This window comes from Rheinheimera tangshanensis, assembly GCF_014645135.1.
Classification (GTDB): domain Bacteria; phylum Pseudomonadota; class Gammaproteobacteria; order Enterobacterales; family Alteromonadaceae; genus Pararheinheimera; species Pararheinheimera tangshanensis.
In genome coordinates, this window is sequence record NZ_BMLH01000010.1 from 1 (window position 1) to 57,671 (window position 57,671).

Consider the following 57,671-nt stretch of genomic DNA (forward strand, 5'->3'; position numbering starts at 1 on the left):
AATTAAGCCAGAAGGCCTTGCTTATTTGCGTTGCCACAGGCGGTCGCCAGGGTGAAACAGGAAAAACGGGACGCAAACAGTTTTGCGTCACGCCTGTTTCACGCCTTGAGCTCTGCGAAAGGCCGGACAAGACGGCATGCTGTCGCCTGACCCAGAACCCCACGGATGGGGTGAGCAATGTAGTTCACCGCACCCAAATTCAGAACAAATCCGCTCAACTATCAAACAAAACTAAACCACAACGGCCCACAAAGAACGCCCCTACAGCTGATTTCACCAAGACCCAACCCCAAAACACCCCCATTAGCCGCATCACTCTGGCAATAGCCATCCAACCCAACCTAGTATTTGCTCAACCCATAATCAGAATAACGAGGTCCAGGTGCATTTATTTATCAAAACTGCTGTTTTTGCAGCCATTTCAGGTATCAGTCTGAGTGCAATAGCAACACAACAACCCTTGCAGTATGAAGATGTCTTCCAGTTAGAGTTTGTATCCGAACCGCAGATCAGCAGTAATGGTGATCAGGTAGTCTTTGTGCGTAATCGTTTTGATCAGGCGCTGGATAAACGTATTGGCTCTTTATGGCTAAGTGAGACGAAGACAGGCCAACTACGACCTTTAGTATCAGAACAAGCCGATATCAGCTCACCGTTATGGTCAGAAGATGGCAAAAAACTGGCGTTTATTTCATCTGCTTCTGGTAAGCAACAGATCCATATTCGCTGGATGGACAATGGTCAAAGCGGTCAGGTCAGTCATTTACCAGCAACTCCTACCGGTTTAAGCTGGTCACCCGATGGCAAATGGTTAGCTTTTTCCATGTTTACGCCGAAAAAAGTTGCTAGTCCGGTGACTTTACCTGGTAAGCCTGAGAAAAATGATTGGGCCAAAGCTCCTGTTTATATCGATACTATGCAATACCGTGCTGATGGCCGTGGTTATTTACCTGCCGGATACAGACACATTTATCTGATGGCTGCTGAGGGTGGCACGCCTATACAGCTGACCAGCGGAGATTTTGATCACGGTGGTGAAATCAGTTGGCAAAACGACAGCAAAGCCTTTTATTTTTCAGCCAATCGTCAATCAGATAAAAGAGCTCAGGCCCAGAATAGTGAAGTGTACAAGCTGACTATTGCCGACAAAAACCTGACTCAAGTCACCGATCGTTTTGGCCCAGATCACTCTCCAGCTCTATCATCTGATGGTAAATGGCTAGCTTATCTAGGCTATGACGATAAAAAGTTGGCGCATCAGGCCGACCAGCTTTACGTTAAAAATCTGCAGTCTGGTGAAGTTAAAGCCCTTACTACAGATTTAGACCGGGCTATTGATAGCTTTAGTTGGAGTGGCGATAGCGATGCACTTTATATCCAGTACGACGACGAGGCTCAGGGGAAAATTGCCTTACAGCCTCTGAACGGTAAACGCAAAGTGCTGGTTGATCAGGTCGGTGGCAGCTCGTACAGCCGTCCTTACACCGGCGGCAGTTTTACAGTGTCGGAGGATGGTGACATCGCCTATACCCAGATGTCGACTCAGGCACCAGCTGAGCTTGCTTTATGGCAGGACGGTAAAAAGAAGCAACTGACCGAACTGAACAAAGACTTGCAGTTATCCCGTGATATAGGCGAAGTGGAAGAGTTTTGGGTGACTTCTTCTGTCGATCAACGCAAGTTACAAAGCTGGCTGATTTTGCCGCCAAACTTCGATAAAACTAAAAAGTATCCGTTAATTCTGGAAATTCACGGTGGCCCTCACACCGCCTATGGTCCTGTCTTTGCGATGGAATTGCAGTTGATGGCGGCCCAGGGTTATGTGGTGTTGTATACCAACCCTCGTGGCAGCACTAGTTATGGTATGGAATTCGCCAATCTGATCCATCATAAGTTTCCAAGTGAAGACTATAACGATCTGATGGATGTTGTAGATGCCACAGTCGCTAAAGGTTTTATCGATGCAGAGCAGTTATTTGTCACTGGGGGTAGTGGTGGTGGCTTGTTAACCAGTTGGATAGTGGGTCATACCGACAGATTTAAAGCCGCAGTGGCGGTCAACCCTGTGATTAACTGGTTTAGTTTTGTCCTCAATGCCGATATGTACAATTACTTCAGCCAGTACTGGTTCCCGGGCATGCCGTGGGAAAAACCAGAACATTACCTGAAATATTCCCCTATCAGCTACGTCGGTAATGTCAAAACGCCAACCATGCTGATGACGGGAGAATCCGATCACCGAACACCTATTTCTGAGACTGAGCAGTTTTATCAGGCGCTGCAATTACGGGGTGTTGAAACCGCTATGGTGCGGATCCCTGGCGCTTCGCATGGCATCCATATCAGACCCAGTAATATGATGGCTAAGCCAGCTTATATCACCTACTGGTTTAATAAATACAAGAAATAGCGTTTTGCCGTCATAAATAAAAAGGGCCGCCTTAAATAAAGCGGCCCTTTTGTTTTATTAATGAGTGGATTACTCAGATATAAGCAAAAGCATCGGCAAACATTTGTTCGCGTCTTGCACCTTGCTCAAGGAAAGCATCCCGTACTACACCCACCATAGGGAAAGGGCCTGCGATGTAGATGTCGTAAGCTTCCAGTGAGACAAAATCTTCCAGCACCGCCTGATGCACTAAACCAGAGCGGCCTTGCCAGTTATCGGATGGACTTTGCACTACGGGCACCAGCTTAAAGTCATGATGGGTAGAGGCCCATTGTTGCAATTCAGGCATATGGTACAAGGCTTCTTCATGACGCACGCCCCAGTATAAAAATACCGGTCTTTTCACGCCAGCTGCTGCTATCGCTTGAGCTATGCTGTAGACATACGAAAAACCTGTGCCACCTGCCAGCAACAAAATAGGGTTATGGCTGTCTTCGCGCCAAAAGGCCTGACCTAAGCCTAGCTCTACAGTCACTTGATCATTGCTTTGCAGATGGGCTAGAGCCTGACCTGAATACTGATCAGCCACAGCACCGCCAATTTGTAGCTCAAGTTGAGTTTGACCAGGAATTGAGGCGACAGAGAAAGGCCGCTTGTCTTGCTCTGTTAAGCACAACTGTAAATATTGTCCTGCTTTAAACTCTACTTTTTGTTGTGGCGTCAGCAGAACCTGATGCACTCCAGAGGTCAACGGCTGAATTTTATCGACGGTACAAATCACTTTGGTCATGAATAATCCTGCGGCTTAGCCACGAATAAAAGGGTGGTGTAAGGTCAAATCTGACTCGGCATAAGCCAGACAACAATAGGTAAAGTTCTGCGCTTTATCCAGATCAGACAAAGGTTCGGGTGGCAGATAAGACACAGAGCCAGAGCGCAGCCGGCAGACGCAGGAGGTGCAAACTCCCTGCTTGCAACGAAACGGAAAGTCGATGCCATGGCGCAAAGCCGCATCGAGAATGGTTTCGTTACTGTCCACCTGAAAACTCAGGCCACTGGGTTGTATCGTTACCTGATGACTCATTTCTGACCCGGTACTTTAAGTGTTTGAGCGACCTGCTCAGCTGGTAGTATACCCAGTTCAGCCCAGATACTATCTACTTTGGCTTTAACGGCCGGATCCATCACTATAGGTTCGCCCCACTCGCGAGTGGTTTCGCCTGGCCACTTATTGGTAGCGTCTAAGCCCATTTTCGAGCCTAAACCCGACACTGGTGAAGCAAAGTCCAGATAATCGATCGGCGTATTTTCGATTAAGGTGGTATCACGAGCTGGATCCATACGGGTCGTGATAGCCCAGATCACATCTTGCCAATCACGGGCATTGATATCGTCGTCACAGACAATCACAAACTTGGTGTACATAAACTGCCGTAAGAAAGACCAAACGCCCATCATCACGCGTTTGGCATGACCAGGGTATTGTTTCTTCATCGTCACAACCGCCATACGGTAGGAGCAACCTTCGGGTGGCAGATAAAAATCGACAATTTCCGGAAACTGCTTTTGCAGAATAGGCACAAAAACTTCGTTCAGCGCCACACCTAAAATCGCCGGTTCATCTGGTGGACGGCCAGTGTAAGTGCTGTGATAAATCGGCTTTTCTCTGTGAGTGATATGAGTCACAGTAAAGACAGGAAAGGAGTCGACCTCGTTGTAATAGCCTGTATGGTCGCCATAAGGGCCTTCAGGCGCCATTTCACCTGGCTCGATATAACCTTCTAATACATATTCTGCAGAAGCTGGTACTTGCAAGTCGTTGCTGATGCAACGAGTCACTTCGGTATTATCACCGCGTAATAAACCGGCAAAGGCGTATTCAGATAAGGTATCAGGTACTGGAGTCACTGCACCTAAGATAGTAGCTGGATCTGCGCCTAAGGCGACGGAGACAGGAAAGCGTTGGCCCGGGTTTGCTTTTTGCCATTCTAAAAAGTCTAAGGCACCGCCACGATGGGATAACCAGCGCATAATAACTTTGTTTTTACCTAGCACTTGCTGGCGGTAAATCCCCAGATTCTGCCGCTCTTTATGAGGGCCTCTGGTGACTGTTAAACCCCAGGTAATCAAAGGCGCTGCATCGCCAGGCCAGCAGGTCATCACTGGAATTTTGCTTAAATCCACCTGATCGCCCGAAAGCACCACTTGCTGACAAGGGGCGCGTTTGACTTCTTTCGCAGGCATATTCAGCACTTGCTTGAAGATAGAAAACTTGCTGAAAGCATCTTTTAAGCCCTTTGGTGGCTCGGGCTCTTTCAGAAAAGCCAGTAATTTACCCACTTCGCGTAAAGCGGCCACGTCAGTCTGACCCATACCTAAAGCAACGCGTTCTGGTGTGCCAAACAGGTTCGCGAGTACTGGCACATCAAAGCCCTTAGGGTTTTCAAATAACAAGGCAGGGCCACCCGCACGCAAGGTACGGTCCGCTATTTCAGTCATTTCCAGATAAGGGTCGATTTCCATCGAGATTCGTTTGAGCAATCCGCGTTGCTCCAGCTGACTGATAAAGTCACGCAGGTCTTTGTATTTCATAAGGCTCTGGCTCTGCTTGATATGGGACTATTATACATGGCTGACTTGGGCAAACCAGTCTGTACTGTGGTTACAACAAGGCCAATACGGCCTGAACGCAAACTAAGACCAATTTGATTTCACCAGCCTTTTTGTCGAACTGAGCGCAGTTAACTTGCATTCACTAGCTGTGGTCATCTAATGTGATAGTTAAACCATTGCTTTTTGAGTTACTTTTATGGATTTTCCAGAACAAATCAAACAACAAAGCTGCATGGACTGCTTAAGTGGCCAATCTTTAGGTTTTGAGATCCGTATGGCTTTTCAGCCGATCATCGATTGGTCTTCGCAAGAGATTGTCGGCTATGAAGCTTTGGTGCGTGGACCCGAAGGGCAAGGTGCAGGTTGGGTTTTTGAGCAGATTAACGATAACAATAAATACTACTTTGACCAGGCTTGCCGTGTGAAAGCGATCGAGACAGCCTCTAAACTTGGGCTGAAAAAATTGCTCAGCATTAACTTTTTACCTAACGCTGTTTATAACCCTGAAACCTGTATTCGCGCCACTATTGAGGCTGGCGATATGTTCGGCTTTGATATCACTCAAATTATGTTTGAGGTGACGGAAGGCGAGCAAATTACCGATCAGGCTAAATTAAAACGTATTTTTGAAAGCTATGCCAAACGTGGTTTTATTACTGCGATTGATGACTTCGGTTCTGGTTATGCCGGTTTAGCCTGGCTGACTTCGTTACGACCAGCTGTGTTGAAGTTAGATATGGGATTGATCCGGGATATTGACAAGGACACTGTAAAGCAAGCTGTCCTGAAGGGGATTTTGACCGTGTGTTGCGAGTTAAAAACCAGAGTATTGGCTGAAGGCGTCGAAACAAAAGCGGAGCTGGATTATCTGGCTCATGCAGGTATTGACTGGTTTCAGGGGTATTACTTTGCTAAACCGCAGTTGGAAAAACTACTGAGTCATTCAGAGATCCAGGTCTGGCGTTAATTATCAATTCGCTGTAGATTGTCAGACATCTGGATGTCTAAGGTTTTTCTGATGAAAAAAGCAACTCAACTAATCCATGCGGGCCGTGGTAAAGAATGGACTGGCTCTGCGGTTAATCCGCCCGTAGTACGAGCTTCCACTATTGTATTTGATACTATGGCCGAGCTAAAGCATGCGACAGCGCATCGTGGTGATCGAGTGCCTTATTATGGCCGCCGTGGGACAGCCACTCATTTTGCGTTACAGGACGCCATTTGCGATCTGGAAGGTTCAGCCGGCTGTGCTTTATATCCTTGTGGCGCTGCTGCTATTAACGCGGCTTTATTGAGCTTTTTAAAGCAAGGCGATCATCTGCTGATGGTCGATACTGTCTACGAGCCCACTCGAGCTATCTGCGATAAGTTATTGGCTGGTTTAGGCATTGAAACTACTTATTACGATCCGTTGATTGGGGCAGGCATCAGTGCGCTGATCAAAGCCAATACTAAAGTGATTTTCCTGGAGTCTCCTGGTTCTCTGACCATGGAGTTGCAGGATATTCCGGCTATCAGTGCTGTTGCCAAAGCTCATCATACAGTCTTGATGTTGGATAATACCTGGGGCACTCCTGTGCTGCTGGATGCTTATGGTCTGGGTGTTGATGTTTGTATTCAGTCGGCCACTAAATACATAGTGGGCCACTCCGATGCCATGCTGGGTATCGCCACGGCCAACGAAAAACACTGGCCACAGCTGCGTGAGTACAGCTACCTGATGGGCTACTGTGCGTCGGCGGATGATGCCTATTTAGCCAGCCGTGGTCTGCGGACTCTGAAGGTACGTTTAGCTCAGCATCAAACCAATGCATTCATAGTGGCAAAATGGTTACAACAACGACCTGAAGTCGAGACTGTACGTCATCCGGCTTTGCCTGAAAACCCAGGACATGAGATTTTTCAGCGTGATTTCATTGGCAGCAATGGCTTGTTTTCTTTTGTACTAAAACAAGGTGATGCCAAAGCTGTGGCTGCGTTTATTGAAGGTATGCAACATTTTAAGATGGGTTTTTCCTGGGGGGGATACGAGAGTCTGATTATTCCGAATTTAAGTATTCAAAAACTCAGGACCGCCAGCCCATGGCCTTATTCAGGCCCGCTGATCCGTTTACATATAGGTCTGGAAGATACCGACGATTTAATTGCCGATTTAATTGCGGCATTCGAGCGCTTTCATCAGGCGCTGTAATCACAGCGCCTGATGTTGTTGTCTGTTATTGTCGGAGAAAGGATTCAATACTTTCGCCTGTCACTTTGCCTATCTGACTAAACAGATACCAAATAGCCACCATTAACATCACGGTACAAGGCAAAGCGATAACCGGAAAACTCAGAGCTGTCATCTTTGCCAGCTCTTCATTAAAAGCAGGAGTACCGGGTGCACTCACCAATAAGTACTTCGCCAGACCATAATTCAGTACCGAGGATACGACAAAAGATCCCGCCACCAAATAGGCACAATTTTGTAGTTTGCTCGCAAACAACTGCTCTGCATTGTGGGCTTTTAAACTGGCGTCCAGTTTGGCTAAATCCATTAGTTCATCGTTCAACAAGATTTTCTTCACCAAAGGATACTTACTGCGTTGGCTAACTAACACCAGCAGCGCAATAATACCTGGCACAGCAGCTTCTTTTATCGCGATATAGGCTGGGTCAAGCTGCAATAAGCTAATACCGCCAGTCAGTAGTACACTAATCACACCCAGTACAGATAAAAAGTTGACCTTTTTACTTTGTTGCAATTCCCACAATCCAAAACCCAATGGAAAAGCTAAAGCGACCACTAAAGCCCACACCGGGCCTAATTGATGATCTTCGCTTAATTTACTCAAAATCAGCGTAGGAATAACAATATTGAATATCAGATTCACTAAAAAACCTGATGATTTTTTCTTTTCTGTTTGACTCATAAATTCCAGCCTTACTGCCTGCTTTGTTGTCACAACGGCTCAGTGTGACGCCGAGTATATCTGATTTAACTCTGGTTACGCAGTATCAGGCTGAACAGTTGTATTCGGCCGATGAAAAGAACAGAAGCGCAACCAGCGGATAAAAGCTTTAAGTGACTGATTTGTGGGACATTACAAAAACTTAGCAAGAACTCTGGCACTAAAGCGAACCATTCGCAATGCCATCTCATTGATTTTATTGGTTTTTTGTTGATTTCGGTGGGTTTTCGGCTAGAATAAACACAAATTTTGAATCTGCAGGTACCAGCTATGAAAGGCCAACCTTTAGTGCTCGCTAAGCTCAACGAGGTGCTGACCTCAGAGTTAACCTCTATTAACCAGTATTTCTTACACGCCCGTATCTATAAAAACTGGGGTTTGGCTCAGCTCAATTCAGTGTGTTACAAAAAATCGATCAAAGATATGAAGCAGGCAGATGAGCTGATTGAGCGTATTTTATTCCTCGAAGGCCTGCCAAACCTGCAAGCTTTAGGCAAATTACGTATTGGTGAAGATACCGAAGAAATGCTGCAGTGTGATTTGGATTTTCAGCACGACCAGCTGCCGTTATTACGTGACGCCATCAAATTATGTGAACAGCACCAGGATTATGTCAGCCGCGAGTTACTGCAGGAAATTCTGGAGCATGAGGAAGAGCATGTCGACTGGATTGACACTCAGCAGCAACAAATTGCTTTAGTAGGTTTGGAAAATTACCTACAAAGCCAAATGGGTTCAGGAGACTAACAATGAAAGGTAATACACAGGTTATCGCAGCCTTAAACGAGCTGCTGTCGAACGAACTCAGTGCTATGGATCAGTATTTTATCCATGCCCGCATGTACCATGACTGGGGGTTAAGCAAACTGTTTGAGCGTATCGATCACGAAGTGACGGATGAAAAAGCGCATGCGGCGGCCTTGATTGAACGGATTTTGTTTTTAGAAGGCACACCGGATTTATCCAAGCGTGATCCGCTGCAGGTCGGTACTGACGTGCCTTCCATGTTGCAAAACGATTTAAACGTGGAATACGCAGTAGGCGCCTTATTGAAAAAGACCATAGCTCTGTGTGAATCTGTGCAGGATTACGTCACCCGCGATTTGCTGATGACCTTACTGGACGACACGGAGAACGATCATGCGCACTGGCTGGAACAACAGCTGCGCCTGATCAAGCTGATTGGCTTACCCAACTATATTCAGTCGCAAATCTAAGGCTGTTGTCTGTTTGCAAAAAAGCATCTTCGGGTGCTTTTTTTGTTTAAGGTAGTCAGAAATTGGAGCGGATCAGAGGAATTGAAGCTGCGGAAAGCTCTGATGCCGGCATTGAACTGCAGCCGCTTGCAGCTTAAAGTACAAAGCTTCATAGCGACTGCTCATTACTGCCGGAAGGATTTTTAGTGTGACTCCAGAAAATATTCAACGCTCTGCGGCTTGGTTGGCAGAGTACCGTCGTCGTGGTGAAGCTGCACCTTTATTACCAGCAGAACTGCGTCCAACTTCATTGTCTGAAGCTTTTGCGATTCAACAATGGCTCTTTATTGAATTGGATTGGCCTGTTGTGGGGTGGAAAGCCGGACTGCCTGCTCCGGATAAATGGGTGCTGGCGCCTATAGCTAATCTGCAACAAGGCGAGCTTTGCTTGTTTGAACAACAGTCAGAGCAGTACAGCATTGAACCTGAGCTGGCGTTTTTGCTGGCGACCGATTTACCTGCCCGGGCCGAACCTTATAGCGAAGCTGAGGTAAAAGCTGCGATTGGTGCCACTCATCTGGCGCTGGAGCTGATCATCCGGCCTTATAGAGCTGATGCTGGTGTAGAATTTTTAGATCAACTGGCGGCAGGTTTATTTAATCAGGGTTTATATATTGGCCCTGTTGTAGCTGAACATGGCGTGCCTGAAAAGTTTGAGCTGGTGCTGGAGTATTCAGGTCAACAACAGAGGTTGGAGGCTCAACACCCTAATCAGGACCCGCTACTGCCTTTGTATTGGCTGGTGAACAATTTAAGTAGTCAGGGTATTGGTTTAAAACAAGGCGAATGGGTGATCACTGGCTCTTACGCTGGCGTAGTGCAGGTGCCGTCTGATACGGAGCTGAAATTGCAGTTTGGATCTTTTGGCCACATCAACACACAATGCAGTCATAGGGCTATGATAAGCTAATCGGCTGATTTTGTTTTTTTGTTTTGCCATGGAGAGTTTGGGATGGAATTTTTACCGGCCTGGCCATTGACTGTTACGCCGCTGTCATCCTTTGGTCTGCTGCTGTTGATTGGCAGTTTAGGGGGATATCTGGCACACCGCATTTCCTGGTTGCCCAGTATCACAGGTTTTATGTTGGTAGGATTTTTAGTCGGCCCTAGTGGTTTGGGGTTGTTGACTGAATCGGTGCTGAAAGATTCCCGCATTCTGATCGATATTGCGCTGGCTTTGATTTTATACAGGCTGGGTTCTTCGCTTGATTTACGCTTTCTGCGTCAGTCACCGCGTTTGCTGGTGATTGCTCTGGTAGAAAGTACGTTAACTTTCAGCGCGGTCTTTACTGTGTTGTGGTTATTTCAAATTCCACTCGTCTTAGCCGCGCTCATCGCCGCTATTTTGGTGTCTTCTTCCCCAGCAGTGTTATTGCACGTTGCCCATGAAGTTGGAGCCAAAGGTCCGGTCACTGAGACTGCCAAGTCCTTAGTTGCTTTGAATAACCTGCTGTCTTTCCTCGCTTTTGCTTTTGTTGTGCCTGTCTTGCTGGCTGAACAGGACGCAGGTTGGCAACAGATTGTGTTGCAGCCTATGTATTTATTGTTAGGCTCTGCTTTGTTGGGGGGAGCTATTGCTTATGGCTTGCATTTTCTGACCAGCCGAACGCAAACTGCCGTGCAATACAAGCTGGCCCTGGTGGTTGGGGCTTTGATGTTATGTCTGGGGTTGGCTCAGCAATTAAAACTCTCCGCGCTGTTCGCACCACTGGTAGTGGGTATTGTGGTGCGCAGTATGGAGCGCGAAGAGGTGGTGTCTGCGCTGGAGTTTGGCAGTGCTTTTGAGCTGTTTTTTATTGTGTTATTTGTCTTTGCTGGTGCCAATTTGCACTTCGCCGAACTAGTGGCTTTTGCCCCTGTTATTATGGCTTTGGTGGCGGTGCGTTGTGCTGCCAAGTGGTTTGGTGTCAGTGTCAGTTCTGTGTTGTTGGGGCAAACAGTCCGCACCGGGGCCTCTTCGGGTTTATTATTGATCCCAATGGCCGGCTTGGCGATAGGTTTAGTGCAAAGCTCCAGCCAACTGGTGCCGGAACACGCGGCGGTGATCAGTGCCATAGTGCTTGGCGCTGTTACAGTGTTTGAAACTATAGGGCCACCTATAGCCTCTTATGCCTTTCGTCTTGCCGGCGAAACAGAAGCTCAGGCGTCAGCAGCTGTGGCTGGCCATCAGTTACAGCATCCGTGGCAGGCCGATGGCACTGTAGCTGTGGATTTGTCTGCTTTGCATGCGCCTGAACCTACAGATGCAGTGTTAGTAGAACAGGCTGAACCCAAAAGATTTAAATTCTGGCGCTGGTGATCTCCAGCGCTGACTCTTGCTCACTTTGTGACAGGGTGAGCAAACTCTATGGCTTAATAGCTTCCTCACTTTTAAAATTCTGAACCATGTTTGATGGAATATTTAGACTTCTAAACTTCTGGCTTTCTATTTTGTTGGTGGTTTTGTAATCTATCAGGCTTGAGCACTAAACAAATACCCGTTAGGGTGGGTCTGAACAAAAAAATACCCAAAGTAATTGGAGTAGCAGGCAGGCGACAAGTGCGAGAGATTTCAGGAGCATAGTTGTCCTATGTGACTGGGGCGAGAGCGCGAAGTCAACAAAGCTACGGCTTCAAGTATGAAGGGGATAGAAACCGCAGTACGAAACTGCAGGCAGTGCAACGAGGAGAGTGGAACATGTCGCAATATGCTGCCTTGAGGGCAAATGTCGGATTGTTGGGTACCCAGCTGGGTGACACCATCCGCAATCAATTAGGTGATGCGGTTTTAGAACGTATTGAGCAAATTCGTGCTGTAGCCAAAGAAGCAAGGCAGGGCACAGAGCTGCAGGATCAGCAACTGAAACAAGTGCTGGCCAGTTTAACGGATCAGGAAATTCTGCCGGTTGCCCGCGCTTTTGCACAGTTCTTAAATCTTGCTAACTTAGCCGAGCAGCACCATACCATCAGTAAAGCTGGTCGTGCTTCTATTGAAAAGCCTGAGCCTGTTGCTGAGTTATTGCAGCTGTTGCAGAATAAAAATGTCAGCAAAAGCCGGATTGAGCAGGCCGTGGCCGATTTATCCATCGAGCTGGTGCTGACTGCTCACCCGACAGAAGTCACTCGCCGTACCCTTATCCATAAGTTGACTGAGATTGCATCTTGCCTGGCAGAATTGGAGCAGGATTTAGCGCCTGCGCAGCAGGAAAAAACAGAAAACCGTTTGTATCAGCTGATCACTCAGGCCTGGCACACCAACGAAATCCGCGAACAACGACCTACGCCAGTAGATGAGGCTAAGTCTGGTTTTGCTGTGATTGAAACCTCACTCTGGGATGCTATTCCGGAGTTTATCCGAGATTTGGATACTGCTTTGATCCCTGTGCTGGGTCATGGTTTGGCGTTAGACGCTGCTCCTATTCGTTTTTCATCCTGGATGGGAGGAGACAGGGATGGTAACCCTTTTGTCACAGCAAAGGTCACGCGTCAGGTACTGTTGTTAAGTCGCTGGAAAGCTGCGGATTTATTTAGTCGTGACTTGGATATACTGGCGAACGAACTGTCAATGAATCAAGCCAACGATGCATTACGTGCCGTCGTTGGGGAGGCGTCAGAGCCTTATCGTAAGTTGCTGAATGATGTCCGCTATAAGTTACTGCACACCAGAGACTGGCTAACCGAAGCGTTAAAACATGACAGATTGCAACGACCTGAGGGACTGATTTGGCACAATCAGCAGTTGTTGGAGCCTTTGCTGCTGTGCTATCAGTCTCTGCTCGACTGCAAAATGCAGGTGGTGGCTGAAGGCTTATTAAAAGACACTATTCGTCGTGCTTATGCCTTTGGTTTAACTTTGCTGAAGCTTGATGTGCGGCAGGAATCTGGTCGTCATACTGCCGTATTCAGCGAATTTACCCGCTATCTGGGTATTGGTGATTATGCTGAATGGGATGAACCGGCCCGTCAGGCATTTTTACTGAATGAACTAAGTAGTAAAAGACCTTTATTTCCCCGCAACTGGTCGCCAAGCCCTGAAGTAAAAGAAGTGCTGGATACCTGCGACATAGTGGCTCGTCACGGGCCAGAAGCTTTATCTACTTATGTGATTTCAATGGCCGGTAAACCCTCAGATGTACTGGCTGTACAGTTACTGCTGAAAGATGCTGGTATTACTTTCCCAATGCGGGTGGCTCCTCTGTTTGAAACCCTGGCCGATTTAACCAATGCGCCGGAGTGTATCAGTAAGTTGCTGGCCATTGATTGGTACAGAGGTTATATCAACGGCCGTCAGGAAGTGATGATTGGCTATTCTGACTCAGCCAAAGATGCCGGTGCTTTTGCTGCCGCCTGGGCTCAGTACAGTGCACAGGAAGCTTTGGTCGCTATTTGCCAGCAAGCCAAAGTACAACTGACTTTATTCCATGGCCGTGGCGGCACTATAGGCCGTGGTGGTGGTCCGGCACATGCCGCTATATTATCTCAGCCACCTGGTTCATTGGCAGGTGGTTTGCGGGTGACTGAACAAGGCGAGATGATCCGCTTTAAGTTTGGTTTAAATGGCCTGGCACAGCGTAGTTTAGCCTTGTACGCCAGTGCTGTGCTGGAAGGGGTATTGTTACCGCCACCAGTACCAGAGCAAAGCTGGCGTGAGTTGATGCAACAATTGGCGACAGTTTCTTGTGACGCTTATCGCGCAGTGGTGCGCCATCACCCGGATTTTGTGCCTTATTTCCGTGCTGCCACACCTGAGCTGGAGCTGGGCCAGTTACCACTGGGTAGTCGTCCGCCTAAGCGGAATCCTAATGGCGGTGTTGAAAGTTTACGTGCCATTCCATGGATTTTTGCCTGGTCGCAAAACCGCCTGATGTTACCGGCCTGGTTGGGTGCTGGTAATGCGCTGGCTGTTGTTGTTGAGCAAGGAAAAACCGAGTTATTGGCTCAGATGCGGGCACAATGGCCATTTTTCGCCACCCGTTTGTCGATGCTGGAAATGGTGTATTTAAAAGCGGATGCAGAAATTGCCGCCTATTACGATGAAAAACTGGTGCCGGAGCATTTGTTGCCTTTAGGTTTACAATTGCGTCAGCAGCTGGCTGCAGATACTGCTTTGCTGTTAAAGCTGATCCAAAGCGATACGCTGATGGCCAATGAAGCCTGGATCCGTGAGTCTATTATGCTACGAAATACTTATGTCGACCCGCTGCATATTTTGCAGGTGGAATTATTAAACCGGGTGCGGCATGCGCCTGAAACGGTCAACGACAGTATTAAACGCGCTTTGATGGTGACTATCGCCGGTATAGCAGCTGGTATGCGTAACTCGGGTTAAGGGACTGTTTTCAAATAAGAAAGGGCATACAATGTATGCCCTTTTTTGTCTAAAATTACAACTTAGAAAAAGTTCTTTTTAAACTCAACACCGATGATACGAGGTTCGTTAACAAAACCTGTCAGGTTGTTGAAATCGATAGCACCTTTTAAGTTTTCTTCGTCGGTAATATTGCGGCCAAATAAAGCCACTTCGTAGTTGTTATCGAAGTTCAGATAACCAATACGTAAACCAGCTTCGAAGTTACCATTGGTGCGGTATTCCATAGATTCATACAGGAACAGGTTGGTATCACCCTGACGGGCTACATCACCATAAATATAAATCTCACCTGTGCTAACCGGAATATCGTAACGGGCGTTCACCGTCAGAATAGTTTCAGGAGCTTGCGGGAACGGATTGCCGTCAATAAAGACTAAACCATTACCACCAGCTGGGTCTGTTGGTGTGCAGGCACCTGAACCGCACGGAGCAACCAGTAAGTTTTGGTCCTTCAGTTCAGTATTGTTGTAACTGAAACCACCACCTACCACCAGGCTCTTGGTGGCACGCCATTCAGCATCCACTTCGAAACCATAACCCACGCCTTTGTCGGCATTAATCAACTGATTGCCCTGAGTTTCACCACCAATAGCGGATAACTGAATATCGTCAATGGTGTAATAAAACAGCGCACCGTTCAGACGCAGTGAATCGTCCAGTAAGTCAGACTTAGCACCTACTTCAAATGAAGTGATAGTTTCTGAATCAGCGACTGAAGGCGCTTTTTCGAAGGCAACATCACGACCTTGAATCGACTGAGCACGGAAACCGCTGGCAACACGACCAAAAACGCTGGTGGTATCGGTCAGGCGATAGTTGCTGCTTAATTCCCAGCTCACCTGGCCATCGTCGACTTTGAGAGGATCGTAATTCTGGATACTGGCATCTCCAGTCACTAACGCAAAACCATCCACGTTTTGCTGACCGACCCAGAAGGTTTTTTCATCATAAGTGTAACGAACACCACCAGTGATATCCCAGCGGTCAGTTAGATTGTAAGTAGATTGACCAAATACAGCCCAACTCTCGTTGCCATGGTAGACAGTGGTTGCACCGTAGTAACCATCAACACTAGTCACACCAAAAGAAGAGTCAAAGTAGAAAGCACCCACCTGCCACTCTAAAGCCTCGTTGGTATCGCTGGCTAAACGTATTTCCTGAGTGTACTGCTCTAAATCGTTCAACTGATCTTCAGTTACGGCATCAAAAGGAATAAAACCTGGACCCATTTGTTCAGGGATGTTGTCAAAGTTAGCATCGATACGGTGACCACCATCGATATCACCTTTGCCTTTACCGTCGGCTTTTTCCATTGCTGAAATCATGGTCAAGGTCATGTCTTTTAACGCGAATTCGAACGTTAACGACGTACCGAAGTTGTCATATTTCTGGAAGTTGCCATCGCCTTTGTCGTAATAGACGGTATCGCGATCATAATTTTCGTTCAGCTCATTGCTGCCCGGAGTCAGAATATTGGCTCTGAATAAAGATGAGGTGCCATCCAGTTTACGACCATGCACGTTCAACAAGGCTGAAAAGGCATCAGTGTCATATAAGAACTGCAGACGGCCTGCTTTTTCGTCATGACCACCAGTGAAATCTTTTTCGCCGGTAAAACCGTTATCGACCCAGTCATCACGGTTTTGGTTCATCAAAGAAATACGGGCAGATAACTCGTCCGTTAAACCACCACCTGCAGCACCTTCTAGGTTAATAGTGCCGAAGCTGCCCACTGTTGCTTTGGTATAAGCTTCGAAGTCCTGTGTCGGTTTCACTGAATTAAATTTCACAATACCTGCTGTGGTATTGCGGCCAAACAAGGTGCCTTGCGGGCCACGGATCACTTCAGCTTGTTCGATATCAAATAACGGGAAGCTTTTGAGGATCACGTTTTCCATTACCACGTCATCCATAATCACAGAAACTGGCTGAGAAGCGGCCAGGTCAAAATCTGTGTTTCCCAAACCACGAATATAAAAACGCGGTGCAGCACGGCCGTTTGATGACTCAGCGTATAAACCTGGGATCTTGCCAGATAAAGCCTGAATGTCCTCGCCACCTGCAAACAAAGCGTCGAATTTCTCACCGCTTAAAGTTGCAATAGAGATAGGAACTTCCTGGGTGCTTTGCACACGTTTCTGTGCCGTCACCATAATGCGTTCCAATTTTGTCTCTTCAGCAGCCTGATCTTTGTCACTTTCCTGCGCGAATAAAGCAGGAGAAAGACCCACGGCTGCAGCGAGCAGACTGGCCTGAATACTCAATGCCAGAACAGACTTTTTGCATGTTTTCATCAATGTTTTACCTTAGTTTTAGGCTGTTATGTATTTTCTGGTGCGTCCTGCGGATAGTTATCAAAGCGAACCCTACAAACTCTGGAGTGACCACAGTGTTTGCCTGATAACTTGTACGCTACTATAGCATTTTGCAGCTACTTTTGCCGATTTGGTGGATAAAATGGCTAATAATCATCAGTTTGCTGTAGGTTATTTGTACATTATCTACTTAAGCAAGGTCTGGTTTACCTGATGATAACTTCGTCAGGTTGATATTTTTAGCTGAAAAAGGGCTGTATTAGTTGTGCTATCGGTTTGGTGAGAGGGGGGAGCAGAGCAGAAGCGGATTGTGACTTGCTATCAGGCTTGTATCGCTGAGCTATACAGCCGAAAGTAAAACCATTATTTCTGTTGGTTCTCGCTTTGAATATTCAATATCTGCGGGCTGGTCCATGCTTTTTCGTATCCGGTGACAGACCGAATGGAAGCTTCAGCTTTTTCCGCCCCGCACTAATTACATATTTTATGTTAATTATTTGTTTATTTTTTTGGCTCTACTACACTTGGTTTTTACTTCTAATTTCAGTTTTCAGCGGTGTTGGGTGTAAGCCTGTCGACACAAAGTGGAAAATCTTTTGGCAGTTTAAAAACTGCATGGAGTTTCACTGTATGGCGACAGAACAAGCTTTATTTAGAGTTAAAGCTGTGCAGGCGCAGCAACAGCGGCTCGAGGGGAAGGTCAGTGTTGTTCAGCCTGTCAGCAGCTCGGTTTTGTGCTTTTGCTTAATTTTGATTGTGTCTAGTCTGCTGTTGTTTTTACATCAGGCTAATTTTTCCCGTAAAGAGACGGTACAGGGATATCTAAAGCCTTCCACTGGTGTGGTCCGTATTCAGAGTCAACGTTCAGCCGTGCTTACCCAGCTTTATGTGCAGGATGGAGCTCAGGTTGAGGCTGGTCAAAAGTTGGCTTTATTGAGCAGTGATGAATTTCTGGCGGCAGGACAGAGCTTGACGAGTCATTTGCAAAGTAGTCTGACACGTCAACTGGTATTAAACAGCCAAAAACAGCAGGAACTGATTCAGAGTTTTGAGCAGCAAGACCAGCAACTTGCGGTGCAAATTAATAACGTCAAACAACAATTATCAGATAATCAACGCCAGCAGAAGTTACTTACTGAGCGTATCGACTTACAAGCCGAACGTTTGGCTTCTCAACAGAAGCTTGCGCTCAAAGGGCATTTACCCAGACTGCAATTAGAGCAACAACAAGATCAACATCTGATGCTGCAGCAACAGCTAGCCGAGGTACAAACTTTAGCTCAATCTATTCGCCAACAACAAATCCAGTGGGAGCACCAGCGTCAGACTCTGCCTGTGGATCTCCAGCGCCAGTTGCAACAACTCAAAGCCGAACAACTGCAGTTTGAACAACAAAAGACCGAACTAATGGCCCGGGGGGAAGTGCTGTTAACGGCTCCGGTTTCAGGTCGGGTGACTAATTTGGTGGTAGCTCAGGGGCAGCAATTACAGGGTTCTCAGGTGCTGATGCAGCTATTACCTGAAGCTGGTGTTTTGTACGCTCAATTATTAGTTCCAACCCGTGCTTTTGGTTTTATCCAGCCTGGCCAGACAACCTGGCTCCGATTTGATGCCTTTCCTTATCAGCGTTTTGGTTTGTATCAGGGAGAAGTAAGTCAGCTGTCAAAAGCCGTGTTGATGGCACAAGACCCTGATAGCCCTGTACGCATTCAGGAACCTGTGTATCAAGTGCAAGTGCGCCTGAACCAACAGTTTATTGAGGCTTACGGTGAGCAACTGCCATTGCAAGCCGGTATGTTATTAAATGCAGATATCGTACTGGAACAGCGTTCAGTATTGAGTTGGTTGTTGGAACCATTGGTCAGCTTAAAGGGACGTTTTCAGATTTAAATCATGCTGTGTACTTGCAGTGAGGCACAGAATGATGGCTCTGGCGATGTCAGAGTCTAATTAATGAAAGGAGCTCAAAAATGAAAGAGTTAACATGTGAACAAGTGAACGAAGTAAGTGGTGGCTTTAAACCCCCAACAGATGTATGGCCCGGTATGTCTGCTAGATTGGCCCTGACTACATTTAAAGGTTGGGGGGCTGTTGGTGCAGCCTTTAGTGCTGGGTATATGATTGGTGAATTTCTGAATAGTAATACTCTTATTCAGAAGAAGATCGCCAGTTTGATTGACTCAATGTTCTTTTAGTTTTGACTTGGGGGATGAAGACATTCATCTCCCTTTTAGAGAGGAGGGATTATGAAAAGCTTAAAGTCTAAAATGACTGAAAAAGAGGTCCTCGTCATCCTTTATAGCGCGGCATTTGCTATGTTTTTGCTTTCTATGCATGCCATATCAATAAACGATATATGGGGATTTCTATCCTCTCTAGGGACTTCACTAGTGTTAGCTCTAGGACCAAAAGACCCAGACTTTTATAGATCGCCGATTAAAAAATTGGATGATTTAAACAATATCTCGTATTCGACGGATGCTCTATCAGGTGCAATTACCAGTGTTGCTTTTATATTCATTGTTATTGGCTTGATCGGGAAATTATTTTTCTAACAGAACCTGGCTTTATTCGGACCTTAACATGGAGAGATAAAGAGCTTTTTCATAGCTAGGGTGCTGTAAATATATATATTTTGGTTCTGAGTGTTCTCCATGGATAACTATATTGCATTGAGTCATTGGATTTGCAGAGCTTGAGCTGATACCTGTGTTCAAACTTGGACAAATCGTAGGCTTTTACATTGTTCTTTTTTACTCATGTACGAGGTAGTGAGAGACATAACTTTCGGAATGAATCAGGCCATTAACACAACACATTTATAAGTTTTTTATCAGTGGAACTGTTGTTATGCAAATCATCTATCAATCTGAAGCCGCAGAATGTGGTTTGGCTTGTCTGGCCATGGTGGCTGGTGCTTATGGTTATAAGACCGATATGGCTAGTTTGCGTCAGCGTTACCCACTCTCCCTCAAAGGTGCGACTTTGCAGCATCTGATGCAGTTGGCAGATCAGTTAGGGTTGGCTGCCCGAGCTTTACGATTGGAACCTGATGAACTGTCACAACTGAAACTGCCTTGTATTTTGCATTGGCAGATGAGTCATTTTGTGGTGCTGATCAAAGTGAAAGGTCAGGCTATCCAAATTCTTGATCCGGCTTTTGGTAAGAGAGATTTAAAGTCCGCTGATGTTGATCAATGCTTTACTGGTATTGCACTGGAGCTGACTCCCACAGCTGGGTTTGAAAAAACAGATCATCGGCAGACATTAAGTATTCGGCAGTTCTGGTCCTCTGCATCCGGATTATGGCCTGCTTTAATGCGGATCCTGTTCATGTCGGTAGTGCTGCAGTTTTTTCTGCTGGTCGCGCCTTATTACATGCAACTGGTTGTTGATGAAGTGTTGGTGAGCCGGGATTTGGATTTATTGTATGTGTTGGCGTTTGGTTTCGGCTTATTACTGTTCCTGCAAATACTGACCAATATACTACGCAGCTGGCTGGTACTGCATTTGGGTTCTGTACTGAATCTGCAACTGGCGACCAATCTGTTCCGGCACTTGTTGCATTTGCCGCTTGGCTTTTTTGAAAAGCGCCATATGGGCGATATAGTGTCGCGTTTTGGCTCGTTACAGCAACTACGGGAATTACTGACCACTAGCCTGATAGAGGCTTTAATTGATGGCTTGATGGCATCTGCGGTATTGGTGTTACTTTTTGTGTATCAGCCTGTACTAGCTGCTGTGGTGCTAACGGCGGTGTTACTTTATGCCTTAATGAGATTAATTTTTTACGCACCACTAAAACAATGCACAGAGCAAAGTATTGTCGCTCAGGCGAAAGAACAATCCAGCTTTATGGAGAGTATTAGGGCCATTCAGTCGTTGCAGTTGTTTTCAAAACAAAGCCAACGTTTAAGCTTGTGGCAAAATCAGTATTCAACATCTGTAGATCAACACTTCAGGCTGGGCCGCTGGCAAATATCGCTGCAAGCAGTACATCAGCTGTTATTTGGTATTGAGCATATTATTGTGATTTATCTGGCGGCTTTGGCTGTGCTTGGTCATACATTTAGCGTTGGCATGTTGTTCGCTTTTGCCAGCTACAAAAGTCAGTTCACTCAAAGAGCCTCCGCTTTTATTGATCATTGGGTTGAGTTCAGGATGTTGGAGCTGCATTTACAACGTCTGGCCGATATTGCGCTTACTGAAACTGAAAAATCAGGCGAAACCCAGCCGTACTTGTCGTTACAGGGCCATATTGAATTGCGTGATTTGAGTTTTCGTCAGTCGGAGCAGGAGCCTTGGTTGTTCAACCAGCTAAATTTTAAGCTATCACCCGGTGAAAGTGTTGCTATCGTTGGTCCTTCAGGTATAGGCAAAACTAGTTTGCTAAAAGTGATTCTTGGATTTATCAGTGCGCAGCAGGGCAAAGTGCTGGTGGATGGTATGGAGTTAACCAGCTTCGGCCTGCAACATTATCGTAGTCAAATTGCGGCTGTGATGCAGAATGATCAGCTGTTATCAGGTTCGATCATGGACAATATTAGCTTCTTTAGCCCAAAACCTGAGGTACAGCATGTGATGCATTGTGCCGAACTTGCCGCTATTCATCAGGATATTGTGGCTATGCCCATGGGCTACAATACGCTGATTGGCGATATGGGCTCAGCTTTGTCTGGTGGCCAGCAACAGCGTTTGTTGTTGGCCAGAGCTTTGTATCACAAGCCCAGGGTTTTAGTGCTTGATGAGGCCACCAGTCACCTGGATGTGATGCTGGAGGCTCGTGTGAATCAGGCTATTCGTCAGTTGCAGATCAGTCGCATCATAGTGGCTCACAGGCCTGAGACTATTTTGACTGCAGATCGAATTTTATTACTACAGCAAGGCCAACTGACCGATATCACCCGCGAATTTCAGCAGCTTCATCCTGCAACTGTATCACTTCGTCGTGCAGAGGTGACTTAGTTTTTCGGCCGCCAGAGTTCAAATCTGTTGAGCTAGTTTTGCCAGCAACTGCTCTGGTGTCATGTGCCGACGGTGCATGATGAAATCCTGACCCAGCGCCAAAAGTTGTCGCTGAGTCTGAATTTTAAAACTGCTATCCGGTAATTTTTTCAACTCCTCAGCCTGTGCCCAGCCAATGGTCCGGCGGATCAACTCGCAGCCAACATAACCTACAGTGTCCTGCCACAACTGCTGTAAGAAATGTTGTTGATACATGGCATTCTGAAAACTCTGATCCTTGGTTTCCTTTTGCATCAAAGCGTTGAATACAGTCGAGAACTCCTGCCAAAATAAGTTAATTTGACTGGAGAAATATTGCTGAGCCTGAGTTTTTTTGGCGGCGCTTTGCACCATGAAATTCAAAATAAGGCTGGCAATAAAAGTACCAGTGTCAAAGCCAGCTGGACCGTAACAGCCAAATTCTGCACCTATCACTTTATATTCTTCATGGCTAATTAGCAGGTTACCGCAATGCAAATCTCCATGCAGTAAGACTTGAGGTTTAGTCAGATAGTCTGCTTTTAACTGAGCTACTTCGGCCTGCAGTGCCTCATTCAGCCATAGCTCCCGCAATTCTGGCAGTTGTGCTACGCTCAGGCTGTTGCGTTCATGGTTGCAGTAGGGATCGGTAAAGACCAGATCTTCGGTTACCAAACAAAGTTCCGGGTTGTTAAACTGTAGTTGTCGTGCTTTTTTTACCGGACCAGTCAGCACAAAGTCGCTGCTGTAAAAACTGGTTTTTGCCAGATAACGGCCCAGATGTAGCCCAATATGTTCTGGTTGTTGATCGCTCTGAAAAACGTTACGAAGCACAGCGCAGTCGGATAAATCTTCTAACAATAAAGCTGCAAGCTCCTGATCATAATAGAAAACTTCTACCAGATACTCAGGGCAAATTTTGGCATGATGTTTTAAAACATCGGCTTCAATTTGAGCCCTATGTAAGCTGACCGGCCAATGTTGGGTTAACCCTGAGTGTTCGGGTAGGGCTTGTTTGACGATAAGGCTGGTGCCTCTGTTGTTTTTAACCCGGAACACTTGATTCAGGCCTGTGGTGTCCAGTTGTTCTGCACTCAACTGGCTGTGATCGCCAAATAAATCGCTATGCTTGTCGGCGAAAACTGCGGCGTCTTTTGGAGTGAAAGCGTGGTAAGACATCAGGGTAGATCCATCAGCTAAAAGGCCATCATCGCAAACCCTTTTGGGCTGCACAATGGCCTTTTTATTCTGAGCACCCCTTTGACTCTAAGGTTGGGCTTCGCTAAAACGCAATAATGCAGCAGTACGCGCTTTATAAAAGGCTAAACCAGAGTCATTCAGACTGTAGTTGTCCACACCTTGTAGGGTGGTCAAAAACTGCTGCTCGACCGAAGCGTTCAGACAGGCTTTTTCTGTCGTAGCCATAGGTTTAAAGGTCAGTCGCAGCCCTTCTGTTTCATAAGCTCCGGTGAACTGATTACAGCCAGCGAAGCCGCTGACCCTGCCATCTTCACCAAACTGCAGATAAGGTGTCATATCCGGTTCTGTCGCTGCGACCCTTTGTCCCATGATTTCCATTAGTTTCCAGCGCACGCCAGTCAGAGTCGGTTCTGTTTTATTTTGTTTCTTCAGCTTATAGTTTTCGGCCAAGTCACCACTGATAACCTGACCTTGTATATCCAACTGGAACAACTGATTCTCACCTACTTTATACAAAGCCGGACCATCTTTCTGGTTGAGCAAACGAATCACAGAGCCATTGGCATCCCACTCAAACTGACCTTTTTGTTTAAAGGCTGTAGCATCTTTGCCAAGATATATGGTGCTGAGCTGATAACTTTGGTCCATATTTAAGGTTAACGAAGTTTCAATGCCTTCACAGTCGGCGCAAGGCACTACACCTTTGTATTCTCCAGCCCAATCCAAAGAGTTAGCGCTGTTGCTTTTATCTGGTGCAGCTGCAGTGTCTGTCTGTGCTGTTGGGCTCTGAGTCAAAGGTTGAGTTGGCACCGAGGTCTCTGTTGGTGCAGGTCCACAAGCCACCAAAACAAGGCAGGCGCTCAGGCTGAGTATCACGGGTTTTATCATCAACTTTCTCCATCTGTCCGTCGTGCAGGGCAATGTATTGTGCCGTAGTTTAAAAACTGTCTGCTTTACCAAAACTGAATTGACTGGAAAAACGCTATGCCAACCTGTATTCACCACCGCTGGTCACAGCTCAGTGGAGCCTGTCACAGCGCTGGGTACACTGGTAATCAGTTATCTTGTCCCTGAATAGAGTAGAACAGAGTGATGAACTTAACCCGAAGCAGTATAAAAAATCCGGCCGCTGTGGTGGTGGTCAGTCTGATTATGGTGTTATTTGGTCTGCTTGCCGTGGCTAAGTTACCAGTCCAGCTTTTACCTTCAATAGAACAACCGCAAATTTTTATTCAAAATGGCTGGCGGGCCGCTGCTCCTGAAGAAATGGAATCTACCATCATTGAGCCGCAGGAGGCTGCACTGCGCACTGTGCCTGGTGTCACCGAAAGCAGCAGCTTTATTGGTGCTGGTTTTGGTTTTATTACCCTGACTTTTGACGTAGGTCAGGATATGCAGCAAGCCATGCTGAATGTCATTAATGCGCTAAATCAGGCACCTCCGAGGCCACGAGAAGCCGCCGAACCTGTGGTTTCACTGAACAGTGGTGCTGGCCCTGTCGCCAGTTTGTTGATCCGCAAGCTGGATGAAAATGCGGACGCAGATTTTACCGCCTTACAACCGGTGATTGATGATGTGGTCTATCCAAGATTAAAAGCTATAGCAGGAGTGTCCCAAGTCGATTTAGCCAGCCGCCGTGCTAAAGAATTACATATAGTCTTTGACCCTTATCGTCTGGCCGCTCTGGGCTTGTCGGTCGATCAACTGAGTGCACGTATAGGTCGTGCCAGTAACGTTTCTGGTGGTTTTGCTGAAGTAGGTCGTCGCGAGTACACAGTACGCTTTGTTGGGCAGTATGATCCGACGCAGTACGAGCAAATAGTGGTGGCTTATCAGAATGACAGGCCTGTGTATTTGCATGAAGTGGCCGAAGTAAAAATTGATTATGCTGAACAGGCTGGTTTTACCAAACGTAACGGTTATCCGGCCTTTTATATTACTTTGCAGCGCGCTGCAGGTTCGAACACTGTCGAAATTTTGGATGCGCTGAATAAGGAAATAGCTGACTTAAATCAAAACGAGTTGCAAAACAAAGGCATTGAAATAGTGCTGAGTTTTGACGCTTCAGTCCATATCAAAAGAGCTATAGAGCTGGTCAACGGCAATCTGATGTTGGGTATCGCCTTAGCTCTGGGTATTTTGTATCTGTTTTTACGTGGCTGGCAGGCCACTCTGCTGATTGGTTTAACCATTCCGGTGTCTTTGATGATGTCGATTATGGTGCTGGATTTATTTGGCCGTTCATTGAATGTGGTGTCGTTGGCTGGGCTGGCTTTTGCGGTCGGTATGGTGTTAGACGCTGCCATTATAGTGCAAGAAAACATAGTGCGCTTATTGCAACAGGGGGTCGTGCTAGAGCAGGCGGTGAAAAAAGGCACTGCTCAGGTCAGTAGTGCGCTTTGGGCCTCCACAGCAACTACAATAGCTATTTTTGTTCCGGTGTTATTTATGCAGGGCGTCGAAGGGCAGCTGTTTTATGATTTAGCTCTTACCTTGGCTGTGGCTGTAACTGCCTCTTTATTGGTGGCTTTAACAGTCTTACCTGTTGCTTCTTTGTATTGGTTAAAACCTCAAGCCGGCCAGGACACAGTGCTGCTGTTCTGGCAAAAACTGGCAACCCGCATGAGCTATCTGACCCTGAGCCGGAAAAAGGCTTTGGTATGGGTTGGTTTGTTTGTGCCTGGTGCTGTGCTGTTTATTGGGTTGTTATTACCCAAGGCTGATTTTTTGCCTCAGGCCTCTATCGATACTGTGTTTTCAGGCTTCTCATTGCCTCCGGGCGCCAATATGCAGGTTCTGGAGCAGGAGATTGGTGATCTTTTGGTCAGCCGCTTACGGCCTTATTATCAGGAGAAAAAATACCCGGCGATCAAGGGCTATAACCTGTCGATCAACAGAGGTTTTAACGTACTTTTTGTCTATGCCGAAGACCCGGACAGTATAGAGGATATGATCAAATTATTGCGGGAAGAAATTCTGGTTGGTCTGCCAGATACCAATACTTTTAGTGTACAAGGCTCGTTATTTAACTTTGGTTTTGGCAGCGGTCGTGAGTTGAACTTAGATTTTCAGGGGCCGGATGTACCACAACTGATGCAGCAGGCCGCTGACGCTATGCCAAAAATTGAGCAATTACTGCCTGGAGCCACAGTACGACCTGTGCCTGATTTGGCCCTGGCTCAGCCAGAACTGCGCTTACTGCCGGATGAAAACCGCATAGCGCAAAGTGGCGTGGACCGTTTCACCGTTGCCAATATGGTGCGTGCTGTTACCGACGGTATTTATATCGGCGAGTACTTTGATGGCAATGAACGGATGGACATTATCCTTAAAGGCCAGGGCTGGCAAACTCCGGAGCAACTGACGGCAACACCTTTGTACACACCAGGCTCAGGTGGCCAGACTTTAGGCCAGCTAAGTGAGCTGAATTACACTACAGGTCCCACGTCATTGCAGAGGGTCAATGGTTTGCGGACTATCAGTTTACAAATCACCCCACCTGCCACTATGCCGCTGGATGAAGCCATGCAAATTTTACAGCGTGAGCTGATGACGCCGTTGCGTGACGACATGCCGGAACAAATTTCAGTGCAGTTTCGCGGCAATGCCGACCGTTTGTCGCATGCGATGACGGAGATGGGTAAAAACTTTGCGGTGGCTGTATTTATCCTATTCCTGTTGATGGCTGCATTATTTCGTTCTTCCAGGGACAGTGTACTGGTGGTTCTGACCATGCCTATGGCTATTTTGGGTGGTGTGGTGGCGCTGCGACTACTCAATCTGGTGACTTTTCAGTCGCTTGATCTGTTGACCATGATAGGTTTTGTGATTTTGCTGGGGCTGGTGGTCAATAATGCCATTTTGTTAGTTGACCAGTGCCGGCAAAGCCAGCGTCAGGGGCTGACTCTGGATCAAGCCTTATATCAGGCCATTCTGACCCGCTCCAGACCTATTTTTATGAGTACTTTAACCAGCATTTTTGGCATGTTACCTCTGGTACTGGTGCCAGGAGTAGGTTCTGAAATATACCGGGGTTTAGCCGCTGTGATCGTAGGGGGTATGACCTTTAGCATGCTGTTTAGTCTGATCCTGATTCCGGCCTTATTACGTTTGACTTCTGCAGTCCAGCAAAGCGACCGGGCTGCCATTCCTATGGAGATCTCTGATGCAACTTTATAAATGGGTCCTGACTACGGCTTTATTTTGTTCTCCTTACCTGGTCGCGCAGACTCCGCCGGAAAAAGTGGTGAGTGTGGCGCAGGTGCAGCAACAAGTGATGCTGCCTCATACTATGGTGACAGCTCAGGTGCAAAGCCGGTATCAGGCGGATGTGACAGCCGGGGTAGAAGGTCGTTTATTGTGGTTGGCTGAACCAGGTTCGCAAATTCAACAAAATGACGTGATAGCCCGCCTGGACACAACACCTTTGCAACTACGCGTTGATGAGATGAACGCCCGCATCAGCAGAGCTGATATTCAGTGGAAGAGATTGCAAAAAGATGCTGCCCGTTTGCTGGAGCTGAGTAAAAACAATAGTGTAGCTCTGACTCAACTGGATCAGATCAGTGCTGAGCGCGACAGCGCCGAAGCTGAACTGAAATTATTGCGTGCTCAACTGGCGCAGCTACAGGATCAAATTGACCGCAGCTCAGTCAAAGCTCCTTTTGCCGGTGTGGTGGCGCAGCGTTTTCATCAGTATGGTGAAGACATCAGCAGGACTGACGCGCTGGTGCGGCTGGTGAATTTAAGCGACTTGGAAGTAGTGGTATTCGCGCCGCTGAAATATGCCGCTTTTTTACAGCAAAATCAGCTACTTCAAGTGTTTCATAGCGGCGGCGAAAGTCATTTGCCAGTGCGCAATCTGATCCCTGTCTCTGATATGCGCTCGCAAACTTTTGAAGCCCGCATCAAAGTACCAGAGCAACTGCTGGCAAACTTTCAGGTCGGACAGTTAGTCTCTGTCGCTGTACCTACAGCTATAGCTCGTCAGCAGTTGTTAGTGCCGCGTGATGCTGTGGTCGTCAAAAGTGAGGGGCAGTTTGTGTTTGTGGTTGATAACGAGCAAAAGGCTCAACAAAAAGCCGTACAGTTAGGCCAGGGCATGGGCAAACTCATCGCTGTGGATGCAGAGTTGTCAGCGGGTGAGCAAATCGTGATCCGGGGCGGCGACACCTTAACTCAAGGCGATAAAGTTAAGGTACTGACCGATAAAGAGTTTCCGGTAAAAACTTAAGGTGTTTTAGCTGGCGTTTTGTCTTGCCAGGCAGCTGTGCCCCAAAGTGGCACGCTGGTCAGCGAATGTTTATAGCTGCCGGTGCTTTCTTTGGTGGAATACGACAAATACAACAAGGTTTGGCTGCTGCTATCCAGAATACGGCGAATTTTTAAGTGCTTAAACAAAATGCTTTTTGAGGTACTGAATATCACTTCGCCGTTTTTGGATTGATCTATGCCCTGCAACATGGCTGCGGTGATTTCTCCGGTCTGACGGCAGGCAATGGACATATCGGATGGGTCAGCAAAGTCCAGATCGGCTTCGACATGGCTGATATGACAAGTCACACCGGGGATTTTCGGATCGTTAAAGGTCTGAATTTTAATGTCTTTGGTGGTGAACATACCTAAGCTGACATCCGCTACTTCTTTGTCAGAACAAGCCGCAAGACCAAGAGCTGTTACTATCAAAAGCCATTTTTTCATTGTTCATCATCCTTTTTAGCCTTGATAACAAAACGGAGCTCTGTAGCTCCGTTTGTTTTTTTGCTTAGTGACCAGCGTGGCCGTCTAAACCATGTACATGGCCATGCGCCAGTTCTTCGTCCGTGGCGTCGCGGACTAAAACCACTTCGACATCAAAAGTAAGGTCAATGCCTGATAGTGGGTGATTACCGTCGACCACCACTTCGTCTTCTGTCACGTCTAATACAATGACAGACTGCTCACGGCCGTCCGGGCCTGCAGCGCGAAAACGCATGCCAACCTGTACATCCATGCCTTCGAATAAATTACGGGGTACCGCCTGAGTTAATTCATCATGACGATCACCGTAGGCTTCTGCCGCTGGTACTTCAGCTTTGAATTTATCGCCTACAGTTTTACCTAATAAAGCCTGTTCCAAACCATGAATTAAGGCACCAGTACCAAAAATAAATACCAGCGGTTCGCCGCCAGCTGAACTGTCTAATTCGTTGCCTGCTTTGTCAGCCACAGTGTAATGAATGGCGACTACTTTTTCTGCTTGTATGCTCATGCAAACCTCAGTTACGCGAGTGAATAGGGCAAAGGTGATATCGCTAAAACCGATGCATCCGGAGTTGCTAATCGCAGAGGATCAGCTGGGTTTATATCGTTTGGTAACACCGCCAACACCCAAAGTTGCCCCTGAATATTCACCGCATTAATGACCTGGCCAACCCGACGCCAGTTTTCCGACCATTGTACTTCAATATCTGTACCGCTGGCCGGAGTTTCCTCTGTTTGACTACTGAGGATATAAGCTGCTCTTTTATTTTTACCCAGATATTTCATTCGGGCCACAGTTTCCTGACCTATATAACAACCTTTGGTAAAACTAATGGCGTCGATACTTTGTAAATTCAGCATCTGTGGTACATATTCGCCAATTACAGCTTGTTCTAAATAGGAGAATCCTTGTTGAATATGCTGAGCTAACCACAAGGTTGGCGCCGCCAGATAAGCCGATTGTTCCGCCAATAATTGTCTGGCATGAGCAAAATCCAGTATTAACAGGTAATGTTCATCAGCCAAACGCAACAATTTACCGCCCGCTACAGAGCTTAACTGGCCGGCAGCGGCAGGCTGGGTGTAACCCAATTGCTCCAGTAAAGCTGCTGTACCTGTGCCACTGATACCTAAAATAGCTAACGTGTCATGGCCAGCCTCAAAGCTGACTTTAGAAAATACCCCAAATTTTTTCAGTTGAGTGGCTGAGGCCTGCAGTTCGTCCCTAAAACCTATGTACCATAAGGCATCGCCTTCAGCACATAAATGAAACTGGGCCCACATTTTGCCTTTGGCATCACAATGAGCGCCACGCAGGAAGTTGTCAGCTGCCAGCGTGTTTAAGTCCGCAGTCACCTGACCCTGCAGATATTTACGGTTATCTGGCCCTGCGATAATCAGACTTTCAAAGCCCGGCAACGGACTGATAAAGGCACTTTGCACTAAGGTAGTTAAGGATGCGAGTTGATCGGCACTGATCCAGGATGCTTGCATAAGGGTAAGTCTCTTAAAATACTATAGTGATCATTGGGGAATCTGGCCAAAAGCTCAACCCCTATATGGTTTTTTTGTTAGAATCCGGTCAATACCAAAGCTGTAAGCGCGGTTGCGTCTTCAAGAACGAGAGGTAAATATGAAAGAACTCATGGGTAAACCCCGCCTGCGCTGGGCCTGTCGTCGTGGCATGTTAGAGCTTGATGTGCTATTAGCCCCCTTTGTTGAAGAAGGATATGACGCGTTAACCGATGCACAAAAACATACTTTTGAAACCCTGTTAGCTTGCGATGATCCGGATTTATTTGCCTGGTTTATGGGCCATGGTAAATCTGCAGATCCAGAGTTGCAGGAGATGGTGACTATCATTGTTAACAGAGTACGGGTATAACCTAAGCTTTGTGCCATCCCGTATGCGCCGGATTGTCTATCTGGCGCAAAGTCTGTTTATTTTGCTCATTTTTCTGCTGCAACCTTTTTATGCTTTGTGGTGGCTGGTGTTATGGCCCTGGTTGTTCTTTTGTTTTTATCAACTGCTGCGGCAATGGCAACAACCCGTCAAAGCGCGACTGCTGTTTTTAAGCGAAAAGGGCGAGCTGAAATGGTGGCAGGATGAACTGCCGGCAGGGCAGTTGTTGCCTGAGTCTTTAGTGTCTCAGTTAGGAATTTGGTTGCGCTGGCAGGATATATATCAACGACCACAGCAGTTATGGGTATACAGAGATAATTTATCGGAAGAGCATTTTCGCAGTCTGGCCCGGGTTTGTCAGAGCGTTAAATGGCAGCAACAAGCCGGTTCAGCGAACCGGCGTTAAGATAGTAGGAGTGGGTTTGGCTAACTGCTCCGGATAATCCAGATTGTAATGTAGGCCCCGGCTTTCTTTGCGCTGCATGGCGCTGCGAATAATCAGTTCAGCCACCATAGTTAAATTACGCAGCTCCAACAGATTATTGCTCACTCGGAAGTTACGATAATAATCCTGAATTTCACGCTGTAATAATTCAACTCTGTGCAACGCCCGCTCTAAACGCTTTTCAGTACGGACTATACCGACATAATCCCACATAAAAAGCCGTAGTTCATGCCAGTTGTGAGTAATCACTACCTCTTCATCTGAGTCAGTGACGCGGCTTTCATCCCAGCAAGGCAGTTCAGTGACTAAGCGGGTAGACTCCAGTTGCTGTTTAATGTGTCGTGCTGCAGACTGAGCAAAGACGATACATTCCAGCAAGGAATTGCTGGCCATGCGGTTAGCGCCATGTAAGCCTGTGTAGGCTACTTCACCTACCGCATACAGGTTATCAATATCGGTTTGACCATTCAGATTCGTCATGACACCACCGCAGGTGTAATGCGCTGCCGGCACCACAGGAATAGGTTGTTTAGTGATGTCGATGCCGACACTTAAACATTTAGCGTAAATAGTCGGGAAGTGCTCAATGATAAAGTCTTTCGGTTTATGACTGATATCCAGATAGACACAGTGTGCACCGAGCTTTTTCATTTCATAGTCAATGGCGCGTGCCACAATATCGCGTGGCGCTAATTCAGCTCTTTCATCAAAATCAGGCATAAAACGACTGCCATCAGGCCGCTTTAAATAGGCACCTTCACCACGCATGGCTTCTGTGATCAGATAATTTTGCGCTTCAGGATGGTACAAACTGGTTGGATGGAACTGATTAAATTCCATATTGGCTACGCTACAACCTGCGCGCCATGCCATCGCTATGCCATCACCACTAGCCACATCAGGATTACTCGTATACAGATAGACTTTGCTGGCTCCGCCTGTCGCCAAAGCGACACATTTAGCGCCTATGACTTCGACACATTCTTCATCACGGTTCCAGACGTAAGCACCGTGGCATTTTTGCCCTGCTAATCCGAGCTTGCTTGAGGTAATTAAATCAATAGCGTTGTAGTTTTCCAGCAACTGAATATTCGGATGGCCTTTGACCTGTTCCACCAGGGTGATTTGCACAGCGCGGCCAGTGGCATCCGCAGCGTGTAAAATGCGTCTGTGGCTGTGTCCACCTTCACGGGTCAAATGATATTTCAGCACGCCGTCTTCGTCTTTGTACTGATCAAAAGGCACGCCCTGGGCTATTAACCATTCCATCGCATCTTTGGCATGCTCGGCGGTAAATTGCACTGCTGCTGCTTCGCACAAGCCTGCGCCTGCTATTAAAGTGTCGTCGACATGGGAGGCGATACTGTCGTTTTCATCGAAAACAGCAGCGATACCACCCTGAGCATACAAAGTAGAACCCTCACGTAAGGGACCTTTACTCAGCACTATCACTTTGGCGTTGTCAGCCAGATGCAAAGCCAGCGATAAACCTGCAGCACCGCTGCCAATAATTAATACGTCACAAAGATGTTTTTTTTGTTGTTGCATGGGATACACTTATTCAGTCAAAAACACATAAATGTCTGTAATTTGGGTCTTTATACGCTACTTTTCGGCAACTGGCCGTTTGATTTGCGGCAAATTGTAACTTTTTTTACTTATTTGCAGAACTATTCATATAGCTTCCAGTCATAAGGGTACGCTTGACGAGCGCCAGTTGCAAAAAGAAAGTAGTATTTAGCATTAGGGGAAAGGCTCGGATGAGCGAGCAAGAATTGGATTGGCAGATTGTCCAGCGGGTACAACAAGGGGATAAAGCAGCCTTTAATCTGTTGGTAAAAAAATACCAACATAGAATTGCGAACTTAATCTCACGTTATGTCTCTAACCATGGCGATGTGGCAGACGTAGCTCAGGAAGCCTTTATTAAAGCTTACCGTGCTATTCCTGGCTTTCGTGGCGAGAGTGCATTTTACACCTGGTTGTATCGGATAGCTGTGAACAGCGCTAAAAATTACCTGGTAGCGACAGGACGCAAACCACCATCTACAGATGTAGATGCGGACGATGCCGAGTTTTATGACGGCAGCGATGCGTTAAAAGAGCAGGATTCTCCGGAAAAGCTTTTGTTATCCGAAGAAATCCGGCACGTAGTGTTCGATACCATCGAAAAGTTGCCTGACGAATTGCGCACAGCTATAACTTTGCGTGAATTGGATGGTTTAAGTTACGAAGAGATTGCGGAAGTGATGGGTTGTCCTATAGGGACAGTCAGAAGCCGGATTTTCCGTGCACGTGAAGCTATTGATGCGCAGTTAAAGCCGCTCATTAGTTGAACCTCTACTAAACAGGAATCGGTATGTTGTCAGAAAAATCAGATTGGCTCTCGGCTGCTAGCGATAACGAAGCGATTAGTCCGGAACAATTAGACCGTTTACTGCAAGACGCTGAATTACAGCAAAGCTTCGCGCGTTATCATTTGATTGGTGCTGCTATTCGTAATGAATTGCCGGCTCAACTGGATATGCAGTTTGCAGATAACTTTGCCAGCCTGTTGGATCAGGAACCTGCTTATCAGTTAGAAAGCAGCCCTGCAGTACAGAGACAAGATACGCCAGTGTCATTCTGGAAAAAACTGGGTGAAGCGGCCAATACCGGTTGGTTCAAAACTGGTTTGCAGGGTACTGTTGCGGCCAGCGTTGCATTAATTGCAGTGTTAGGTGTACAACAGTTTCAGGGCACAGCTCAGGATGCAGATCTGAACTCACCTCTTCCTGTGTTACAAACGCAGCCAGTGGCAGGGTTTGCAACTCCTGTTAGCCTGAGCCAGACCTCAGTTGATTCCCGTTTTGAACAGGAACAGCGTCAGGCCATGTTAGAACAACAAAAACGTTTGCAGCAACTGCTGCAGGCACATCGTCAGCAAATCCGGGTGATGGACACTGCACAGCAGAAAGCTCCGCAAACCCCTGCTGAGAAACCAGTTCAAGAGCAATAAATATGAGTTGGAAAGGCTTAAGTAGTGCCTTGATCATCTTGTTTTACTCCAACCTGAGCTTCGCTGAAGTCTCGGGTTGGGAATGGTTTGAGCGTAGTCAAAGCTCAGTTCGCCAATTTAACTTCGAAGCTTCCTTTGTTGTGATTAAACCTAACCAGGTAGATAGCTATCGGTGGGTCCATGGCGTACAAAATGAGGCCGAAATAGAACAATTAATGCCGCTGGAACAAAGTGGTGTTGAAATACTGCGTCGCAATCAGATGGTGTATTACATTGCCCCTGAGAAAACGCCGTTAGCAACGAATAGCGGTACAATTAAAGAGTTACCAGCCTTGCTGTACCGTGATATTGAGTCTATTAAAGCGCTGTATGACGCAGTGCCAGGTGGCGCCACTCAGTTATCTGGTCGTTCAGCCCAACTGCTGCGTTTAACTCCGCTACAAAACGGCAGACCTGGTTATTGGTTGTGGCTGGACAGTGAAACGGGGTTTCCGTTAAAAATAGATACCCTGACTGTACAGAATGAAGTATTAGAGCGTTGGGTGGTGACCCATATTCTGCCGCACTCCGCTTTGCCTGAAACTTTAAGTATCGCGGCTAAAGCTGAGTTGCCTGCTATAGCTGAAACTATGCCTGTTGCCGCTTTGCCTGAAAGTCCTCTGGAATTGTCCTGGTTACCTGAAGGGTACCAACAAGTTGCAGTGACCGCTGCTATGGTGCCAAATCAAGTGCTGGAGCAATGGCTGTTGTCTGACGGTTTGCATCAGGTATCTGTGTTTGTGCAGCCCAGCGCAAGCTTGCCAGCTCAGGCTTTCCGGGATGGCGCTACGACCATCTTTGTGATGCCTAAAAATCAATTTGACGTCACAGTGATAGGTCCTGTATCTATTGAAAATGCCCGGCAAATTGCTGAGTCGGTGCGCTAAATGCTGGAAGAAATTGCTACAGTGATGAAAAGCCAGAGCGATGGTGTCTGGCTAAAAACTCAAAGTGTCAGCAGCTGTAACTCCTGTCAGGCCAACAATGACTGCGGTACTGGAGTTGTTGCTAAAGCCTTAACTCCACGTGAAAACCTGTTTTTTGTCAAAAGCCAGTTGCAGTTATTAGAAGGGCAAAAAGTTAAAATTGCCGTCAGCGAACAGCATCTGTTGTCTGCTGCCGCTTTGTTGTATTTGCTGCCATTATTTTGTCTTATTGCAGTGGCAGCTTTGCTTAGTCGGTTACAACTGGCCGAAACGGCCGTAGTGCTGGGCTCTTTAACCGCTTTGCTGGCTGGTTTTGTCGTTGCGCGTTTTTTCACTGGGCCAGCGACCGCGCAAGAGCAAATAGAAATCCTCGCCATATTGCCGGAGCTTGCTGTGCAACATGTCCGGATCACAGATTAAAGCTGCGCTGAAATTCGCTGTAACATCTGAACACATAGCAACCAATGCAGAGATCGAGTACAATTCGCGGCAAATTTATCTGAATCAACTTTGGTGTTCGTCCGGTTTGTGACCATAAGGGTCAGACAGGGGCCACCTGATAGCAGCTTTAGCGGAAAAAATGCCAAAAATTACTCATATTCGTAACTTTTCAGTCATAGCCCACATCGACCATGGCAAATCTACCTTGTCGGATCGTCTGATCCAACACTGTGGTGGCTTAAGCGATCGTGAAATGCAGGCGCAGGTTTTAGATTCAATGGATCTGGAACGTGAACGTGGCATCACTATTAAAGCGCAAAGCGTGACTTTGCATTACAAAGCTAAAGATGGCGAAACTTATCAGCTGAACTTTATCGATACACCAGGTCACGTCGACTTTACTTACGAAGTCAGCCGTTCTTTAGCGGCCTGTGAAGGTGCTTTATTAGTGGTTGATGCCGGTCAGGGCGTAGAAGCTCAGACAGTAGCCAACTGCTACACAGCGCTGGAAATGAACCTCGAAGTATTGCCAATTCTGAATAAAATCGACTTACCACAAGCCGATCCAGACCGCGTTGCTGAAGAAATTGAAGACATTATCGGCATTGAAGCTGTGGGTGCAGTGCAATGTTCTGCCAAAACAGGTTTAGGTATTGAAGATGTATTGGAAACTATAGTCGCTAATATTCCTTGCCCTGAGGGGGATGTAGATGCTCCTACTCAGGCCTTAATTATCGACTCCTGGTTCGACCCTTATCAGGGCGTCGTGTCACTGGTTCGTGTAAAACACGGCAAAATCCAGCTGAAAGACAAAATCAAAGTGATGTCGACCGGCATGGTGTATGAAGTCGACAAAGTAGGTGTATTTACGCCTAAAGCTAACAACACAGGTATTTTAAGTACAGGTGAAGTAGGTTTTGTCATCTGTGGTATCAAAGAAATCAAAGGTGCGCCTGTTGGTGATACTTTAACTTTAGCCAAAAATCCTGCCTCTGAGCCATTACCAGGTTTTAAGCGCATTAAACCTCAGGTGTATGCCGGCGTCTTCCCTGTGTCTTCCGACGACTACGAAGATTTCCGTGATGCTTTGGAAAAACTTAGTTTAAACGACTCTTCACTATTTTATGAACCAGAAAGCTCCAGCGCTTTAGGTTTTGGTTTCCGTATTGGTTTCCTGGGCATGCTGCACATGGAAATTATTCAGGAACGTTTAGAGCGTGAATACGATTTAGATTTAATCACCACAGCGCCTACCGTAGTGTACGAAGTGATCACCAAAAACGGTGAAACCGTGATGGTGGATAACCCAAGTGCATTGCCGCCTGTAGGTAACATAGACGAAATTCGTGAGCCAATTGTTGAAGCTCATATTCTGGTGCCACAGGAATACTTAGGTAACGTGATTAACCTTTGTATCGAAAAACGTGGTGTGCAGATGAATATGACTTACCACGGCCGTCAGGTTGCAGTGGTGTATGAACTGCCAATGGCTGAAGTGGTGATGGATTTCTTCGACCGCTTAAAGTCAACCAGCCGCGGTTATGCCTCGCTGGATTACGCCTTTAAACGTTTCCAGACTTCTGACATGTCACGGGTTGATATTCTGATCAACGGTGAGCGGGTCGATGCTTTGGCGATCATCAGTCATAAAGACTTTGCCCAAAGCCGTGGTCGTGAACTGGCTGAAAAACTCAAAGATCTGATCCCTCGTCAGATGTTTGATATTGCGATTCAGGCCGCCATTGGCGCACACGTCATTGCTCGTACTACGGTCAAGCAGTTGCGTAAAAACGTATTGGCCAAGTGTTATGGCGGCGATATCAGCCGGAAGAAAAAGCTGTTACAGAAACAGAAAGACGGTAAAAAGCGTATGAAGCAGGTAGGTAATGTGGAAGTTCCGCAGGAAGCCTTCCTTGCTATTCTTAAAGTCGGTAAATAATAACAAGGGTAGTTATGGCAGGTTATTTTGCAATTTTCCTCGTAGTATTGACCTTGGCCAGTGGTTTAATCTGGCTGATCGATGTACTGGTATTTGCGCCTAAGCGTAAAGTTAAAGTTGCGACCGCTCAGGCTGCTGCAGCCGGCGGCCTGCCGTTAAATGTGGTAGAAGAACTGGGAAAGCCTTCTTATCTGGCAGAAACAGCCAAAGAAATTTTCCCGCTCATTCTGGCTATTACTATTATCCGTTCGTTTTTGTATGAGCCATTCCAGATCCCATCAGGCTCGATGATGCCTACCTTGTTGGTCGGTGATTTTATTCTGGTGGAAAAGTTTTCGTACGATGTGAAAGATCCGGTCTGGCGTAAGCCGCTGATCACGACTGGCCGCCCAGAGCGTGGCGACGTGATCGTATTTAAATACCCGGAGCAGCCAACAGTCGATTTTATTAAACGTACTGTAGGTTTGCCGGGCGACCGTATCGTCTACAAGAACAAACAGTTGTTTATTCAGCCTGCTTGTACCGCAGCGGATAAAAGTACCTGCCCTGGTTTAGAAGCTGTGCCTTTAACTTTGCAAGCCGAAGGCGAGTTTATGGATGGCGAATTGCCAACCAAGCGTTATTCAGAGCAATTTGGCGAGCACAAACACGACATACTGCAGCATCCGTTTAAGTCGGAAAACCTGATGCAGTACTACAAGCAACCAGGTACAGCTATTGAAGAGTTTATTGTCCCGGAAGGCCATTATTTTGCTTTAGGTGACAACCGCGATAATAGCCGCGACAGCCGTTTCTGGGGTTTTGTACCTGAAGAAAATCTGGTCGGTAAAGCGGTCTTTATCTGGATGAGTTTTGAATTTAGTGACGATCCGGACAACTGGTTACCTTCCTGGGTACCGGTCGGAGTTCGTTTTGAACGTTTAGGCAAAATTAATTAATGCAAAAACCTGTCAGCGGCCTGATGAAAAAGCTGGGTTACCAGTTTCAGCAGGTCGCTTTACTCGAACAAGCCCTGACTCACCGCAGTTGCAAAGGTGAGCATAATGAGCGGCTGGAATTTTTAGGTGACGCCCTGCTCAGCATGGTGATTGCCGAAGCACTCTACAAACATTTCCCGAAAGCCCGCGAAGGCGATTTAACCCGCATGCGTTCTTCTTTGGTCAAAGGCATTACTCTGGCAGAAATAGCCAAAGAGCTGGAGCTGGCTGAATACCTGCGGCTAGGCCCTGGTGAGATGAAAAGTGGTGGCCTGCGCCGTGAATCTATTCAGGCTGACGCCGTAGAGGCTATTTTAGGTGCTATCTTTTTAGATTCTGGTATTGATGCTTGCAAAGAGCGGATTTTAAGCTGGTTTGGCAGCCGTCTAACTGGCATCCAACCCGGTGTGCAAAAAGACAGTAAAACCCAGCTGCAGGAATACTTGCAAGGTCGGCGTTTAGCTTTGCCTTTGTACGAAGTCATTGATACCCAGGGTGAAGACCATGATCAGGTGTTTACCGTGCGTTGTACTGTGCAGGGCAGAGCCCCTGTGATCGCGTCTGGCAATTCCAGACGTAAAGCTGAACAGGATTCAGCACGAATGTTGTTGGAACAGATAAAAAATGACCACTGAGACTTTTGCCGGACTGGTTGCCATAGTTGGCCGTCCAAATGTGGGTAAATCCACTTTATTAAACCAGCTGGTTGGTCAGAAGGTTAGTATTACGTCGCGTAAACCCCAGACTACCCGTCACCGTATCGTTGGCATAGACACTCAGGATAATTACCAGACAGTGTATGTTGATACTCCTGGCCTGCATATCGAAGAAAAACGTGCCATTAATCGCCTGATGAACAAAGCTGCAGCCAGCACCATACTGGATGTAGAGCTGATTATTTTTGTCGTCGAAGGAACACGTTGGACAGACGACGACCAGATGGTATTAAATCGTCTGATCGCAGCGAAAAAACCAGTGTTGCTGGTGGTGAATAAAGTCGATTTATACAAAGACAAAGAAGAGTTATTGCCGCATTTACAGTGGCTGAGCAGTCAGCTTGATTTTATGCAAATTGTGCCTTTATCTGCAGAAAAAGGCACTAATGTGCAGGAGCTGCGGGCCTTAGTGCAAAAGCAGTTACCCCCTTGTGAATTCTTTTTCCCGGAAGAGTATGTCACGGATCGCAGCAGCCGTTTTATGGCGTCTGAGATAGTCCGTGAAAAGCTGATGCGTTTCCTTGGTGACGAATTGCCTTATGCGGTGACAGTTGAAATTGAGCGCTTTAAATGGGAAGAAAAACATTACCACATCGCCGCTTTGGTTTTGGTTGAACGAGATACTCAAAAGCAGATGGTGATAGGTAAAAAAGGCGAACGCATTAAAACTATTGCCACTGAAGCCCGTAAAGATATGGAAACCTTGTTTGAACAGCCAGTATTTTTGCAGGTCTGGGTCAAAGTGAAATCTGGCTGGGCTGATGATGAGCGTGCTTTACGTAGCTTAGGTTACGGCGAAGACTAGATGGACAATCGCAGCTGGCCAGCTTTTATTCTGCACAGCCGCGCTTTTAAGGAACAGCAGTTGTTAGTGCAACTGCTGCTGCCTGAACTGGGTAGGGTCAGCGCCGTCATACGCAAATCTGCCAGTAAAAAACAACAACGTCTATCCTTGCAGCCTTTTCAGCTATTACAGCTGGAACTGGTGGGCCGTTCTGATTTAAAAACCGTAAGTAAAGCGGAAGAAGCAGGTCCAGCTTTTCTGCTACAAGGCGAAAAGCTGTTTGGCGCCATGTATTTAAACGAGCTGATTTGCCGGTTATGGCCACAAAGCGTCGGTTCAGATGCGTTATTTGAGTTGTATCTGCAGACGTTGCAGCAATTGCTCACTGATGATTTGGAACCCTGTTTACGTCAGTTTGAATTTTCCTTACTGACTGAGTTAGGCCAGCCGGTGGATTGGGATTACGATTCTGCAGGTGAGGCTTTACAGGACGGCGCTTTGTATCAGTGGTGGCCCGAGCAAGGCTGGCAAATTGCAGGCAAAGGCTGGAAAGGTGAAACTCTGAAAGCCATAGGGCAGCAGCACTGGCAGCAGGACGACGTATTAAAAACCGCCAAGCAGTTGAGCCGTTTATGGTTAGCGCCTTTGCTTGGCAGCAAACCTTTGAGCAGCAGAGCATTATTTCAATCGATCAGGAATTAGTTATGAGCCCCATTTATTTAGGTATCAATATCGATCACGTTGCCACTTTACGTCAGGCTCGTGGCACTTATTACCCTGAACCTGTGCATGCGGCTTTATTGGCGGAGCAGTTTGGTGCTGACGGTATTACGGTGCATTTACGTGAAGACCGTCGCCATATTCAGGACCGCGATTTATTTGTGTTGCGTCAAACCATCGCCACCCGTTTAAATTTCGAAATGGCTGTGACTGAGGAAATGTTAGGCATAGCCGCACAACTGAAACCTGAATTCTGCTGTTTAGTACCGGAAAAACGCCAGGAACTAACCACAGAAGGTGGTTTGGAAGTGGCAGGTCAGTTCGATAAAATTCAGGATGCTGTGCTTCGTCTGCAACAAGACAATATTTTAGTGTCCTTGTTTATCGACGCTGATGAAAAACAAATAGCTGCAGCTGCTAAAGCGGGTGCACCTTATATTGAAATTCATACAGGCCAGTACGCTGAAGCGACGGATCCGAAAAAGCAAAAAGCAGAACTGGAGCGGATCACTGAAGCTGCCGCTTATGCCGCTTCGTTGGGCTTAACAGTCAACGCCGGGCATGGTCTGCATTACCATAATGTGCAGCCTATAGCTGCAATTGAGCAAATGTACGAGCTGAATATTGGCCATGCTATTGTCGCCCGCGCCATTTTCTCTGGTTTAGGCCCTGCAGTAGCTGAAATGAAACGCCTGATGGTCGAGGCGCGCCGTTAATGGCCATTGTTGGTTTAGGTACCGACATTATTGAAATAGCGCGTATCGAGCACAGTCTGGCGCGCTCCCCCCGTTTAGTGCAACGGGTATTGACTGAATCTGAGCAGCAAATTCTGGCTGCTCATGGTCAGCCAGCCCGATATTTCGCCAAACGTTTTGCTGCGAAAGAAGCGGCAGCGAAAGCCTTGGGTACCGGCATAGGCCGGGGTATTTCCTTTCAACATTTTACCGTTAGCAACGACCCTTCAGGTCGGCCACAACTTGAACTGACAGGCCCGGCTAAAGAACTGGCTGATTCCATGCAAGTGCGTTCAGTCTGGCTGTCTATCAGTGATGAACAAGCCTACGCCTGTGCTACCGTGATTCTCGAATCCTAACTTTTAGCCTTCGTACTTGAAGCTGCCGCTTTGTTGACTGAGCTTCTGAGCCCTACCCATGTCACTGTATCTTGAGGTATAAAGAGTCTCTATTTGGTCGTTGGTGACGTTCATGCAAAAAGGTAGTTTGGTTTGTGTAGGCACAGGTATGACCTTGGGTTCTCATATCAGCCCTTTATCCCGTAGTTATATTGAACAGGCTGATGTGGTGTTTGTTCTGGTCGCAGATGGTACTACCGAACTCTGGATCCAGAGTATGAATGCCGATGTGCGTAGCCTGCAGCCTTATTACTGTGAGGGCCAATCCCGCATGATCACCTATCAGCAAATGGTGGCAGCTATACTGGCTGAAGTGCATGCAGGTAAAAAAGTCTGTGGTGCTTTTTACGGCCATCCCGGCGTGTTTGCCTGGGTGCCGCATCAGGCGATAAAAGAAGCTGTTGCGGCAGGTTACAGGGCTCATATGGAGCCCGGTATTTCAGCCGAAGATTGTTTGTATGCCGACTTGGGTCTGGACCCGGGCACTTACGGCTGCCAGCATTATGAAGCCAGTAATCTGATGTTTTATCAGCGCACTATAGATACAGCAGCCTACTTAATTTTATGGCAACCCGGTGTGGCTGGGGATAAGTCACTGGCGAAATTCAGCACAGGCAGTGCATATCGTGAGGTTTTGGTTGAACTCTTGAGTCAATGGTATCCACTGGATCATCAGGTCATCTTATACGAAGCCGTTACTTTACCTATTCAACAGCCCCGGATTGAACCTATTGCTTTATCTGATTTACCTAAAGCACAGATGGACTTAAAAACGACCTTGGTAATACCGCCTGCTACTGTTGCTAAAGCCAATAGGGTGATTCTGGATCAATTGAACATTCTGGCCGCCCAAGAAAATTAACATGGCAACAGAGTGGTTGTACGCTGCAACAGCAGAACATTTTGTGATCAGCAGCTCACGTTTGCTGATCCGGCCTTTAGCTGAACAGGACCTGCAGTTGTATCTGGATTTGTATACCAATACTGCGTCTATGGCTTTTATTGGTAAGCCTTTGCTGCCTGAAAAAGCCAAACATAGCTTTCAGATAGCCTTAGGTCTTAATGCCAACACTCCTTTTAAACGATTATTTCTGACCATTGTGGCGCACGGGCAAAGCGCAGGCTTGTGCGCTATCAATCAATGGAATAGTGAAACTGCAGAAGTTGAAGTCGGTATTATGTTATTGCGCCCCTGGCATGGTAAGGGCTATGCAAGGGAAGCTTTGGCCGCACTCATTCAACGGGTACAGCTCCACTTTCAGGGTGCAGTGATCAAAGGTGATTTAGATCCTAAAAATAAAGCCGCAGTGCAACTGGTCGTAAAAACCGGTTTTCAACCTGATTTAATCTGCCCCAGAACCTACTGGGTGAAACATAATGATGCTTTAGTACCATTCTGATAAAAATTTAAATCAAGAGCTTTTTTGTGCGCTTGTGCTTTTAATTTTATCGCTTTAAAGTGGGTTTGCGTGAGCCCTTCTGGTATCAAGCTTGGATTGATGCTTAGTTTTATTGTTGTGGAGTTATGATGTCAAATATTATCAGTTTGTTAGAGACGTTGGGCCAAAACGCGGAGTTTCGTCATGCAGATGCTGAACAGTTGGCAACCTTAATGACGGACACGGATCCTGCGTTAATTGATGCAGTCATCGCGGGCGATCAAGCCCGGCTTGAGCATTTGTTAGGAGCCAGGACTAATGTGGTGTGTGGACTTCACCCTGCAGAAGAGCCGGAAGAAGAACCACAGGATGAGCCTGAAGATCAGCCTGAAAAAGAGATTAGTTCCGTCTTGAAGGTTGGTTAGTTTTGCCCGTGATTTTTGGCGATACAAGAAGATACAGGCGGCAGATATTCTGGCTGCCTCTATTTTTATTTGCGTTTACCCTGCCAACTGCTCTGCAGGCGTCAGTAGAGCAGTTAACTTATCTCGATAAAATCAAGAGTTCAAAATTTGCAGAATTCAGCGAAGGTATTGATGTTTTAGCGAAGAGTGGAACGCAATTATCACCTTTCGAAACTGATTATCTGCAGTTACTCAAGGCATATAAGCTCAGTTACCTTGGCGATATAGATCAAGCGCTATTGATATTACAGCCATTGACTGCAAACTCAGATCTGGCCATCTCTTTTCGCGCTAAAGCTTTATCAATCAATAGTCTTATCATTGTCAGAAGGTATCTCGACGCATTTTTGTATTTTGAACAGTTGATCAATCAATTGCCTCAAGTACACCAGCCTATAGCCAGAGAGCATGGTTTAAGAGTCATAGCTATGATGTATACCATGATTGAACGTTATGACTTATCTGTTTCTTATCTAGACCAGCTTATCGCAGAGAACCCCAGTGAAAATTCAGTATGTGCTGCTTATCAATTGCGTCTTGAAGCTTGGTATTCCAGTGATCAGACAGAGTTGTTGAAGCGTGAGATAGACTCAGGTATCCGCTACTGTGAAGACCATAATGAGCCGCTGTGGAGGCAACTTATTATGGTGACCAAGGCAAAATTATTATTTAAAGAAGGACTTTATGAGCAGAGTAAGCAGCTTTTACTTAAAGAACATAAAAAAGCTGCGGATACTAAATATTTGCGCTTAATCACAGAATTCAATTATTTGTTGGCTGAGAGCTTCTTAATGCTGGGTGAGTTGGACCAGGCCAAAGCATACGCCAACCTGGTTGTCGCTGAGGCAGCGTCTTTTAAAAACTACTTTCCACTAGTCCACTCTTATCAGGTTTTGTATCGTGCCGCTAAACAAGAAAAAGACTACCAGCAGGCACTTGGCTATCATGAACAGTATACTGCCGCGTTCACAGCTTTTATGGATGATAAGTCAGCCCAACAGATGGCCTACCATACGGCTCACTCAGAGATTTTGGCGCAGAGTCAAAAAATTGCCTTACTGGACAAAGACAATCAATTGTTGCAGTACGAGCAAACCACACTGAGACATCAGGCTACCTTGAATAAACTATTGATTATTGCTTTAGCTGTGTTGGTGTTAGGTTTTGCTGTGATGGCTTATCGAAGTTTTATTGCCCGCCAGCGTTTTAAAGCTTTAGCTGAGTATGATGATTTAACCGCTATCAGCAACAGATACCACTTTTCCACTTCAGCCAAAGGGGCTTTGGCTTTGTGTGAAAAAGGTCAGTTACCTGCTGCGCTTATTGTGTTTGATCTGGACCATTTTAAACAGATTAACGATCAGCATGGCCATGCTGCAGGCGATTGGGCGTTACGCCAGACCGTGGATACCTGCCGTAATTTTATGCGCAATAACGATGTGTTTGGCCGTATTGGTGGCGAAGAGTTTGCTATCTTATTACCAGGTTGTCAGAGCGATAAAGCACATTTACTGGCGGATATCTGCCGGGATGCTATCAGTAATATTGACACTGCAGCTTCGGGGTATGACTTTAAATTAAGTGCCAGTTTTGGTGTGACTTCAGCTGAAATCTCCGGTTACCACTTAACCAAGTTGATTGAAGATGCGGATACCGCTATGTATCAGGCCAAACAACAAGGGCGTAATAAGGTCCAGTTTTTTCAGGGCTGATCTACCAGAGTTTTAGATGATGCGTTGTGCCGTACCATTGAATTTTCGAGGTACTCCGATGTCAGAGATTTCAGTCTGACATCGGAGTTTTGCTTTGAAAATATGGATATTTTCTGTTGTAGCGCATGCGTTATTGCTGTGGGCTCTGACTCTTCTCACTCTTCCTGCACCTGAAAAACCAGCTCCTTTTGCGGTGATCCAGACTTACAGCTATACACAGGTCCGCGAAAAACCAAAAGTTATTTCCCAGCATGAAACGCTGCCCGCTGGTCAGAACAGCTGGCCTGTGCCTGTCATTGCTCCGCCTGCAAAACCATCTGTTGTCCGCAGTAAAACGACCAAATCCAAGGTGATAAGCGGATCTGAAGGCATCGCCAGTGCTGAGCCTGCCACAAATACGCGACCAGAAGTAACAAAACCATCTCAATCTACAGCTGCCATGTCGCTGGCTGATCGTGCTTTCGCTGCTGTTGCTGCGAAAACTCTGGAGCCAGCAGTGCCAAGACAACAACAACCTGAGGTTGTGAGCAGGTCCGGCAGTGCAGCAGAAGGTGAGCTTGCTCCGGCCATGCTAAAAACAGTAAAAACTTATGCCGATGGCTCTGAGTTGATGAAAGGTGAGCATGGCTGCTGGAAAATTCCGCCAGCGGAGTCACGTAAGGGCGCAATCTGGTTAATGACCAGCACGCCCTGTGAAACCGATACCACTGTAGAGCAAATCAACGACATTTTGCTGAAACGCCGTACATACGCTAAGGATTAGCCTGACACTTTTGTCGGTGTGGGCTCTGTCACCAATGGCGGCCAGTTTTTCGCGTCCTGTAATAAAGACTGGATCCTGTCCTGCAATTCAAACAACTCCGGTTCCAGTTGTTCGGTTTGTTTGCCTTTTTTAAGTTCAGTTTCAATCAGTTCTGTCAGTTGCTTCAATACGGGCAAGCCCGTATAACAACTGGCACCATGCAGTTTGTGGATATGCTGCAGTAGTTGTTCAGCGTCCTGTTGCTGCATCGCCTGCTGGATCAGTAGCAAGCTGTCGGGTAAAGACTGCACCAGCATCCATAACATTTCTTTGGCTAAATCCAGTTTTCCGCCCGCTCTTTGCAAAGCCAGAGTCCAATCCAGTTGTTTGCTTTGCGGTAGTTGATTTTCACTGGTTGAGGCGGCTAATGCTTGCTGAAAATCAGGGCAACATTCACGCAAGGTGTAATGCAGCAGTTTTTCATCCAGAGGTTTAGTTAAAAACTCACAAAAGCCTAAAGAGAGAAGCCGCTCACGTTCGCCCTCTAAGGCATGTGCCGTTACAGCTATAATAGGTGTCGCTTCGTTCAGCGAGCTTTGTTGAATGCGCTGACAGGCTTGAATGCCGTCCATCACAGGCATATTAATATCCATAAAAATCAGATCATAATGCTGCTGGTTGGCTTTTTGCCAGGCTTCGGCGCCATTACGGGCTGAATCCACTTGCTCTACCATTTCAGACAGCAGGGTATTAATCAGCTTTAAGTTGGCTTCATTATCGTCCACTGACAACACCCGTAAACGAGCTTTGGGTTTGTCCTGCAAGGGGTTTTGCTCAGGAAAATCTAAATAAGGCTGCGCCAGAGTCATGGCCAGTTTGCGGTAATGCGCAGGTTTGGATAACACAGCTTTGGCGCCAGAGGCCTGCAGTACTTCACGTAAGTTAGGCGATAAGGTATTGACCAGCAAATACAGCTGGTCACTATGCAGTTGTAACTGCTGCAGTAGCTCAATCACCTGATTCACCTGATTCAGGGATATAGAACGACCAATGAGTGCCACATCTATTTGTGGCTGCAAAGCCAGAGTTTGACTGAGCTGACTCATATTGCTGCAACTGATGATATTCATCCCCCACTGATCCAACTGGGCCAACATGGCCTCTCGCGAATACTGTTGGGGTTCAAAATACAAAATAGTTTTCTGCTTCAATTCCGCCAGGGGCAAAGGCTCGGCTATGGATAAGTGATGGCGTTTGCACAGCAAGGTAAACCAGAAGGTCGAACCTTCACCGGCTTTACTTTCAAAACCAATTTTGCCGCCCATGGCTGTCACCAGGCGCTGAGAAATCACTAAACCCAAACCTGTGCCACCATAACGCCGGCCAATACTGTTATCTGCCTGGGTAAAGCCACCAAACAAACTTTTTTGTTGTTCTTCAGAAATACCTATGCCGGTATCCTGCACCGAAAAACGCAGTTGCCATTGCTCATCAGGCATAGGCCGACCGCTAACGCGGATCACCACGCTGCCTTGTTCTGTGAATTTAATGGCATTACCGGCAATATTGGTCAGGATCTGATTAATCCGCATCGGGTCGGCAATTAAATCGTCAGGACAGCTGTTGTCGATCAACAGCACCAATTCAAGCTGCTTATCAAAGGCATTCGAAGCCAATAACTCCACCGCGTCGTGCAGCAAATCACGTAATGAAAAAGGCTCAGGATTAATCGGCATCCGGCCTTCTTCCAGCCTGGCGTAATCCAATACATCATTCACCAGACTGAGTAAGCTGTTGGCAGACTTTTGAATAGTGGCCAGATAGTCCTGCTGGTTATGGGTCAGGTTAGTTTTGAGGAGCTGCCGGGCAAAGCCGATAACCGCATTCAGCGGTGTACGTAATTCGTGAGACATTTTAGCGAGGAAGTCAGATTTGCTGCGGTTATCTTCCATTGCTTTTTTGCGTGACAGGTCCAGCTCAATGTTCTGCATTTCCAGCTGTTCCATACTTTGTTGTAAGTCGCTGGTAGCCTGTTCAATGCTTTGCTGCATTTCTTCGTCGTGCGTTTTCAGCGCAGTAGCCAGTGCATTAATACCGGTACGTAACTGCTCCAGTTCACCTAAAAATGGCTGTTGCAATTGGCTTTGATAGTTGCCCTCACGCAGTTGCGCTATGACATCTCCCATTTGTTGCAGAGGCTGGCTGACTTTTTTTATCAGCCGCAAACTGAAATACACACAGGCAGCAAGGCCTAATAAAATCATCAGCAAACTGCTGAGTAAAGAAGTTTGCTGTGCCAGCATAACTTTATCTTTAGCCACCTGAACTGAGATATAACCCAAAGGTTGATCGGCTGGCGCTGTGCTGAAATCGGCCTGTTCCGGCAGAATAGGGGTACGGATCACCAGCCAGTTGCCCAGATCCGTGATAGTGCTTTGCTGTGGAATAGCGCTGCTGGACTCGTACTTCAGCATGGCGAAGTCTTTGTGATAGTTGGTCGTGACAAAAAGCTCATGGTCGGCATTAAAAATGGCGATACTTTTCACCAGCGCTGAGTTTTTTCTGTGACTGACATCCAGCAAACGTTTGACGTCCTGTCTGCTGTTATGTAATAAGGCATGTTCGCTGGCGATAGCTAAGGGTACTGCAATGTTTTCAGCCTGTTCTTCCAGATACTGGGCCAAATCATGATAGCGGGCATAGCTAAAATAACCCCCAAGGCATAAACTGACCAGTAAGGTCGGCACCAGGGTGGTCAATAAGACCCAATCTCTTAAACCAATTTTCGTCATCTGTAGCGCTGCTTGATAGAATAGTCCGGAGCGAATTGATAATGACACAAGGCTTACAAAAAGCCCACCACAGGTACTAAGTCCAGATGGTCAAAATTTATCAGGCAACCAAAGGCGCCAGAGATAAACCTCAACAGTTAAAACAAATCGAAGTACAGATTGAACGTCTGGATCACGAAGCTCAGGGCATAGGTTTTGAGCAAAAGCGTATTGTCTTCGTCAGTGGCGCTTTGCCCGGCGAGCGGGTGAAAGTGCAGTTGACCGAGCAAAAAGACAAATCAGCCAAAGGCAAAGTAGTGAAAGTGCTGCAGGCTTCGCCTTTGCGCCAGACAGCAGCATGCAAGCATTTTGCTGACTGTGGCGGTTGTCAGCTGCAGTATTTGTCGGCAGAACACCAGCTGGAATTAAAGCAGCAAGGGGTGGACCAACTGATCCGCCATCAAACTGGCTTAACCAGCTTACCCTGGCAGGCACCGCTGAAAAGCGAGGGGCAGGGTTATAGACGTAAAGCCCGTATTGGCGTTTGGTTTGATAAAAAAACGCAGCAATTTACTGTGGGCTTTCGGAAAGCCAACGACAAAGTTATTACCTCTGTTGAGCACTGTCTGGTGCTAAGCCCGGCTTTAGCGCCAGTATTTAATGTGTTGCAACAGCAATTGCCAACACTGCAACAAGGCGCAGCTATTACGCATGTCGAAGCGCTGGATGCGGACGGTCAGGTCTATTTAATAGTGCGGCATATCCGGCCTTTGCCAGCGTCCGATCAACAGGCTTTGATCCAGGCTTGGCCAGAAGCTGTCTGGATAGGTGAAGCAGAGCCTGAACTTTATCAGCATTGGCAAGTCGGAACTGCAGAACCCAGCTACGCTTTGCCTGATTTGGCTTTAAAGCTTAAGTTTTCTGCCGCTGATTTTATTCAGGTAAATCAGAGTATTAATCAACAAATGGTGCAGCAGGCACTGGATTGGCTCAGTCTGCAGCCTGACGACCAGGTGCTGGAGCTGTATTCTGGTATAGGGAATTTCAGTCTGGCCTTAGCGCAACGCGTTAAATGGGTGCATGGACTGGAGGGTGTCACCACTATGGTGCAACGAGCAGAATCCAATGCAGAGCTCAATGGTCTGAACAACCTGAGTTTTAGCCAGGCTGACTTGCATCTGCCATGGCCAAAAGCCGACTGGAATCAGCCGAAGTACCAAAAAGTGCTGCTCGACCCGGCACGTGCTGGTGCTGTTGGAGCCATAGAACAAATAGCGGGCTTAAGTCCGGCACGGATATTGTACGTGTCCTGTAATCCGCTTACTTTTGCCCGGGATGCAAAAGTATTACTGGCTTGTGGCTATCAGCTGGATAAAATCAGTGCAATGGACATGTTTCCACAAACCAGCCATCTGGAGTTGATGGCCTTGTTTTACAGGAGAAAGTAACGAATGGTGACGGTAAGGCAATCACATAGCGCCGAATACCACCCAGGCGGCACTCAGAGCTGGTTAAGTGCATTAGGTTTACCTGAAGCCAAAATCAGCGCGCTGCTGGATGCTGAACTCTGGTTACATCAACAGAATCTGACCGATCAGGAGCCCGAAGTACAAACGGGCTGGGAGATGGTCGAAATTCTGGCTGATTTGCGCATGGACAAAGATGCCTTAACTGCAGCCCTGTTATTTCCATTAGTGGACGCCAAACTGATTGAACTGGAGCAGGTGGAAACTCAGTTTTGCTCAGCCGTATTGGCGATGCTGAACGCCGTGCGCCAGATGGAAGCTATTCGTTCTATTCCTGTTGGGCCCAATCAAAGCAGCAATCCACAACAAGCCGACAACCTGCGCCGTATGTTATTGGCCATGGTGGAAGATGTGCGCGCTGTGGTGTTAAAGCTGGCGGCACAAATTTGTTACCTGCGCTCGGTAAAAAACGCCGACGAAGAAACCCGCGTACTGGCCGCCAAAGAAACCAATGCGATTTTTGGCCCACTGGCGAACCGTTTGGGGATAGGCCAAATCAAATGGGAGCTGGAAGACTTAGCTTTTCGTTACCTGCACCCACAAACCTATAAACAAATTGCCAGTTTGCTGGAAGAAAAGCGCTTAGACCGTGAGCAGTACATGCAGGATTTTGTCGCCTCAGTGCGGCAAAAAATGCAGGACGCCGCCATTTCGGTCGAAGTGTACGGTCGGCCTAAACATATTTTCAGTATCTGGAAAAAGATGCAGAAAAAGCAGCTGGCTTTTGATCAGCTGTACGATATTCGTGCCGTGCGTATTGTCACCACTAAGGTGCAGGACTGTTACGCCGCTTTGGGCATAGTGCATACCTCCTGGCGGCACTTACCGAAAGAATTCGACGATTATATAGCCACGCCAAAACAAAACGGCTATCAGTCTATTCATACCGTGGTACTTGGTCCTGCCGGTCGCCCTGTCGAAATTCAAATTCGTACTCATCAGATGCATGACGACGCTGAGTTAGGTGTAGCGGCACACTGGCGTTACAAAGAAGGCGCAGGCCATGCGGGTAAAGAAGGCCAGCTCGATGAAAAAATTGGCTGGTTGCGTAAACTCTTGGCCTGGCAGGAAGAGCTGGTCGACGGCTCGGATTTAGCCGAAGAGCTTAAAAATCAGGTCACAGAAGACAGGGTTTATGTCTTTACGCCAAAAGGCGATATCGTCGATTTGCCTGTTGGCTCCACACCGCTGGATTTTGCCTATTATGTGCATTCTAATGTGGGTCACCGCTGCATAGGCGCGAAGATTTCTGGCCGTATTGTGCCTTTTACCTATCAGCTGAAAACCGGTGATCAAATTGAAATTTTAACAGGCCGCGAGCCTAACCCAAGCCGCGACTGGCTTAACCCGAACTCGGGCTATTTAAAATCCAGCCGCGCCCGTTCCAAAGTGCAGTACTGGTTCCGCCTGCAGGACAGGGATAAAAATATAGCGGCAGGTAAAGAACTGCTGGATACCGAATTAAACCGCCTGAATCTGAGTATCGATAATATTCCTAAGGTGCTGGCGCGTTTTAACGTCAACAGCATGGAAGAGATTTTGGCTGGTATTGGCGGCGGTGAAATTAAAGTCACCCAAGTGGTGCATTACATACAAAGCCAGTCGGGCAAATTGCAGCAGCCTGAGATCGACCCGCGCCTGATCAGTAAACCTATTTCGAATCAGCCAAAAAGCCATGTGGTAGTGCAGGGCGTAGGTAACTTATTAACTCATATGGCCGGTTGCTGCCAGCCGCTGCCGGGTGACGCTATTGTTGGCTATATCACCCAAGGCCGCGGTATTGCTGTACACCGCGACGACTGTGAGCAATTTAAAGTGCTGCAGGAAGCGCATCGTGAACGGGTGGTGGAAGCAACCTGGGGCGATAAATACGCTTCAGGTTATGAAGTGACTATTCGTATTGTGGCGCATGACCGCAATGGCTTGTTACGCGATATCACCAGTATTCTGGCGAATGAAAAAGCCAACGTGTTGCGGATGAGCAGTAATTCGGACATTTCGCAGCAAACCGCCACTATCATTATGACGATGGAGCTGTATAACCTGGATTCACTGAACAAGCTACTGACCAAAGTCAGCCAGATTGATGATGTGATCGAAGCGAAACGGTTTCACTGATTTTAAATTCAATATGTTTTATTAAATAACGCCGGGGCCCTGAGCTCCGGCGTCTTTTCTACAGGATTTACTGTGTCACAACCACTTCAGCAACTATTGGCCATTATGGCCAGACTGCGGGACCCACAAAACGGCTGTCCCTGGGACAAAGAGCAAACTTATCAGAGCATAGTGCCTTATACGCTGGAAGAAGCTTATGAAGTGGCGGATGCCATAGCGCGCGAAGATTATGCTGAGCTCAAAGACGAGCTGGGCGACTTATTATTTCAGGTGGTGTTTTACGCCCAGATTGCCAAAGAAGAAGGCCGTTTTGAGTTTGACGACTGCGCTGCCGCCATTAACGACAAACTGATCCGCCGCCATCCTCATGTCTTTGCCGATATGAATTTAGACAGCAGCAAAGCCGTACTGCAAAACTGGGAAGCGATTAAAACCACAGAACGCACTGCTTCTGGCAAAACCTCTGTGCTGGATAATATTCCACTGGCTATGCCGGCCTTAAGCCGTGCCTACAAACTGCAAAAACGTTGTGCGCAGGTGGGGTTTGACTGGCCTGATGTAGCTGGTGCCTGGGATAAAGTGCAGGAAGAAATTCAGGAAGTGGCTGAATTACCAGCTGGCGCGGCTGAACTGGAAGAAGAGTTGGGAGATTTAATGTTTGCGCTGATCAATGTAGTGCGCAAACAAGGGTTTGACCCGGAAAAAGTCATGCGCCAGGCCAATCAAAAGTTTGAACGACGTTTCCGGCAGGTTGAGCAGGCACTGGTCGAGCAAGGCTCTAGTCCGGCACAAAGTACTCTGGATCAGATGGAGGCGTTGTGGTTAGAGGTAAAAAAGTTGGAAAAGCAAAATAAAGCAAAAATTTAGCGATTAAAAATTGATCAAAACTTGACGGTTTTTTAATTTGTTCAATACTCAGGTCTGGAATAATTAAAATATTAAAGCCAGATCAATGACTAAGACATATTCTTTTCTCTTTTTGGGTCTCAGCCTGCTTGTTTTAAGCTCATGCGCTGAGACCTATAGTCCCAATATCAAAGCCCCCGAACTGACAGTGGTGAATTCCACTGGTGAAACCATAGACCGTATCGTAGAACGTTCTTGCGAAGCTAATGACGACAGCAACGACAGAGTGCTGGCGCGCGAGCTGAAAACAGGCCGCAGTCTGGTGATCCCACTGGCCGTGACCTGCAGTAATCTGGAGGCTTTTAATAAAGAAGGCCGGGTTATTGGCCGTCAAGCAGAAGTTTCTACGCCACCTGATCTGTATTGGCAAATTTACTGAACCGACCCCCGAATCAATCCTCCATGCAAAAACAAAAAAGGAATAGAGGTATGAAGAATCTGTTGAAATTGTTAAGCCTGACCGGCTTTGCTTTACTGATGACCGGTTGTAGTTCTTATGATTACTATCAGGTGGAATCGAATTTTAAAATGAGTGCGGCATCGGATCGTATACCGGCCACTATTACCAAGGGTCAGGGTTTTGAAGCAAACTTCCCGCGTATCGCCACTATTGCAGTAAAAGCACCGGATTTTTGTGTCAGCGAATCACAGTCGCAGCGCACTGGTACAGCTCGTGCTGAAACCAACGTAATGCAAACCACTTGTGGTGTCGAAATGGCGCAAATTGAGAGCTCGTTGGCCAAAGCAGGTTTTGGTGTGATCAGCTGGAAAGTACTGCAAAACGAAATGACGGTATCGACCTCTCATCTGGATGCGGCGAAAAAACTCAAAGCCGACGCTATGTTTCAGATCAACTCACTGGAGCGCGGTGTGACTCAGGCTGGTCAGGATGCTCGTTGGGACAGACGTTTTTACATCACCTCTGGTGGCAGCAAAGTACCAACAGCGGTCGACAGTTATATGGCTAATTTACTTGATACGTACGCTAAGCAAAACGAACAAGCCATGATAGCGGGCATTGAAGTACTCAGTGCCAGTATCAATGCCAGTGTCACTCTGGTAGAAAATGGCCGCGCTATCTGGTTCTACGAGTGGAATAATGTGCAATCGCAGGAAGATGCCGATCAAATAGTGGCAAATACCTATGTGTACTGTATCGATGGTTATTGTCAGCCTTATACACCGCAAGAGTACGCGGCTTACAACGACCAATTGGTACAGGGCACCAGTGATGCGGTTTCTATAGGTGCCAAGGCAGCAGACCGCCGCCGTGCTGTGCACGATAAGCTGATGAAGCAAGTAGTGGAAGATATGGTGGGGCGTTTTACGTTGTAGTTTTGTTGTTGCTTACCGCTGAATCAAACAAAGCCGCTTTTACCGCGGCTTTGTTATTGATAGGGTTAGGTTAGGCTAAAAGCTTTCGCTGTTGGCAACGCTTTTTTGAACAGTTGTAGGTTGTACTCGACGCGAAGCGGCAGTACGACAATGAGTTCAATGAAGCCGGATTATTTGCTTTAAAGCTTTCGCCTTTGGCGAGCCGCTTTCTTTTGCGTCGCCAAAAGAAAGTGGCGCAAAGAAAAGGCGACCCCAGGTCGCAGCGAAAGCCCGGCCCAAAATCGTGCGTCCAAGGCGGCTGGGTAACTCGCTCGTCGCTACCGCTCCTCACTCAGACACTCCCAGCCTTAAAACCTTGGCCACCCAATTTTGTCCGGCTCGCGCCCCAATGGGGATTTGGTGGCAGTAGTTGGATTTTATTTATCACCATAGCTGTGAAGAGCAAAAAACCGCAATGACGCACGTCGCAAGACCTGACCCTTTAGATACACAAAACGGCCGGGTAACAGCGTTAGCAGACCCTGTCCAGCTACATGGATGCATTTACGGCGAGTCTGCGTTGTAGTTGACCGCGCCGTTTGAGCCGAAGCTCAGTGGGTCACTCTTACTTTCAGGCTTTGACCGCAACTGCGCCAAAGTCTGCCCGCTATAACAACCCATTCACCAAACTAAACCAATTCTCTGTGGTCTGCGTATAACCTGCACTATTGATAACAAGCGGCGAGAGCTTTTATGTTAACTGAATCTGCTTTAGTGGTACGCGGCGCTCTGGAAGCGGCCGGGCTGGAAACTCCTATGCTGGACAACGGTTTGTCCAATGAGCAGAAGAAACAGCGTTTAACCGAATTAATGACTCAGGTCGTGCACACCCTTGGCCTGGATTTAACAGACGACAGTCTGGCGGAAACTCCGGCCCGTATTGCCAAAATGTATGTCGATGAAGTGTTTTCCGGTTTGGATTACAGCACTTTTCCAAAGATTTCGATGATCGACAATAAAATGCGTGCTGAAGAAATGGTGAAGGTGCAAAACATCAGCTTTACCAGCACCTGCGAGCACCATTTTGTCACTATAGACGGCACTGCTACTGTGGCTTATATACCGGGCAAAAAGATTATTGGTTTGTCGAAACTGAATCGTATTGTGAAGTTTTTTGCCCAGCGCCCACAGGTGCAGGAGCGTTTAACTCAACAAATTCAGGTGTCTTTGCAAGCTTTATTGGGCGTAAAAGACGTGGCTGTCAGTATCGATGCTGTGCATTATTGTGTGAAGTCCCGTGGTGTAATGGATACCAGTTCCAGCACTAAGACTATGGCTTTGGGCGGTGCTTTTAAAACCGACCCAGCGACTCGCTCCGAGTTTTTATCAAAGTTTTAAAAAAGTTTTAAACCCTTAGTCCTTGGAGCCGCAGCTTTGTTGGCTGCGTTCTCTCGCCCCAATCACTTTGGGTTTTCACTGGCTGAGTTTGGTTGATGCTGGCACACTGGCAAGCAGTCTTAGCCAGAGCGAGTAAAGCTATGTTAGCCGGTATTCATCATGTGGCGCTGATTTGCAGTGATTATCAGCGCTCGAAACACTTCTACACTGAAATCCTTGGCCTGAAAGTTCTGGCTGAACATTACAGAGCTGAACGTTTGTCTTATAAATTGGACTTGCAGTTGCCTGATGGCAGTCAGCTCGAGCTGTTCTCTTTTCCCAATCCACCGCCTCGCCCTAGTGCACCTGAAGCGCAGGGCTTACGCCATCTGGCTTTTCAGGTGCTGGATGTGGCGCAAATGGTGGCGCATTTGGAAGCCCATGGTATAGCTGTGGAGCCAGTGCGGATTGACCCTTATACAGAGCGCGCTTACACCTTTTTTAGAGACCCTGACTCTCTGCCACTGGAACTTTACCAAATAAAGCCAGACGAGCTGAGGCGCTAAAATCAAAAGCTTGTGCAGCTTTGGGTTGAACCGCCTGATAATCAAAACCCAGAGCTGCAGCTAATGTTGCGGCCATCTGGCCTTGTTGCCAGCTTCCAGTGGTACGAATTAAACCAGCCGCCGGGATCTCTGGTCCCATAGCGGCTAGCCAAATTTGTTCCGAGCCAGCAATTTGTGGCACAGGTCCTTTATAACCAGGTACAGCTGCACTTTTGCCATGCGAGCGCCACTGCGCCGCTTCGCCACGGCCATGATCAGTGCTTATCAGTAAAGTTGTTTGGTTGCGGTAATAAGGGTCGTTTTGTAATTCCTGCCATAAGTCGGCAATAAACTGATCACTGCGATGAATAGCCGCCAGATACTGATCGTATTGACCCAAATGGGCAAAATCGTCGGCTTCACCCAAGGCTATGTAGAGCAATTTAGGTTTGTGTAAGCGCATATGCTCCAGCGCAAATTCCTGAGTAAATACATCCAGTCTTACGCTGGAAAAAGGGCTGGGTGTTTTGGCCTGTAACTGGTTCAAATACTTTTGTTTTTCACTGAGTTTTCCCTGTTCCTGCATAAAACCAGCATTCACCGTCAGGCCGGAACGCTTGGTATTTAAGATATAAGGAAACAAATCCCAGGAGCCAAAGGCTGCCACTTTATGTTGCAGTTGTGGCTGTTGGTTGAGCCATTCCAGTACTGTCACGTTCGGATTAGCTATTTTGTTATTGCTGTGAATAGCCGGATCGGAAAAACCAGCCAGCAATTCCTGATAGCCAGGGTAAGAAATCTGATAAGGGTTACTGACATTAATGGCTGAGCCCTGACGGCGGTCGCCGACCGTAATGCCTTGCTGCTTCACGGTTTTATGCAAAAAAGGCATTAAAAGTTCAGGCTGGCCTGGTTTAAAAGCCCGGATCAGTTCCGGCGTTTTCACCCATTGTGGTTGTTGATAAAGGGTAGGGTCGGCTCCGGCAAAAACTTCCTGC

Annotated in this window: 53 protein-coding genes (1 of these 53 running past the window's edge); 40 read left to right on the plus strand and 13 right to left on the minus strand. The window is 47.1% G+C overall.

The annotated features are described in order from the left end of the window. Both IEW88_RS18715 and IEW88_RS15640 read left to right on the plus strand, forming a co-directional pair. On the plus strand, nt 1-437 hold a 437-nt coding region (locus IEW88_RS18715; RefSeq protein WP_229670544.1), incomplete at its 5' end, for a hypothetical protein. Continuing rightward, entirely contained in the window at nt 383-2,410 is a 2,028-nt protein-coding gene (locus IEW88_RS15640; RefSeq protein ID WP_221411444.1) for a S9 family peptidase, read from the plus strand. The genes IEW88_RS18715 and IEW88_RS15640, both read left to right, overlap by 55 nt. A 73-nt stretch (nt 2,411-2,483) precedes the next feature. On the opposite strand, the gene fre is transcribed toward IEW88_RS15640, so the two are convergent. From fre to ubiD, 3 genes are read right to left on the minus strand one after another with little or no spacing between them, the layout of a single operon-like run. Then, nucleotides 2,484-3,179 carry an NAD(P)H-flavin reductase gene (fre, locus tag IEW88_RS15645; RefSeq protein ID WP_053423409.1) on the minus strand — a complete coding sequence of 232 codons (696 nt, stop codon included), beginning with the start codon at nt 3,177-3,179 and terminating at the stop codon, nt 2,484-2,486. Between the two features lie 15 nt (nt 3,180-3,194). After that, the gene (locus IEW88_RS15650) at nt 3,195-3,473 is read right to left on the minus strand and encodes a 2Fe-2S iron-sulfur cluster-binding protein (protein ID WP_147904975.1); all 279 of its coding nucleotides are present in this window, start codon (nt 3,471-3,473) and stop codon (nt 3,195-3,197) included. Then, nucleotides 3,470-4,981: a 4-hydroxy-3-polyprenylbenzoate decarboxylase gene (gene ubiD, locus IEW88_RS15655; protein WP_147904976.1), complete on the minus strand. Its 1,512-nt coding sequence runs from the start codon at nt 4,979-4,981 to the stop codon at nt 3,470-3,472. Before ubiD ends, IEW88_RS15650 begins: the two co-directional genes overlap by 4 nt. A 217-nt stretch (nt 4,982-5,198) precedes the next feature. Here ubiD and IEW88_RS15660 point away from each other — a divergent pair, with 217 nt between their 5' ends. Both IEW88_RS15660 and IEW88_RS15665 read left to right on the plus strand, forming a co-directional pair. Beyond that, nucleotides 5,199-5,969 carry an EAL domain-containing protein gene (locus IEW88_RS15660; RefSeq protein ID WP_147904977.1) on the plus strand — a complete coding sequence of 257 codons (771 nt, stop codon included), beginning with the start codon at nt 5,199-5,201 and terminating at the stop codon, nt 5,967-5,969. Between the two features lie 51 nt (nt 5,970-6,020). Continuing rightward, nucleotides 6,021-7,193: a cystathionine beta-lyase gene (locus IEW88_RS15665; protein WP_147904978.1), complete on the plus strand. Its 1,173-nt coding sequence runs from the start codon at nt 6,021-6,023 to the stop codon at nt 7,191-7,193. A gap of 25 nt (nt 7,194-7,218) precedes the next feature. On the opposite strand, the gene IEW88_RS15670 is transcribed toward IEW88_RS15665, so the two are convergent. Beyond that, nucleotides 7,219-7,914 (minus strand): VC0807 family protein, encoded by a 696-nt coding sequence (locus IEW88_RS15670; protein WP_147904979.1) that lies wholly within the window; start codon nt 7,912-7,914, stop codon nt 7,219-7,221. A gap of 309 nt (nt 7,915-8,223) precedes the next feature. Here IEW88_RS15670 and bfr (IEW88_RS15675) point away from each other — a divergent pair, with 309 nt between their 5' ends. The 5 genes from bfr (IEW88_RS15675) (at nt 8,224) to ppc (ending at nt 14,517) form a co-directional block, all read left to right on the plus strand. Further along, the gene (gene bfr, locus IEW88_RS15675) at nt 8,224-8,700 is read left to right on the plus strand and encodes a bacterioferritin (RefSeq protein ID WP_046518918.1); all 477 of its coding nucleotides are present in this window, start codon (nt 8,224-8,226) and stop codon (nt 8,698-8,700) included. Between the two features lie 2 nt (nt 8,701-8,702). Beyond that, nucleotides 8,703-9,170, plus strand: a complete 468-nt coding sequence (gene bfr, locus IEW88_RS15680) for a bacterioferritin (protein WP_053423403.1) — start codon at nt 8,703-8,705, stop codon at nt 9,168-9,170. 187 nt (nt 9,171-9,357) lie between these two features. Next, on the plus strand, nt 9,358-10,119 hold the full coding sequence (locus tag IEW88_RS15685) for a fumarylacetoacetate hydrolase family protein (RefSeq protein WP_185148635.1): 762 nt from the start codon (nt 9,358-9,360) through the stop codon (nt 10,117-10,119). A gap of 42 nt (nt 10,120-10,161) precedes the next feature. After that, nucleotides 10,162-11,508 (plus strand): cation:proton antiporter, encoded by a 1,347-nt coding sequence (locus IEW88_RS15690; protein ID WP_147904981.1) that lies wholly within the window; start codon nt 10,162-10,164, stop codon nt 11,506-11,508. Between the two features lie 378 nt (nt 11,509-11,886). Continuing rightward, nucleotides 11,887-14,517: a phosphoenolpyruvate carboxylase gene (ppc, locus tag IEW88_RS15695; protein WP_147904982.1), complete on the plus strand. Its 2,631-nt coding sequence runs from the start codon at nt 11,887-11,889 to the stop codon at nt 14,515-14,517. A 62-nt stretch (nt 14,518-14,579) separates the two neighbouring features. On the opposite strand, the gene IEW88_RS15700 is transcribed toward ppc, so the two are convergent. Continuing rightward, nucleotides 14,580-16,853 carry a TonB-dependent receptor gene (locus IEW88_RS15700; protein ID WP_147904983.1) on the minus strand — a complete coding sequence of 758 codons (2,274 nt, stop codon included), beginning with the start codon at nt 16,851-16,853 and terminating at the stop codon, nt 14,580-14,582. A 651-nt stretch (nt 16,854-17,504) separates the two neighbouring features. On the opposite strand from IEW88_RS15700, the gene IEW88_RS15705 reads away from it, so the two are divergent. The 4 genes from IEW88_RS15705 to IEW88_RS15720 all read left to right on the plus strand — a co-directional run bounded on the left by IEW88_RS15705 (nt 17,505) and on the right by IEW88_RS15720 (nt 21,839). Beyond that, complete coding sequence (locus IEW88_RS15705) at nt 17,505-18,764, plus strand: beta-barrel domain-containing protein (RefSeq protein WP_185148636.1); 1,260 nt, start codon at nt 17,505-17,507, stop codon at nt 18,762-18,764. 80 nt (nt 18,765-18,844) lie between these two features. After that, nucleotides 18,845-19,069 (plus strand): hypothetical protein, encoded by a 225-nt coding sequence (locus IEW88_RS15710; RefSeq protein ID WP_147904985.1) that lies wholly within the window; start codon nt 18,845-18,847, stop codon nt 19,067-19,069. Between the two features lie 51 nt (nt 19,070-19,120). After that, nucleotides 19,121-19,429 (plus strand): hypothetical protein, encoded by a 309-nt coding sequence (locus IEW88_RS15715; protein ID WP_147904986.1) that lies wholly within the window; start codon nt 19,121-19,123, stop codon nt 19,427-19,429. A gap of 295 nt (nt 19,430-19,724) precedes the next feature. Then, nucleotides 19,725-21,839 (plus strand): peptidase domain-containing ABC transporter, encoded by a 2,115-nt coding sequence (locus tag IEW88_RS15720; RefSeq protein ID WP_147904987.1) that lies wholly within the window; start codon nt 19,725-19,727, stop codon nt 21,837-21,839. Nucleotides 21,840-21,857: 18 nt separating this feature from the next. On the opposite strand, the gene mtnK is transcribed toward IEW88_RS15720, so the two are convergent. Together mtnK and IEW88_RS15730 are read right to left on the minus strand one after the other, a co-directional pair. Next, nucleotides 21,858-23,036, minus strand: coding sequence for an S-methyl-5-thioribose kinase (gene mtnK / locus IEW88_RS15725; protein ID WP_229670551.1), 1,179 nt, complete (start codon nt 23,034-23,036; stop codon nt 21,858-21,860). A gap of 87 nt (nt 23,037-23,123) precedes the next feature. After that, nucleotides 23,124-23,945 carry a copper resistance protein NlpE N-terminal domain-containing protein gene (locus tag IEW88_RS15730; protein ID WP_147904988.1) on the minus strand — a complete coding sequence of 274 codons (822 nt, stop codon included), beginning with the start codon at nt 23,943-23,945 and terminating at the stop codon, nt 23,124-23,126. A gap of 204 nt (nt 23,946-24,149) precedes the next feature. Between IEW88_RS15730 and IEW88_RS15735 the strand changes: the two genes are divergently transcribed. Together IEW88_RS15735 and IEW88_RS15740 are read left to right on the plus strand one after the other, a co-directional pair. Then, complete coding sequence (locus IEW88_RS15735) at nt 24,150-27,236, plus strand: efflux RND transporter permease subunit (RefSeq protein ID WP_147904989.1); 3,087 nt, start codon at nt 24,150-24,152, stop codon at nt 27,234-27,236. Next, nucleotides 27,223-28,290 carry an efflux RND transporter periplasmic adaptor subunit gene (locus IEW88_RS15740; protein ID WP_147904990.1) on the plus strand — a complete coding sequence of 356 codons (1,068 nt, stop codon included), beginning with the start codon at nt 27,223-27,225 and terminating at the stop codon, nt 28,288-28,290. The genes IEW88_RS15735 and IEW88_RS15740 overlap by 14 nt, the downstream gene beginning before the upstream one ends. Here the strand turns inward: IEW88_RS15740 and IEW88_RS15745 are convergent. The 3 genes from IEW88_RS15745 to ygfZ all read right to left on the minus strand — a co-directional run bounded on the left by IEW88_RS15745 (nt 28,287) and on the right by ygfZ (nt 30,293). Further along, the gene (locus IEW88_RS15745; protein ID WP_147904991.1) at nt 28,287-28,757 is read right to left on the minus strand and encodes a CreA family protein; all 471 of its coding nucleotides are present in this window, start codon (nt 28,755-28,757) and stop codon (nt 28,287-28,289) included. The genes IEW88_RS15740 and IEW88_RS15745 overlap by 4 nt on opposite strands. A 64-nt stretch (nt 28,758-28,821) precedes the next feature. Further along, a complete protein-coding gene (locus IEW88_RS15750; RefSeq protein ID WP_053423392.1) occupies nt 28,822-29,307 on the minus strand; it encodes an FKBP-type peptidyl-prolyl cis-trans isomerase in 486 nt (161 codons plus the stop codon). An 11-nt stretch (nt 29,308-29,318) separates the two neighbouring features. Next, on the minus strand, nt 29,319-30,293 hold the full coding sequence (gene ygfZ, locus IEW88_RS15755) for a tRNA-modifying protein YgfZ (RefSeq protein ID WP_147904992.1): 975 nt from the start codon (nt 30,291-30,293) through the stop codon (nt 29,319-29,321). A gap of 139 nt (nt 30,294-30,432) precedes the next feature. On the opposite strand from ygfZ, the gene IEW88_RS15760 reads away from it, so the two are divergent. Next, entirely contained in the window at nt 30,433-30,684 is a 252-nt protein-coding gene (locus tag IEW88_RS15760; RefSeq protein ID WP_053423390.1) for an FAD assembly factor SdhE, read from the plus strand. Further along, nucleotides 30,662-31,108 carry a protein YgfX gene (locus IEW88_RS15765; protein WP_147904993.1) on the plus strand — a complete coding sequence of 149 codons (447 nt, stop codon included), beginning with the start codon at nt 30,662-30,664 and terminating at the stop codon, nt 31,106-31,108. The genes IEW88_RS15760 and IEW88_RS15765 overlap by 23 nt, the downstream gene beginning before the upstream one ends. Here the strand turns inward: IEW88_RS15765 and nadB are convergent. Beyond that, a complete protein-coding gene (gene nadB, locus IEW88_RS15770; protein WP_053423388.1) occupies nt 31,091-32,695 on the minus strand; it encodes an L-aspartate oxidase in 1,605 nt (534 codons plus the stop codon). The two genes, IEW88_RS15765 and nadB, sit on opposite strands and share 18 nt — an antisense overlap. Nucleotides 32,696-32,907: 212 nt before the next feature. Here nadB and rpoE point away from each other — a divergent pair, with 212 nt between their 5' ends. From rpoE to IEW88_RS15850, 16 genes are all read left to right on the plus strand, one after another. Next, nucleotides 32,908-33,483, plus strand: coding sequence for an RNA polymerase sigma factor RpoE (gene rpoE / locus IEW88_RS15775; protein WP_053423387.1), 576 nt, complete (start codon nt 32,908-32,910; stop codon nt 33,481-33,483). 23 nt (nt 33,484-33,506) lie between these two features. After that, nucleotides 33,507-34,145, plus strand: a complete 639-nt coding sequence (locus IEW88_RS15780) for a sigma-E factor negative regulatory protein (RefSeq protein ID WP_147904994.1) — start codon at nt 33,507-33,509, stop codon at nt 34,143-34,145. Between the two features lie 2 nt (nt 34,146-34,147). Then, a complete protein-coding gene (locus IEW88_RS15785) occupies nt 34,148-35,071 on the plus strand; it encodes a MucB/RseB C-terminal domain-containing protein (protein ID WP_147904995.1) in 924 nt (307 codons plus the stop codon). Further along, the gene (locus IEW88_RS15790) at nt 35,072-35,530 is read left to right on the plus strand and encodes a SoxR reducing system RseC family protein (protein ID WP_053423384.1); all 459 of its coding nucleotides are present in this window, start codon (nt 35,072-35,074) and stop codon (nt 35,528-35,530) included. 160 nt (nt 35,531-35,690) lie between these two features. Continuing rightward, nucleotides 35,691-37,490 (plus strand): translation elongation factor 4, encoded by a 1,800-nt coding sequence (gene lepA, locus IEW88_RS15795; RefSeq protein WP_147904996.1) that lies wholly within the window; start codon nt 35,691-35,693, stop codon nt 37,488-37,490. Nucleotides 37,491-37,504: 14 nt separating this feature from the next. Beyond that, nucleotides 37,505-38,428, plus strand: coding sequence for a signal peptidase I (gene lepB / locus IEW88_RS15800; RefSeq protein WP_147904997.1), 924 nt, complete (start codon nt 37,505-37,507; stop codon nt 38,426-38,428). After that, nucleotides 38,428-39,102: a ribonuclease III gene (gene rnc / locus IEW88_RS15805; protein ID WP_053423381.1), complete on the plus strand. Its 675-nt coding sequence runs from the start codon at nt 38,428-38,430 to the stop codon at nt 39,100-39,102. The genes lepB and rnc overlap by 1 nt, the downstream gene beginning before the upstream one ends. Beyond that, a complete protein-coding gene (gene era, locus IEW88_RS15810; RefSeq protein ID WP_053423380.1) occupies nt 39,092-39,988 on the plus strand; it encodes a GTPase Era in 897 nt (298 codons plus the stop codon). Before rnc ends, era begins: the two co-directional genes overlap by 11 nt. Continuing rightward, nucleotides 39,989-40,669 (plus strand): DNA repair protein RecO, encoded by a 681-nt coding sequence (recO, locus tag IEW88_RS15815; RefSeq protein WP_147904998.1) that lies wholly within the window; start codon nt 39,989-39,991, stop codon nt 40,667-40,669. A 2-nt stretch (nt 40,670-40,671) separates the two neighbouring features. After that, on the plus strand, nt 40,672-41,403 hold the full coding sequence (gene pdxJ / locus IEW88_RS15820) for a pyridoxine 5'-phosphate synthase (RefSeq protein WP_147904999.1): 732 nt from the start codon (nt 40,672-40,674) through the stop codon (nt 41,401-41,403). Next, on the plus strand, nt 41,403-41,780 hold the full coding sequence (gene acpS / locus IEW88_RS15825; RefSeq protein WP_147905000.1) for a holo-ACP synthase: 378 nt from the start codon (nt 41,403-41,405) through the stop codon (nt 41,778-41,780). The genes pdxJ and acpS overlap by 1 nt, the downstream gene beginning before the upstream one ends. Before the next feature lie 112 nt (nt 41,781-41,892). Further along, nucleotides 41,893-42,681, plus strand: coding sequence for an SAM-dependent methyltransferase (locus IEW88_RS15830; protein ID WP_053423376.1), 789 nt, complete (start codon nt 41,893-41,895; stop codon nt 42,679-42,681). Nucleotide 42,682: 1 nt separating this feature from the next. Next, entirely contained in the window at nt 42,683-43,219 is a 537-nt protein-coding gene (locus IEW88_RS15835; protein ID WP_147905001.1) for a GNAT family N-acetyltransferase, read from the plus strand. Nucleotides 43,220-43,347: 128 nt separating this feature from the next. Beyond that, a complete protein-coding gene (locus IEW88_RS15840) occupies nt 43,348-43,623 on the plus strand; it encodes a hypothetical protein (protein WP_147905002.1) in 276 nt (91 codons plus the stop codon). An 8-nt stretch (nt 43,624-43,631) separates the two neighbouring features. Beyond that, nucleotides 43,632-45,374 (plus strand): GGDEF domain-containing protein, encoded by a 1,743-nt coding sequence (locus tag IEW88_RS15845; protein ID WP_229670571.1) that lies wholly within the window; start codon nt 43,632-43,634, stop codon nt 45,372-45,374. A gap of 94 nt (nt 45,375-45,468) precedes the next feature. Then, nucleotides 45,469-46,137 carry a hypothetical protein gene (locus IEW88_RS15850; protein WP_147905004.1) on the plus strand — a complete coding sequence of 223 codons (669 nt, stop codon included), beginning with the start codon at nt 45,469-45,471 and terminating at the stop codon, nt 46,135-46,137. Here IEW88_RS15850 and barA read toward each other — a convergent pair. After that, nucleotides 46,134-48,908, minus strand: a complete 2,775-nt coding sequence (gene barA / locus IEW88_RS15855) for a two-component sensor histidine kinase BarA (protein ID WP_053423371.1) — start codon at nt 48,906-48,908, stop codon at nt 46,134-46,136. The two genes, IEW88_RS15850 and barA, sit on opposite strands and share 4 nt — an antisense overlap. Nucleotides 48,909-48,994: 86 nt before the next feature. Here barA and rlmD point away from each other — a divergent pair, with 86 nt between their 5' ends. From rlmD to gloA2, 7 genes are all read left to right on the plus strand, one after another. Continuing rightward, a complete protein-coding gene (rlmD, locus tag IEW88_RS15860; protein ID WP_147905005.1) occupies nt 48,995-50,335 on the plus strand; it encodes a 23S rRNA (uracil(1939)-C(5))-methyltransferase RlmD in 1,341 nt (446 codons plus the stop codon). 3 nt (nt 50,336-50,338) lie between these two features. Further along, the gene (relA, locus tag IEW88_RS15865; protein WP_053423369.1) at nt 50,339-52,531 is read left to right on the plus strand and encodes a GTP diphosphokinase; all 2,193 of its coding nucleotides are present in this window, start codon (nt 50,339-50,341) and stop codon (nt 52,529-52,531) included. A gap of 72 nt (nt 52,532-52,603) precedes the next feature. Next, nucleotides 52,604-53,398, plus strand: coding sequence for a nucleoside triphosphate pyrophosphohydrolase (gene mazG / locus IEW88_RS15870; RefSeq protein ID WP_147905006.1), 795 nt, complete (start codon nt 52,604-52,606; stop codon nt 53,396-53,398). A gap of 187 nt (nt 53,399-53,585) precedes the next feature. Further along, entirely contained in the window at nt 53,586-53,816 is a 231-nt protein-coding gene (locus IEW88_RS15875) for a hypothetical protein (RefSeq protein ID WP_147905007.1), read from the plus strand. 50 nt (nt 53,817-53,866) lie between these two features. Next, nucleotides 53,867-54,772, plus strand: a complete 906-nt coding sequence (locus IEW88_RS15880) for a hypothetical protein (RefSeq protein WP_147905008.1) — start codon at nt 53,867-53,869, stop codon at nt 54,770-54,772. 732 nt (nt 54,773-55,504) lie between these two features. After that, nucleotides 55,505-56,149: a GTP cyclohydrolase I FolE gene (gene folE, locus IEW88_RS15885; RefSeq protein WP_147905009.1), complete on the plus strand. Its 645-nt coding sequence runs from the start codon at nt 55,505-55,507 to the stop codon at nt 56,147-56,149. 95 nt (nt 56,150-56,244) lie between these two features. Then, nucleotides 56,245-56,694 (plus strand): SMU1112c/YaeR family gloxylase I-like metalloprotein, encoded by a 450-nt coding sequence (gene gloA2 / locus IEW88_RS15890; RefSeq protein WP_229670553.1) that lies wholly within the window; start codon nt 56,245-56,247, stop codon nt 56,692-56,694. On the opposite strand, the gene IEW88_RS15895 is transcribed toward gloA2, so the two are convergent. Further along, nucleotides 56,630-57,671, minus strand: the 3' portion of a protein-coding gene (locus IEW88_RS15895; RefSeq protein ID WP_147905010.1) for an alkaline phosphatase family protein. The gene runs 101 nt beyond the window's last position; only the last 1,042 of its 1,143 coding nucleotides appear in the window; its start codon lies beyond the right edge, outside the window — the gene reads right to left on this strand; it ends in the stop codon at nt 56,630-56,632. The two genes, gloA2 and IEW88_RS15895, sit on opposite strands and share 65 nt — an antisense overlap.

Excerpts from the sequence above, each read along its gene's own strand:
- ppc (WP_147904982.1), top strand. The coding sequence starts at position 11,887 with ATGTCGCAATATGCTGCCTTGAGGGCAAATGTCGGATTGTTGGGTACC.
- IEW88_RS15690 (WP_147904981.1), top strand. The coding sequence starts at position 10,162 with ATGGAATTTTTACCGGCCTGGCCATTGACTGTTACGCCGCTGTCATCC.
- bfr (WP_046518918.1), top strand. The coding sequence starts at position 8,224 with ATGAAAGGCCAACCTTTAGTGCTCGCTAAGCTCAACGAGGTGCTGACC.
- IEW88_RS15840 (WP_147905002.1), top strand. The coding sequence starts at position 43,348 with ATGTCAAATATTATCAGTTTGTTAGAGACGTTGGGCCAAAACGCGGAG.
- IEW88_RS15660 (WP_147904977.1), top strand. The coding sequence starts at position 5,199 with ATGGATTTTCCAGAACAAATCAAACAACAAAGCTGCATGGACTGCTTA.
- mtnK (WP_229670551.1), bottom strand. The coding sequence starts at position 23,036 with ATGTCTTACCACGCTTTCACTCCAAAAGACGCCGCAGTTTTCGCCGAC.
- IEW88_RS15650 (WP_147904975.1), bottom strand. The coding sequence starts at position 3,473 with ATGAGTCATCAGGTAACGATACAACCCAGTGGCCTGAGTTTTCAGGTG.
- IEW88_RS15880 (WP_147905008.1), top strand. The coding sequence starts at position 53,867 with ATGAAGAATCTGTTGAAATTGTTAAGCCTGACCGGCTTTGCTTTACTG.
- gloA2 (WP_229670553.1), top strand. The coding sequence starts at position 56,245 with ATGCTGGCACACTGGCAAGCAGTCTTAGCCAGAGCGAGTAAAGCTATG.
- IEW88_RS15740 (WP_147904990.1), top strand. The coding sequence starts at position 27,223 with ATGCAACTTTATAAATGGGTCCTGACTACGGCTTTATTTTGTTCTCCT.
- fre (WP_053423409.1), bottom strand. The coding sequence starts at position 3,179 with ATGACCAAAGTGATTTGTACCGTCGATAAAATTCAGCCGTTGACCTCT.
- barA (WP_053423371.1), bottom strand. The coding sequence starts at position 48,908 with ATGACGAAAATTGGTTTAAGAGATTGGGTCTTATTGACCACCCTGGTG.
- lepB (WP_147904997.1), top strand. The coding sequence starts at position 37,505 with ATGGCAGGTTATTTTGCAATTTTCCTCGTAGTATTGACCTTGGCCAGT.
- IEW88_RS15785 (WP_147904995.1), top strand. The coding sequence starts at position 34,148 with ATGAGTTGGAAAGGCTTAAGTAGTGCCTTGATCATCTTGTTTTACTCC.
- ubiD (WP_147904976.1), bottom strand. The coding sequence starts at position 4,981 with ATGAAATACAAAGACCTGCGTGACTTTATCAGTCAGCTGGAGCAACGC.
- recO (WP_147904998.1), top strand. The coding sequence starts at position 39,989 with ATGGACAATCGCAGCTGGCCAGCTTTTATTCTGCACAGCCGCGCTTTT.
- relA (WP_053423369.1), top strand. The coding sequence starts at position 50,339 with ATGGTGACGGTAAGGCAATCACATAGCGCCGAATACCACCCAGGCGGC.
- IEW88_RS15735 (WP_147904989.1), top strand. The coding sequence starts at position 24,150 with ATGAACTTAACCCGAAGCAGTATAAAAAATCCGGCCGCTGTGGTGGTG.
- IEW88_RS15665 (WP_147904978.1), top strand. The coding sequence starts at position 6,021 with ATGAAAAAAGCAACTCAACTAATCCATGCGGGCCGTGGTAAAGAATGG.
- lepA (WP_147904996.1), top strand. The coding sequence starts at position 35,691 with ATGCCAAAAATTACTCATATTCGTAACTTTTCAGTCATAGCCCACATC.
- IEW88_RS15830 (WP_053423376.1), top strand. The coding sequence starts at position 41,893 with ATGCAAAAAGGTAGTTTGGTTTGTGTAGGCACAGGTATGACCTTGGGT.
- IEW88_RS15760 (WP_053423390.1), top strand. The coding sequence starts at position 30,433 with ATGAAAGAACTCATGGGTAAACCCCGCCTGCGCTGGGCCTGTCGTCGT.
- IEW88_RS15705 (WP_185148636.1), top strand. The coding sequence starts at position 17,505 with ATGGCGACAGAACAAGCTTTATTTAGAGTTAAAGCTGTGCAGGCGCAG.
- nadB (WP_053423388.1), bottom strand. The coding sequence starts at position 32,695 with ATGCAACAACAAAAAAAACATCTTTGTGACGTATTAATTATTGGCAGC.
- IEW88_RS15750 (WP_053423392.1), bottom strand. The coding sequence starts at position 29,307 with ATGAGCATACAAGCAGAAAAAGTAGTCGCCATTCATTACACTGTGGCT.
- IEW88_RS15715 (WP_147904986.1), top strand. The coding sequence starts at position 19,121 with ATGAAAAGCTTAAAGTCTAAAATGACTGAAAAAGAGGTCCTCGTCATC.
- IEW88_RS15730 (WP_147904988.1), bottom strand. The coding sequence starts at position 23,945 with ATGATAAAACCCGTGATACTCAGCCTGAGCGCCTGCCTTGTTTTGGTG.
- folE (WP_147905009.1), top strand. The coding sequence starts at position 55,505 with ATGTTAACTGAATCTGCTTTAGTGGTACGCGGCGCTCTGGAAGCGGCC.
- rnc (WP_053423381.1), top strand. The coding sequence starts at position 38,428 with ATGCAAAAACCTGTCAGCGGCCTGATGAAAAAGCTGGGTTACCAGTTT.
- bfr (WP_053423403.1), top strand. The coding sequence starts at position 8,703 with ATGAAAGGTAATACACAGGTTATCGCAGCCTTAAACGAGCTGCTGTCG.
- IEW88_RS15700 (WP_147904983.1), bottom strand. The coding sequence starts at position 16,853 with ATGAAAACATGCAAAAAGTCTGTTCTGGCATTGAGTATTCAGGCCAGT.
- IEW88_RS15835 (WP_147905001.1), top strand. The coding sequence starts at position 42,683 with ATGGCAACAGAGTGGTTGTACGCTGCAACAGCAGAACATTTTGTGATC.
- IEW88_RS15710 (WP_147904985.1), top strand. The coding sequence starts at position 18,845 with ATGAAAGAGTTAACATGTGAACAAGTGAACGAAGTAAGTGGTGGCTTT.
- IEW88_RS15790 (WP_053423384.1), top strand. The coding sequence starts at position 35,072 with ATGCTGGAAGAAATTGCTACAGTGATGAAAAGCCAGAGCGATGGTGTC.
- rpoE (WP_053423387.1), top strand. The coding sequence starts at position 32,908 with ATGAGCGAGCAAGAATTGGATTGGCAGATTGTCCAGCGGGTACAACAA.
- pdxJ (WP_147904999.1), top strand. The coding sequence starts at position 40,672 with ATGAGCCCCATTTATTTAGGTATCAATATCGATCACGTTGCCACTTTA.
- IEW88_RS15670 (WP_147904979.1), bottom strand. The coding sequence starts at position 7,914 with ATGAGTCAAACAGAAAAGAAAAAATCATCAGGTTTTTTAGTGAATCTG.
- ygfZ (WP_147904992.1), bottom strand. The coding sequence starts at position 30,293 with ATGCAAGCATCCTGGATCAGTGCCGATCAACTCGCATCCTTAACTACC.
- rlmD (WP_147905005.1), top strand. The coding sequence starts at position 48,995 with ATGGTCAAAATTTATCAGGCAACCAAAGGCGCCAGAGATAAACCTCAA.
- IEW88_RS15720 (WP_147904987.1), top strand. The coding sequence starts at position 19,725 with ATGCAAATCATCTATCAATCTGAAGCCGCAGAATGTGGTTTGGCTTGT.
- IEW88_RS15745 (WP_147904991.1), bottom strand. The coding sequence starts at position 28,757 with ATGAAAAAATGGCTTTTGATAGTAACAGCTCTTGGTCTTGCGGCTTGT.
- IEW88_RS15780 (WP_147904994.1), top strand. The coding sequence starts at position 33,507 with ATGTTGTCAGAAAAATCAGATTGGCTCTCGGCTGCTAGCGATAACGAA.
- acpS (WP_147905000.1), top strand. The coding sequence starts at position 41,403 with ATGGCCATTGTTGGTTTAGGTACCGACATTATTGAAATAGCGCGTATC.
- era (WP_053423380.1), top strand. The coding sequence starts at position 39,092 with ATGACCACTGAGACTTTTGCCGGACTGGTTGCCATAGTTGGCCGTCCA.